This is a genomic window from Actinomadura sediminis (genome assembly GCF_042675525.1).
Classification (GTDB): domain Bacteria; phylum Actinomycetota; class Actinomycetes; order Streptosporangiales; family Streptosporangiaceae; genus Spirillospora; species Spirillospora sediminis.
In genome coordinates this window covers 54,954-111,435 of the sequence record NZ_JBHTJA010000011.1, presented here as the reverse complement: position 1 = coordinate 111,435, position 56,482 = coordinate 54,954, and the positions used below count along the sequence as shown (strand labels likewise).

53 protein-coding genes (2 of these 53 only partly in view) are annotated in these 56,482 nt (G+C 74.1%); 25 read left to right on the top strand and 28 right to left on the bottom strand.

The genetic code is table 11. From position 1 onward, the window contains the following. From ACFQ11_RS09070 to ACFQ11_RS09055, 4 genes are all read left to right on the top strand, one after another. Positions 1-87, top strand: the final stretch of a protein-coding gene (locus tag ACFQ11_RS09070) for a M24 family metallopeptidase (protein ID WP_378297539.1). 756 nt of this gene lie to the left of the window's left edge; the window shows 87 of its 843 coding nt (coding positions 757-843); its start codon lies beyond the left edge, outside the window; its stop codon occupies positions 85-87. Next, positions 88-1,845 carry an SDR family oxidoreductase gene (locus ACFQ11_RS09065; RefSeq protein ID WP_378297538.1) on the top strand — a complete coding sequence of 586 codons (1,758 nt, stop codon included), beginning with the start codon at positions 88-90 and terminating at the stop codon, positions 1,843-1,845. 53 nt (positions 1,846-1,898) lie between these two features. Beyond that, positions 1,899-3,530, top strand: a complete 1,632-nt coding sequence (locus tag ACFQ11_RS09060) for a phytoene desaturase family protein (protein ID WP_378297537.1) — start codon at positions 1,899-1,901, stop codon at positions 3,528-3,530. A gap of 115 nt (positions 3,531-3,645) precedes the next feature. Further along, the gene (locus tag ACFQ11_RS09055) at positions 3,646-4,080 is read left to right on the top strand and encodes a CBS domain-containing protein (RefSeq protein ID WP_378297536.1); all 435 of its coding nucleotides are present in this window, start codon (positions 3,646-3,648) and stop codon (positions 4,078-4,080) included. A 4-nt stretch (positions 4,081-4,084) separates the two neighbouring features. Here ACFQ11_RS09055 and yczR read toward each other — a convergent pair whose 3' ends face one another. Further along, positions 4,085-5,629 carry a MocR-like transcription factor YczR gene (yczR, locus tag ACFQ11_RS09050; protein WP_378297535.1) on the bottom strand — a complete coding sequence of 515 codons (1,545 nt, stop codon included), beginning with the start codon at positions 5,627-5,629 and terminating at the stop codon, positions 4,085-4,087. Positions 5,630-5,734: 105 nt separating this feature from the next. Here yczR and yczE point away from each other — a divergent pair, with 105 nt between their 5' ends. After that, positions 5,735-6,418: a membrane protein YczE gene (gene yczE, locus ACFQ11_RS09045; RefSeq protein WP_378297549.1), complete on the top strand. Its 684-nt coding sequence runs from the start codon at positions 5,735-5,737 to the stop codon at positions 6,416-6,418. Positions 6,419-6,572: 154 nt separating this feature from the next. On the opposite strand, the gene ACFQ11_RS09040 is transcribed toward yczE, so the two are convergent. The 3 genes from ACFQ11_RS09040 to ACFQ11_RS09030 form a co-directional block, all read right to left on the bottom strand. Beyond that, positions 6,573-7,463 (bottom strand): hypothetical protein, encoded by an 891-nt coding sequence (locus ACFQ11_RS09040; RefSeq protein WP_378297534.1) that lies wholly within the window; start codon positions 7,461-7,463, stop codon positions 6,573-6,575. Continuing rightward, complete coding sequence (locus ACFQ11_RS09035; RefSeq protein ID WP_378297533.1) at positions 7,460-8,419, bottom strand: S66 peptidase family protein; 960 nt, start codon at positions 8,417-8,419, stop codon at positions 7,460-7,462. The genes ACFQ11_RS09040 and ACFQ11_RS09035 overlap by 4 nt, the downstream gene beginning before the upstream one ends. A gap of 351 nt (positions 8,420-8,770) precedes the next feature. Continuing rightward, on the bottom strand, positions 8,771-9,538 hold the full coding sequence (locus ACFQ11_RS09030; protein ID WP_378297532.1) for an SIR2 family NAD-dependent protein deacylase: 768 nt from the start codon (positions 9,536-9,538) through the stop codon (positions 8,771-8,773). Positions 9,539-9,653: 115 nt separating this feature from the next. On the opposite strand from ACFQ11_RS09030, the gene ACFQ11_RS09025 reads away from it, so the two are divergent. After that, the gene (locus tag ACFQ11_RS09025) at positions 9,654-10,610 is read left to right on the top strand and encodes a sulfotransferase family protein (RefSeq protein ID WP_378297531.1); all 957 of its coding nucleotides are present in this window, start codon (positions 9,654-9,656) and stop codon (positions 10,608-10,610) included. On the opposite strand, the gene ACFQ11_RS09020 is transcribed toward ACFQ11_RS09025, so the two are convergent. From ACFQ11_RS09020 to ACFQ11_RS09005, 4 genes are all read right to left on the bottom strand, one after another. Continuing rightward, positions 10,586-12,625 carry an ABC transporter ATP-binding protein gene (locus ACFQ11_RS09020; RefSeq protein ID WP_378297530.1) on the bottom strand — a complete coding sequence of 680 codons (2,040 nt, stop codon included), beginning with the start codon at positions 12,623-12,625 and terminating at the stop codon, positions 10,586-10,588. The two genes, ACFQ11_RS09025 and ACFQ11_RS09020, sit on opposite strands and share 25 nt — an antisense overlap. Positions 12,626-12,794: 169 nt before the next feature. Continuing rightward, positions 12,795-13,610: an enoyl-CoA hydratase/isomerase family protein gene (locus ACFQ11_RS09015; protein WP_378297529.1), complete on the bottom strand. Its 816-nt coding sequence runs from the start codon at positions 13,608-13,610 to the stop codon at positions 12,795-12,797. Positions 13,611-13,864: 254 nt separating this feature from the next. Further along, the gene (locus ACFQ11_RS09010; RefSeq protein WP_026406019.1) at positions 13,865-14,077 is read right to left on the bottom strand and encodes a helix-turn-helix domain-containing protein; all 213 of its coding nucleotides are present in this window, start codon (positions 14,075-14,077) and stop codon (positions 13,865-13,867) included. Between the two features lie 116 nt (positions 14,078-14,193). Then, entirely contained in the window at positions 14,194-15,792 is a 1,599-nt protein-coding gene (locus ACFQ11_RS09005; protein ID WP_378297528.1) for an ABC-F family ATP-binding cassette domain-containing protein, read from the bottom strand. A 281-nt stretch (positions 15,793-16,073) separates the two neighbouring features. On the opposite strand from ACFQ11_RS09005, the gene ACFQ11_RS09000 reads away from it, so the two are divergent. Then, positions 16,074-16,859, top strand: a complete 786-nt coding sequence (locus ACFQ11_RS09000) for a VOC family protein (RefSeq protein WP_378297527.1) — start codon at positions 16,074-16,076, stop codon at positions 16,857-16,859. Positions 16,860-16,906: 47 nt separating this feature from the next. Here the strand turns inward: ACFQ11_RS09000 and ACFQ11_RS08995 are convergent, their stop codons facing one another. Genes ACFQ11_RS08995 through ACFQ11_RS08985 form a run of 3 tightly spaced genes read right to left on the bottom strand, consistent with a single transcriptional unit; the run spans position 16,907 to position 18,962 of the window. After that, positions 16,907-17,668 (bottom strand): AIM24 family protein, encoded by a 762-nt coding sequence (locus ACFQ11_RS08995; RefSeq protein ID WP_378297526.1) that lies wholly within the window; start codon positions 17,666-17,668, stop codon positions 16,907-16,909. A 2-nt stretch (positions 17,669-17,670) separates the two neighbouring features. After that, a complete protein-coding gene (locus ACFQ11_RS08990) occupies positions 17,671-18,324 on the bottom strand; it encodes an AIM24 family protein (RefSeq protein WP_378297525.1) in 654 nt (217 codons plus the stop codon). Continuing rightward, positions 18,324-18,962: an AIM24 family protein gene (locus ACFQ11_RS08985; protein ID WP_378297524.1), complete on the bottom strand. Its 639-nt coding sequence runs from the start codon at positions 18,960-18,962 to the stop codon at positions 18,324-18,326. The genes ACFQ11_RS08990 and ACFQ11_RS08985 overlap by 1 nt, the downstream gene beginning before the upstream one ends. A 105-nt stretch (positions 18,963-19,067) precedes the next feature. Between ACFQ11_RS08985 and ACFQ11_RS08980 the strand changes: the two genes are divergently transcribed. Together ACFQ11_RS08980 and ACFQ11_RS08975 are read left to right on the top strand one after the other, a co-directional pair. Further along, a complete protein-coding gene (locus tag ACFQ11_RS08980; RefSeq protein WP_378297523.1) occupies positions 19,068-19,463 on the top strand; it encodes an ABC transporter permease in 396 nt (131 codons plus the stop codon). Between the two features lie 103 nt (positions 19,464-19,566). Next, entirely contained in the window at positions 19,567-20,763 is a 1,197-nt protein-coding gene (locus tag ACFQ11_RS08975) for an EAL domain-containing protein (protein WP_378297522.1), read from the top strand. A gap of 39 nt (positions 20,764-20,802) precedes the next feature. On the opposite strand, the gene ACFQ11_RS08970 is transcribed toward ACFQ11_RS08975, so the two are convergent. From ACFQ11_RS08970 to arcC, 13 genes are all read right to left on the bottom strand, one after another. Beyond that, on the bottom strand, positions 20,803-21,471 hold the full coding sequence (locus ACFQ11_RS08970; RefSeq protein WP_378297521.1) for a response regulator: 669 nt from the start codon (positions 21,469-21,471) through the stop codon (positions 20,803-20,805). After that, positions 21,471-22,685: a sensor histidine kinase gene (locus ACFQ11_RS08965; protein WP_378297520.1), complete on the bottom strand. Its 1,215-nt coding sequence runs from the start codon at positions 22,683-22,685 to the stop codon at positions 21,471-21,473. The genes ACFQ11_RS08970 and ACFQ11_RS08965 overlap by 1 nt, the downstream gene beginning before the upstream one ends. Positions 22,686-22,820: 135 nt before the next feature. Further along, positions 22,821-23,204: a metal-sulfur cluster assembly factor gene (locus ACFQ11_RS08960; protein WP_378297519.1), complete on the bottom strand. Its 384-nt coding sequence runs from the start codon at positions 23,202-23,204 to the stop codon at positions 22,821-22,823. After that, complete coding sequence (gene sufU / locus ACFQ11_RS08955; protein ID WP_378297518.1) at positions 23,201-23,659, bottom strand: Fe-S cluster assembly sulfur transfer protein SufU; 459 nt, start codon at positions 23,657-23,659, stop codon at positions 23,201-23,203. The genes ACFQ11_RS08960 and sufU overlap by 4 nt, the downstream gene beginning before the upstream one ends. A gap of 42 nt (positions 23,660-23,701) precedes the next feature. Continuing rightward, entirely contained in the window at positions 23,702-24,964 is a 1,263-nt protein-coding gene (locus ACFQ11_RS08950; RefSeq protein ID WP_378297517.1) for a cysteine desulfurase, read from the bottom strand. Continuing rightward, entirely contained in the window at positions 24,961-25,728 is a 768-nt protein-coding gene (gene sufC / locus ACFQ11_RS08945) for a Fe-S cluster assembly ATPase SufC (protein ID WP_378297516.1), read from the bottom strand. The genes ACFQ11_RS08950 and sufC overlap by 4 nt, the downstream gene beginning before the upstream one ends. A 15-nt stretch (positions 25,729-25,743) precedes the next feature. Continuing rightward, on the bottom strand, positions 25,744-26,061 hold the full coding sequence (locus ACFQ11_RS08940) for a bifunctional 3-phenylpropionate/cinnamic acid dioxygenase ferredoxin subunit (protein ID WP_378297515.1): 318 nt from the start codon (positions 26,059-26,061) through the stop codon (positions 25,744-25,746). Continuing rightward, positions 26,058-27,197: a Fe-S cluster assembly protein SufD gene (gene sufD, locus ACFQ11_RS08935; RefSeq protein ID WP_378297514.1), complete on the bottom strand. Its 1,140-nt coding sequence runs from the start codon at positions 27,195-27,197 to the stop codon at positions 26,058-26,060. The genes ACFQ11_RS08940 and sufD overlap by 4 nt, the downstream gene beginning before the upstream one ends. After that, positions 27,197-28,609 carry a Fe-S cluster assembly protein SufB gene (gene sufB, locus ACFQ11_RS08930; protein ID WP_378297513.1) on the bottom strand — a complete coding sequence of 471 codons (1,413 nt, stop codon included), beginning with the start codon at positions 28,607-28,609 and terminating at the stop codon, positions 27,197-27,199. Before sufB ends, sufD begins: the two co-directional genes overlap by 1 nt. Then, complete coding sequence (locus tag ACFQ11_RS08925; protein ID WP_378297512.1) at positions 28,606-29,427, bottom strand: helix-turn-helix transcriptional regulator; 822 nt, start codon at positions 29,425-29,427, stop codon at positions 28,606-28,608. The genes sufB and ACFQ11_RS08925 overlap by 4 nt, the downstream gene beginning before the upstream one ends. A gap of 109 nt (positions 29,428-29,536) precedes the next feature. Beyond that, positions 29,537-30,430 (bottom strand): universal stress protein, encoded by an 894-nt coding sequence (locus ACFQ11_RS08920; protein ID WP_378297511.1) that lies wholly within the window; start codon positions 30,428-30,430, stop codon positions 29,537-29,539. After that, positions 30,427-31,884 (bottom strand): amino acid permease, encoded by a 1,458-nt coding sequence (locus tag ACFQ11_RS08915; protein WP_378297510.1) that lies wholly within the window; start codon positions 31,882-31,884, stop codon positions 30,427-30,429. The genes ACFQ11_RS08920 and ACFQ11_RS08915 overlap by 4 nt, the downstream gene beginning before the upstream one ends. Continuing rightward, positions 31,881-32,816 carry a carbamate kinase gene (gene arcC / locus ACFQ11_RS08910; protein WP_378297509.1) on the bottom strand — a complete coding sequence of 312 codons (936 nt, stop codon included), beginning with the start codon at positions 32,814-32,816 and terminating at the stop codon, positions 31,881-31,883. Before arcC ends, ACFQ11_RS08915 begins: the two co-directional genes overlap by 4 nt. 150 nt (positions 32,817-32,966) lie before the next feature. On the opposite strand from arcC, the gene ACFQ11_RS08905 reads away from it, so the two are divergent. The 5 genes from ACFQ11_RS08905 (at position 32,967) to polX (ending at position 38,325) form a co-directional block, all read left to right on the top strand. Continuing rightward, entirely contained in the window at positions 32,967-33,893 is a 927-nt protein-coding gene (locus tag ACFQ11_RS08905) for an ABC transporter ATP-binding protein (protein WP_378297508.1), read from the top strand. Beyond that, positions 33,890-34,687, top strand: a complete 798-nt coding sequence (locus ACFQ11_RS08900) for an ABC transporter permease (protein ID WP_378297507.1) — start codon at positions 33,890-33,892, stop codon at positions 34,685-34,687. Before ACFQ11_RS08905 ends, ACFQ11_RS08900 begins: the two co-directional genes overlap by 4 nt. 15 nt (positions 34,688-34,702) lie before the next feature. Next, positions 34,703-35,638, top strand: a complete 936-nt coding sequence (locus ACFQ11_RS08895; RefSeq protein WP_378297506.1) for an EamA family transporter — start codon at positions 34,703-34,705, stop codon at positions 35,636-35,638. A 116-nt stretch (positions 35,639-35,754) separates the two neighbouring features. Next, positions 35,755-36,567: a proteasome subunit beta gene (gene prcB, locus ACFQ11_RS08890; protein WP_378297548.1), complete on the top strand. Its 813-nt coding sequence runs from the start codon at positions 35,755-35,757 to the stop codon at positions 36,565-36,567. Between the two features lie 39 nt (positions 36,568-36,606). Then, positions 36,607-38,325 (top strand): DNA polymerase/3'-5' exonuclease PolX, encoded by a 1,719-nt coding sequence (gene polX, locus ACFQ11_RS08885; protein ID WP_378297505.1) that lies wholly within the window; start codon positions 36,607-36,609, stop codon positions 38,323-38,325. A gap of 31 nt (positions 38,326-38,356) precedes the next feature. Here the strand turns inward: polX and ACFQ11_RS08880 are convergent, their stop codons facing one another. The 4 genes from ACFQ11_RS08880 to ACFQ11_RS08865 all read right to left on the bottom strand — a co-directional run bounded on the left by ACFQ11_RS08880 (position 38,357) and on the right by ACFQ11_RS08865 (position 41,888). Beyond that, positions 38,357-38,506 (bottom strand): hypothetical protein, encoded by a 150-nt coding sequence (locus tag ACFQ11_RS08880; protein WP_378297504.1) that lies wholly within the window; start codon positions 38,504-38,506, stop codon positions 38,357-38,359. 80 nt (positions 38,507-38,586) lie between these two features. Then, the gene (locus tag ACFQ11_RS08875) at positions 38,587-39,573 is read right to left on the bottom strand and encodes a COX15/CtaA family protein (protein WP_378297503.1); all 987 of its coding nucleotides are present in this window, start codon (positions 39,571-39,573) and stop codon (positions 38,587-38,589) included. A 62-nt stretch (positions 39,574-39,635) separates the two neighbouring features. After that, on the bottom strand, positions 39,636-40,844 hold the full coding sequence (locus tag ACFQ11_RS08870) for a PrsW family intramembrane metalloprotease (RefSeq protein ID WP_378297502.1): 1,209 nt from the start codon (positions 40,842-40,844) through the stop codon (positions 39,636-39,638). Positions 40,845-40,952: 108 nt separating this feature from the next. Next, on the bottom strand, positions 40,953-41,888 hold the full coding sequence (locus ACFQ11_RS08865) for a heme o synthase (RefSeq protein WP_378297547.1): 936 nt from the start codon (positions 41,886-41,888) through the stop codon (positions 40,953-40,955). 837 nt (positions 41,889-42,725) lie between these two features. Between ACFQ11_RS08865 and tkt the strand changes: the two genes are divergently transcribed. From tkt to ACFQ11_RS08810, 11 genes are all read left to right on the top strand, one after another. Beyond that, on the top strand, positions 42,726-44,801 hold the full coding sequence (gene tkt, locus ACFQ11_RS08860; RefSeq protein WP_378297501.1) for a transketolase: 2,076 nt from the start codon (positions 42,726-42,728) through the stop codon (positions 44,799-44,801). A 45-nt stretch (positions 44,802-44,846) separates the two neighbouring features. Continuing rightward, positions 44,847-45,962: a transaldolase gene (tal, locus tag ACFQ11_RS08855; RefSeq protein ID WP_378297500.1), complete on the top strand. Its 1,116-nt coding sequence runs from the start codon at positions 44,847-44,849 to the stop codon at positions 45,960-45,962. Next, positions 45,959-47,635, top strand: coding sequence for a glucose-6-phosphate isomerase (locus ACFQ11_RS08850; RefSeq protein ID WP_378297499.1), 1,677 nt, complete (start codon positions 45,959-45,961; stop codon positions 47,633-47,635). Before tal ends, ACFQ11_RS08850 begins: the two co-directional genes overlap by 4 nt. 152 nt (positions 47,636-47,787) lie before the next feature. Next, complete coding sequence (locus ACFQ11_RS08845; protein WP_378297498.1) at positions 47,788-49,488, top strand: phosphoheptose isomerase; 1,701 nt, start codon at positions 47,788-47,790, stop codon at positions 49,486-49,488. Next, positions 49,485-51,167 (top strand): glucose-6-phosphate isomerase, encoded by a 1,683-nt coding sequence (locus ACFQ11_RS08840; protein ID WP_378297497.1) that lies wholly within the window; start codon positions 49,485-49,487, stop codon positions 51,165-51,167. Before ACFQ11_RS08845 ends, ACFQ11_RS08840 begins: the two co-directional genes overlap by 4 nt. Positions 51,168-51,341: 174 nt before the next feature. Continuing rightward, on the top strand, positions 51,342-52,868 hold the full coding sequence (zwf, locus tag ACFQ11_RS08835; protein ID WP_378297496.1) for a glucose-6-phosphate dehydrogenase: 1,527 nt from the start codon (positions 51,342-51,344) through the stop codon (positions 52,866-52,868). Next, on the top strand, positions 52,868-53,800 hold the full coding sequence (opcA, locus tag ACFQ11_RS08830; protein ID WP_378297495.1) for a glucose-6-phosphate dehydrogenase assembly protein OpcA: 933 nt from the start codon (positions 52,868-52,870) through the stop codon (positions 53,798-53,800). The genes zwf and opcA overlap by 1 nt, the downstream gene beginning before the upstream one ends. Next, complete coding sequence (pgl, locus tag ACFQ11_RS08825; RefSeq protein ID WP_378297494.1) at positions 53,797-54,555, top strand: 6-phosphogluconolactonase; 759 nt, start codon at positions 53,797-53,799, stop codon at positions 54,553-54,555. The genes opcA and pgl overlap by 4 nt, the downstream gene beginning before the upstream one ends. A gap of 72 nt (positions 54,556-54,627) precedes the next feature. After that, positions 54,628-54,960: a cupin domain-containing protein gene (locus tag ACFQ11_RS08820; protein WP_378297493.1), complete on the top strand. Its 333-nt coding sequence runs from the start codon at positions 54,628-54,630 to the stop codon at positions 54,958-54,960. 94 nt (positions 54,961-55,054) lie between these two features. Beyond that, entirely contained in the window at positions 55,055-56,200 is a 1,146-nt protein-coding gene (locus tag ACFQ11_RS08815) for a sensor histidine kinase (protein ID WP_378297492.1), read from the top strand. 50 nt (positions 56,201-56,250) lie between these two features. Beyond that, positions 56,251-56,482, top strand: partial view of a pyridoxamine 5'-phosphate oxidase family protein gene (locus ACFQ11_RS08810; RefSeq protein WP_378297491.1) — the 5' portion only. 197 nt of this gene lie beyond the right edge of the window; 232 of the gene's 429 nt are visible here — the first part of the coding sequence; the start codon lies at positions 56,251-56,253; its stop codon lies off the right edge, out of view.

Here is a 56,482-nt window from a genome sequence, read left to right as displayed (position 1 = left end):
ATCCTCGTCGTCACCGAGGACGACGCCCACTGGCTCGACGACGATCTCCCCCATGTGCGCCGGTGGGCGCGACGAGAGGCGGCATAGATGGAGGCTGTGAAGCGGCGGCGCGTGCGCGGCGACGGGGTCGACCTCGCCGTCCACGAGCAGGGCGACCCGGCGAACCCGACGGTCCTGCTCGTGCACGGCTATCCCGACACGCACGCCGTGTGGGACGAGGTCGCCGGACGGCTCGCCGCGCGGTTCCACGTCGTCCGGTACGACGTGCGCGGCGCGGGGGCGTCCTCGCGGCCCTTCGGCGCGAAGCACTACGCCTTCGAGCACCTCATGGCCGACATGCGGGCGGTGCTGGACGCCGTCGCGCCCGGCCGCGCCGTCCACCTGGTCGGGCACGACTGGGGGTCGATCCAGGGCTGGGAGGCGGCCTGCACGATGCCGGACCGGTTCGCGTCCTTCACATCGATCTCCGGGCCCTGCCTCGACCACGTCGGCCACTGGACGCGCCGGTCGTTCGGCCGCCCGACGCCGCGCGGGCTGCGGCGCGCGGCCGCGCAGGGCATGCGGTCCTGGTACATCTACTTCTTCCAGACCCCGCTGCTGCCCGAGGCGCTGTGGCGGGCCGGGATCGCCCGGGCGTTCACCCGCGCCCTGGAGGTCGGCGAGGGGATTCCCGCCCGCGACGGCCACCCGGCCCGGACGCTGCCGCGCGACGGCGCGGCCGGGGTCGGCCTGTACCGGGCGAACATGGCGCGGCGGCTGCGGCGGCCGCTCGACCGCCGCACCGACGTGCCGACGCAGGTGATCGTCCCGACCCGCGACCTGTTCGTGTCGCCGCATCTGGTGGGCGGGCTGGCCGAGCAGGTCCCGAACCTGTCGCTGCGGACCGTCCGGGCCGGGCACTGGGTGCCGCGCAGCCACCCGGACGTCGTCGCCCGCTGGATCGCCGAGCACGCCGCGGGCACGGCGGGCGGGCCGCTGACCGCCGCGCAGGCGCGGTCGCTGCGGCGGGCGCGGGTCGCCGGTGACCGCCGCCCTTTTGACGGCTCGCTGGTCGTCGTCACGGGGGCGGGCGGCGGGATCGGGCGCGCCACCGCGCTGGCGTTCGCCGAGCGCGGCGCGGAGATCGTCGCCGCCGACCTGGACCTCGCGGCGGCGCAGCGCACCGCCGACCTCGCCGGACGAGCGGGCCCGGCCGGGCACGCGGTCCGCGTGGACGTGGCGGACGCGCGGGCGATGGAGCACTTCGCCAAGTCCGTCCTGCACGACCACGGCGTCCCCGACGTCGTGGTCAACAACGCCGGGATCGGCATGGCCGGGCCGTTCCTCGACCACACCGCCGACGACTGGCGGCAGGTCCTGGACGTGAACCTGTGGGGGGTCGTCCACGGATCCCGGCTGTTCGCCGCGCAGATGATCGAGCGCGGGCAGGGCGGCCACCTCGTCAACGTCGCGTCGGCCGCCGCGTTCACCCCGTCCCGCACCCTGCCCGCGTACGCGACGAGCAAGGCGGCGGTGCTGATGCTGTCGGAATGCCTGCGCGCCGAACTGAAGGGCGCGGGCATCGGGGTCAGCGCGATCTGCCCCGGCATCGTCGATTCCGGGATCACCGGGCGGGCCCGGTTCGTCGGCCGCGACGAGGCCGGCCAGGCCGACGGACGCGACCGCGCGACCCGTGCCTACGCGCTGCGCGGCTTCGCCCCCGAGGGGGTCGCGGAGCGGATCGTCGCCGCCGTCCGCGACGACCGCGCCGTCGTCCCGGTCGCGGCCGAGGCGCACGCGGCGCGGCTGCTGGCCCGCGTGTCGCCCGGCGCGATGCGGCTGTTCGCGCGGCTCGACCTGAGGTGACGCGCGGTCCCGGCGGTGCGCGGCCCTAGGGTGGTCCCCGGGAGGCGATGCACATGCCGGACGCGGTCGTCGTCGGGGCGGGGCAGAACGGGCTCGTCGCGGCGAACGTGCTGGCCGACGCGGGCTGGGACGTGCTGGTGCTCGAGGCGCAGCCCGAACCCGGCGGGGCGGTGCGCAGCGACCGGGGCGTCCACCCCGGCTACGTCAGCGACCTGTGCAGCGCGTTCTACCCGCTCGGCGTGGCGTCCCCGGCGATGCGCGCGCTCGGGCTGGAGCGACACGGGCTGCGCTGGCGGCACGCCCCGGCCGTGCTGGCCCACCCGCTGCCGGACGGCCGCTGCGCCGTCCTCGAACGCGACCCGGACGCCACGGCCGCCGGGCTGGAGGCGCTCGGCGCGGGCGACGGGGAGGCGTGGCTGCGGCTGTACGGGCTGTGGGAGCGCATGGGCGAGGAACTGCTGCGCGCCCTGTTCACCCCGTTCCCACCGGTCCGTCCCGTGCCGGCGCTGGCCGCCGCCGCCCGCCGCGCGGGCGCCCCGGCCGGGGGCGTCCTGGGCGTCCTGCGGACGCTGCTGTCCCCCGTGCGGGCGCTCGGCGAGCGGGAGTTCGCGGGACCGGGCGGGCCGCTGCTGCTGGCCGGGTCGACGCTGCACACCGACCTGACGCCGGAGTCGACGGGCGGGGCGGCGTTCGGCTGGCTGCTGGCGATGGCCGGGCAGCGGTACGGCTGGCCGGTCCCCGAGGGCGGGGCCGGGGAACTGACGGCCGCGCTGGTGCGGCGGCTGGAGGCGGCGGGCGGACGGGTGCGCTGCGGCACGCCGGTGGCGTCGGTGATCGTCCGGGACGGTCGGGCGCTCGGCGTCCGCACCGCCGGCGGGGAGCCGATCCGGGCCGCGAAGGCGGTGCTGGCGGACGTGTCGGCGCCCGCGCTGTACGGGGGCCTCGTCGCCTGGGAGCACCTCCCGGCGCGGCTGCGCGAGCAGATGCGGCGGTTCGACCTGGACCCCGCGACGTTCAAGGTGGACTGGGCGCTGACGGCCCCGATCCCGTGGACGTCCCCGGGCGCCGCGCGCGCGGGCACCGTCCATCTCGCGCCGGACCTCGACGCCCTCACCCGCTACGGCGCCGACCTCGCCACCGGGCGGGTCCCGGCCGAGCCGTTCGCGCTCCTCGGCCAGATGACGACCGCCGACCCCACCCGCTCCCCCGCCGGGACGGAGTCGGTGTGGGCCTACACGCACGTGCCGCACCGCGTCCGCGGCGACGCGGGCCCCGACGGGATCACCGGCGCGTGGGACGCGCGGGAGCGCGCGGCGCTCGCCGACCGGCTCGAAGGGATCGTCGAACGGCTCGCCCCCGGCTTCCGGGACCGCATCGCCGCCCGCCGGATCGTCGCCCCGCCGGATTGGGCCGAGCACAACGCGAGCCTGCCGGGCGGGGCGCTGAACGGCGGGACGTCGCTGCCGCACCAGCAGCTCGTGTTCCGTCCCGTGCCGGGCCTCGGACGCGCGGAGACCCCCGTCGCGGGGCTGTTCCTGGCGTCGGCTTCGGCGCACCCGGGCGGCGGCGTGCACGGCGGCTGCGGGACCAACGCGGCCCGCGCCGCGCTCGCGCACGCGTCCCCCGCCGGGCGGCTCGTCCTCACGCCCGCGCTGGAGGCGCTGCGCCGCGCCCTCACCGGCTGACGGGCCCCGCCCGCCCGCGCCGGGCCGCCCTTCCCGCCGCGGCGGGCTTCCCTTGCGCGCCGGATCGTGCGACCTTTGCGGGACCGGAACCCCCATGTCACCGGAGCGTGAGGCAATGCGGATTCGCGACATCCTGCGTAGGAAGGGCGACGCGGTGGTCACCGTGCCGCCCGGGAGCACCGTCCGGGAACTCCTGGCCGTCCTGGCCGAGCACAACGTCGGGGCGGTCGTCGTGTCCGCCGACGGCGCGACCATCACCGGGATCGCGACCGAACGGGACGTCGTCCGGCGGCTGCACGAGCACGGCGCGGAGCTGCTGGACCGTCCCGTGTCCGACATCATGACCGCCGAGGTCCGCAGCTGCGCCCCCGGCGATCTGGTCCAGGACCTGCGGCGGACCATGACCGAGCACCGCTTCCGCCACATGCCCGTGGTCGAGGACGGGCGGCTCGCCGGGATCGTCAGCATCGGCGACGTGGTGAAGAGCGCCATCGACGCGCTGGAGAGCGAACGCGAGCACCTCGTCGACTACATCCAGAACGTCCAGTGACGCCCTACACGTAGGCGGGCAGCATCCGCGCGGCGGGCGCGCCCTCCACCCGCCGGTACGCGGCGGCGAGCCGGTCGACGGCCGCGCGCAGCGCGTCCGGCGGCAGCACGTAGGGAAGGCGCACGTAGTCCTCCAGCACGCCGTCGGCCGCGAACACCGGTCCCGGCACGACGCGGACGCCGAACCGGGCGGCCGTCTCGGCGAACTGCGACGCGACCGGTGCGCCGAGCCGCGCCCACAGCGACATGCCGCCCTCCGGAAGCCGGAACTCCCAGTCGGGCAGCCGCTCCCGCAGCGCCGCGGCGAGCGCGTCCCGGCTCGCCCGCAGGTGCGCGGCCCGCTCCGCCCGGACCGCCTCCACGCGGGCCAGCAGTTCCCGGACGATCAGCTGGTCCAGCACGGGGCTCGCCATGTCGAGCGGCTCGCGCGCCACGACCATGCGGCGCACGAGGGGCGCGGCCGCGCGGATCCAGCCGATCCGCAGCCCGCCCCACATCAGCTTGGACGCCGACCCGATCGTGATCACCCGGCCGCCGTGGTCGTACATCGCCAGCGGCGCCCGGCGCGGCGCGCCCGGATCGTGCCCGAGGTCGGCGAAGATCTCGTCGGCGACGACGTACGCGTCGGCGGCCCGCGCGGCGGCCGTGAACGCGGCGCGGTCGGCGTCCGGCATCAGCAGGCCCGTCGGGTTGTGGAAGTCGGGGATCGTGTGCACCAGCCGGACGGCCGCCTGCCGCATCGTGGCCGCGGCCAGCTCGGCGTCCCAGCCGCCGTTCATCCCGACCGGGACCAGCCGCGCGCCGGCGGCCCGCAGCGCCGTCAGCGCGTGCGGGTAGGTGGGCCGCTCGACCATCACCGGGTCCCCGGCGCCCACCAGCAGCCGGACGAGGAGCGTGAACGCCTGCTGAGCGCCGCTCGTGACGACGATCTCGTCCGGGCGGGTGGGGACGCCGCGGGCGGTGTAGCGGTCGGCGATCGCCTCGCGCAGGCAGGCGAGCCCGGCCGGCTCGTACCCGGGGCCTGCGCTGTACCGGGGCAGCTCGGCGACGGCCGCCGCCACGGCCTCGACGAAGACGGCCGGGCCGGCGGTCGGCGGCCAGCCGAGGTCGATGAACCCCGCGCCGTCCGGTCCCCCGTCGGCGAACGGCGTCTCGAACCCGGCGACGCCGAGCCCGCCGGACGCCGGGCGGGCCGCCGCGTCGCCGGCGTCCGGGCCGGGCGGCGCCGGGCGACGCCCCGCGCCGCCACCGGGACCGCCGTCGGCCGCCATCCGCACCGGCGGCAGCGCCGTCCAGCTTCCCGCGCCCTGCCGGCTCTCGATGTAGCCCTCCTCGCGTAGCCGGTCGTAGGCGGCCGTCACCGTGGTGCGGCTGACGCCGAGGGCGCCGGCGAGGTCGCGTTCGGCGGGCAGCCGCGTCCGCAGCGCCAGCCGCCCGTCCAGCACGAGGCCGCGGACGCCCCTGGCCAGCGCCGCGTAGACCGGGCGCTCGCGCGGCACGTCGCCCAGCAGCCGGGCCAGCTGGTGCCCGCTCACATATCGGGTGCTCACACAGACCACTTTCGCACATTGGCCCTACGCTGGCCAGACCAATCCACGGAAGAGTGACACCAGAGCACGAGAGACAAGGAACGGAAACGAGCAATGGCCTTGATGATGCGCCGATTGGTGCAACTTTACGTCGGACTGGCCCTGTACGGCCTCGGATTGGCCTTGCAACTGTCCTCGAACCTGGGGAACGACCCGTGGGACGTGCTCCACGAGGGTCTGGCCCTGCGGTTCGGGTTGACGATCGGTACATGGATCCTGATCGCGGGCGCGCTGGTGATGCTCGCGTGGATCCCGCTGAAGCAGCGTCCCGGCATCGGCACGATCAGCAATGTGCTCCTCGTCGGCGCCTTCACGGACGTGTTCCTGTGGCTGCTGCCCGACCCGGAGGCGCTCGCGGCCCGCGCGGCGTATCTCGGCGCGGCCGTGCTGGTGGGCGGCTTCGCCACCGGCTGCTACATCGGCGCCGGGCTCGGGCCCGGCCCCCGCGACGGCCTGATGACCGGGATCGCCGCGCGCGGGCACTCGATCCGCAAAGTCCGCACCGCCCTCGAGCTGTCCGTCCTCGCCGTCGGCTGGCTGCTCGGCGGGACGGTCGGCGTCGGCACCGTCCTGTACGCCCTCGCCATCGGCCCGCTCACGCACGTGTTCCTGCCCCTGCTGACGATCAAGCCCCCGGAGCAGGACGCCGCCGCACCCGTCCCGGACGGACTCGGCGGCCCCTCGGAGCCGACCGTCCCCGACGCGCCCGACGCGGCCTCCGAACCGGTCGCGACCGCCAAGCCGGCCTGACCCCGACGGCTGGCTCGTCCCGGCCGGCCCCGCCGCCCCGGACGAGCCCGCCGAGCGGGCCGGGCCCGGCGAGGCCGCCGGGCCAGGGACGCCTGCCGGACCTGCTCCCGGGCGGTGAGGCGCCGCGCCGGGCGGGACGTCCGTGGGGTCCCGGTCAGTGGTCGGCGGCCAGGGTCGCCAGGACGGCCGCGAACTCCTCCGGGAGGACGAGCGCACCGTTCTCGTAGCGCGTGTGCAGGTACGTCAGCTCGCCCGCGCGCCACCAGTAGAGCTGCGGGCTGAGCGAGCCCGGGCCCTCGTGATAGGCGCGGTACGCCTGCGCCCGCAGTTCCTCGGCGGCGGCCACGGCGGCGCGGTAGCGGGCGCGCGGGGAGCCCTCGGTCATGCGCAGCGGGTGCGCGACGATGAGGCTGCGGTTCGGGGCGATGACGAGCGCGCCGTAGGGGCCGATCGGCAGGTACTCCTCCAGCCACGCCAGGTGCGTGACGGCGTAGAACGTCCAGCCGCGCAGCACCGACACCCGGACCCCGCGAAGGTCCTGCTCGACGACCTGCAGGGGCCCGTCCGCCCGCACGTTGGCGCGTCCGATCATGAACAGCGCGTCCCCCGAGACGGGCCAGCCGCGCATCTCCGCGGTGGTGACCGTCCGCATCGTGGTCGGGGTGTCGACCACGACGGTCTCGATCAGGCCGGGCGCGAAGGGGCGGGCGGCGAGGGTGCCGTTGTCGTTCTCGGCCGGGTAGATGCGGGTCCGCAGCAGGTGCTGGGCGAGGTCGAAGTCGCTGAGGTCGAGGGGCTCCTCGGTCGCGGTGACGACGGTGGTGACGTGGTCGGAGACCAGGGCGGGCCAGTCGTCGCGCGGCACCCGCCGGGCGACCTGCCGGACGTCCCGCATGTTGACGTGCAGCCGCTGGGGGCCCTCCAGCAGCATGATGTCGCCGGGCGCGGGGCGGCACGCGTAGCCGAGGCTCTCGGCCACCAGGACCAGCAGCGACTCGAGGGTGCCGTCGTCCCACGGGTCGCCGCCCGCGTGCCGGCCGCTCATCGCGCGCCTCCCGTCGCCAGGGTGCGCCGGTCCGCGTCCAGGACGGCGGGGGCGCCGAGCTCGAGCGTGCCCTGGCGCGCTCCATGCCCGGCGGGGACGCCCGCCAGGACGGGGACGCCGAGCCCGCCGAGCCGCGCGGCGAACACGGCGTCGAGTTCGTCCGGGTCGCCGCACCGCTCCCAGGAGCCGAGCGCGATCCCGGCGACGCCGTCGAACCAACCCGCCTGGAGCAGTTGCACGAGCATCCTGTCGATTCGGTAGGGGGCCTCGGTGACGTCCTCGAGGAACGCGATGCGGCCCGCCGCGGGCCGCGGCGCGTACGGGGTGCCCAGCAAGGCCGTCAGGAGGGAGAGGGTGCCGCCGGTGAGGGGCCCTTCGGCGCGTCCGGGACGCAGTGCGCGCGCGCCGGGCAGTGTGGCGCCGCCGCCGAACAGTGCGCTCCGCAGGGCTTCGATCGACCAGGCGCGGTCGCCGTCCGTCTCCGGCGCGGCGCCGTCGCCGGTCCCTTCCGTGCCGGGGCCCGCGAGGAGCCCGGCGGCCATCGGGCCGAAGGACGTCGTGACGCGCAGGCGCGCGCCGAACGCGGCGTGCAGGGCGGTGACGTCGCTCGATCCGTGCAGGATCTTCGGCCCGCCCGCGGCGGCGACGTCGGCCTCGGTCGCGGCGGCGAGGGCCGCCCAGTCGAGCAGGTCGAGGACGCGGGTGGCGCCGTAGCCGCCGCGCGCGCAGATCACCGCGCGCACGCCCGGGTCGCACCAGGCGTCCGCCAGGTCGGCGGCCCGTTCGGCGTCGCCGCCGGCGAGGCCGCGCCGGGCGTCGCGGGCGGGCGCCGAACCGTCGAGGTTGACACGGTCGAGGGCGTGCTTCGCGACCGTCACGTCAAGGCCGAGCGCCCGCAACGCCGCGCGCCCGGCGGCGAGCCGGGCCGGTTCCACGGGACCGCTCGGGGCGACCACGACGACCCGGTCACCGGGGAGCAAACGCCTGTAAGCGCGGACATTCCGCGTACCCGCCCGCCGTGCGGACGGTTCCCCGGAGGGCGCGTCGGACGGCTCCCGTGCCGCCTCCGCGCGGGCGCCCCCGCTCATCAACCCGATCCCTCCTCAGCACCCGACGGATAGAGCTTGTCAGGATCCGGACGCCGGCGGAAGGGGCCGCCGGTCACGACCCGCCAACGGATCCGCGGCCGGATCCCGCCGGGGCGCCGCCCGGCGCGCACCCGATCACTGCGACCACCCGGTCACTGTAGCGCTCGCCCGAGAGTCTCACGGCCGGTGCTCGCCGGCGGGGCGCGGCCGGCGCCGCGGTCAGCGGGCGGCGCCGAGCACGATGCCCGCCAGCTCGGGCAGGGCCTCCCCGATCGGCAGCCGCAGGACCGCGTCGGCCAGCCCATCGTACGGCGTCTCCGAGGCGTTGATGATCACCAGCCGGGCGCCGTGCTCCACCGCCTCGAGGCACAGGCCCGCGGCGGGCTGCACGGTCAGCGACGTCCCGACGGCCAGGAACAGGTCGCACTCGCGCGCCGCGGTGATCGCCGCGTCCAGGACGTCCTGTTCGAGCGCCTGCCCGAAGGAGATCGTCGCCGACTTCTGGATGCCGCCGCAGTCCGCGCACGGCGGGTCCTCCTCGCCCGCGTCGACCCGCGCGAGGACCTCGGGCATGGGGGTGCGCAGCCCGCAGGCCAGGCAGACCGCGTCCCGCATGGTCCCGTGGATCTCGATGACCGTCTCGTGACCCGACCCGGCCCGCTGGTGCAGCCCGTCGATGTTCTGCGTGACGAGCGCGCGCAGCCGGCCCGCCCGTTCCAGCTCGACCAGGGCCGCGTGGGCGGCGTTCGGCGCGGCGTCCCAGGCGGGGTGGTCGCGGCGGGACCGCCAGGCGCGGCGCCGCACGTCCGGGTCGGCGAGGTAGGAGCCGATCGTGGACATCGCCTCGGCCGTCGGGTCCTTGGTCCAGACGCCCTGCGGACCGCGGAAGTCGGGTATCCCGCTGTCGGTGGAGATCCCCGCGCCGGTCAGTACCGTGATGGCCCCGACCGCGGGCAGGAGGTCGGCGAGCGTCTCCGGTTCGTCCATTCCTCCAGGCTAGGGCGCATTCCCCTATGTCGGTGTTTAACGGATGCGTATCGGACGCGCCCTACGGAGGGTCACGGACCGTCCACCCCGCAAAAGGTGACAAACTTGGCTCCGTATGAGGTCGACGCCGCACATCTTGGTGATCAACGGCACCAAGGTCCGCCGCCCCGTGTTCGTCCTGGGCGCCCCGCACTCGGGCACGGAGCTGCTGGCGCGTGCGATCAAGAGGTCCCCGGGGTTCCACCTGACGACCGGCCGTCCCGAGGTGCTGCGCGTCACCTACGCCTTCGCCCGCCGCCCCGCGATCGCGGGCGAACGGGAACGCGGCGCCGCCCGGGTGCTGCGGGACGCCTACGCGCAGGCGTGGCAGGTGTCGGCGCGGGCGTGCGGCGAATGCCCGGCCGAGTGCCGCGACCTCGGCGGGCTCCCGCCCGCCCCCGGCGGCTCCGCGCCCGCCGCGGACGCGACGTGCGTCGACCCGCGCGGCATCGCCCGGTTCGCCGACGCCTCCCCCGACCTGCTCTACAGCGCCGACGTGCTGCTGGACGCGTTCCCCGACGCGCAGCTCGTCCAGGTGATCCGGGACGGCCGGGACGCCGTCGCCGACATGCTCGACGACGAGCGGTGCCTCGCCTGGTTCCGGCCCGGCCTCGCCAACCTCGACACCGTCTTCCCGAACGCGTTCTTCGGCGTGGAGGACCACACCGAGCGCAACCGCTGGCCGCGCGCGGCGACCGCCGTCAAGTGCGCGCTGCGCTGGCGCGGCGCGGTGCGGCTGAGCGCCAAGCTGCGCCTGCAGGTCCCCGAGGAGCAGCTCTTCACCGTCCGGTACGAGGACCTGGCCGCACGGCCCCGCAAGCTCGCCGCCGACCTGTCCGGCTACCTGGACGCCGAGGTCTCCCGGACGGCGCTGGGCGGGCTCGTCCGCGCCGCGGCGGGCGGCCGGGCCGGCGACGCGCACGGGGTCGGGTCGTGGCGGGAGCGGCTGACGTCCCGGCAGGCCGCCCAGGTCGAGAAGGTCGCCGGGATCGAGCTGGGCCGGCTCGGTTACCGGCTCGCCTCCGACGCCTGATCCGCCGGGGCGCCGGGCCCCCACCCGCCGGGCGACGGCCCGCCGGCCGCCTCCCGGTCGATGACGCCGTCCCCGGCGGCGTCGCGTCCGTCGTCCTGGCGGGCGAACTGGGTGCGGTACAGCTCGGCGTACAGGCCGCCGCGCAGCAGGAGCTCCTCGTGCCGCCCGCGCTCGACGACGCGGCCGCCGTCGATCACCAGGATCTGGTCGGCCTCCCGGACGGTCGACAGCCGGTGCGCGATCACCAGCGACGTGCGGCCGGCGAGGGCGGTCGCCAGGGCCCGCTGCACCGCCGCCTCCGACTCGGAGTCCAGGTGCGCGGTCGCCTCGTCGAGCACGACCACCGAGGGGGCCTTGAGCAGCAGCCGCGCCAGTGCCAGCCGCTGCTTCTCCCCGCCCGACAGCCGATACCCGCGGTCGCCCACGACGGTGTCCAGCCCCTCGGGCATGCCGTCGACCAGGTCGCCGATGTGCGCCGCCGCGAGCGCCTCCCGGATCTCCTCGTCGGTGGCGTCCGGACGGGCGTAGCGCATGTTCTCGCGGATCGAGTCGTGGAACAGGTGGGCCTCCTGGCTCACCACGCCGATCTCCGCGCGCAGCGACTCCAGCGTCACGTCGCGGACGTCCACGCCGCCGATCCGCACGGCGCCGCCCGACACGTCGTACAGCCGGGACACCAGGTGCGTGATCGTCGACTTGCCCGCGCCGGACGGGCCGACGAGCGCCACGAGCTGGCCGGGGCGCGCGGTGAAGTGGACGTCGTGCAGCACCTCGCGGCCGGGGGCCGAGTCCGCGCGGGCGATCGACTCGAGCGACGCGAGGGACACCTCCTCCGCGGACGGGTAGGCGAACCGCACGTGGTCGAACTCGATCGCGGGCGCGGCGGGCGCGGTCTCCGGGGCGTCCGCGTCGTCCGGGGCGGGCGCCGCCTTCCTGGCCTCGGCGAGCCGCCGCGCGCCTTCGCGGTCGCGGATGAGCGGCTCGAGGTCCAGCACCTCGAAGACCCGGTCGAAGCTCACCAGCGCGGTCATGACGTCCACGTGGACGTTCGACAGCGCGGTCAGCGGCCCGTACATCCGGGTGAGCAGGGTGGCCAGCGCGACCAGCGTGCCGAGCTGCAGGGCGTCGCCCACGACCAGGGAGCCGCCGACCCCGTAGACCATCGCGGTGGCGAGCGCGGCGACGAGCGTGAGCGCGGTGAAGAACACCCGCCCGTACATGGCGGCGACGACGCCGACGTCGCGGACCCGCGCGGCGCGGTTCGAGAAGTTCTCCTCCTCCTCGGACGGGCGCCCGTACAGCTTCGTCAGCATCGCGCCCGCGACGTTGAACCGCTCGGTCATGAGCGAGCTCATCTCGGCGTCCAGCTTCATCTGCTCGCGGCTGACCCGCTGCAGCCGCTTGCCGACCCACTTGGCCGGCAGCACGAACACCGGCAGCAGCAGCAGCGCGATCAGCGTGACCTGCCACGACAGGATGAGCATCGTGACGAGCACCAGCACCAGGCTGATCACGTTCGACACGACCGACGACAGCGTGGTGGTCAGCGCCCGCTGCGCGCCGATGACGTCGTTGTTCAGGCGGCTGACCAGCGAGCCCGTCTGGGCCCGCATGAAGAACGCGACGGGCTGGCGCTGGACGTGCGCGAACACCTGCGAGCGCAGGTCGTAGATGAGCCCTTCGCCGACCCGCGCGGAGTACCAGCGCTGCACCAGCCCGAGGACGGCCTCCACCAGCGCGAGCGCGGCGACGCCGACGGCCAGCCAGATCACCACCGACTGCCGTCCCGGCACGATCCCCCGGTCGATGATCGCCTTCAGCAGCAGCGGGTTGGCGACCACGATCAGCGAGGCGAACGTGTTGAGGGCCAGGAACAGCGACAGTTCGCGGACGTACGGGCGCGCGTAGCCGACGATCCGCTTCACGGTGCCGGGCTTGAGCTTCTGCCGGGTGACCGAGCTGTCCCGGCGGAACGAGGCCATCACCTGCCAGCCGTTGCCCGGCGTTCCCGGCATGCCCACACGCGCCTCCGAGGGGTCGGCGCGCGCCCGCGGGAACGGGCGCGCTCGTCATCGAGTAATCAAGTAAGCATCACAACGCGACGGACCCGGCGGCCCTTCCGGGTTGAGCTGTGGGCGAAACGCCGCGCGGCCGGCCGCGCCCCTGCGCGGCGCCGCGCGCGTCCTATCCCTTCCCGCCGAACATCTCGCGGAGGCGTCCGATCTGCTCGCGCCGCTCGGCGGCGCACTGCTCCTCGAGGGTGTTCTCGGCCGCCTCCCACAGCAGCCGCTTGGTCGCGACCGCCGCGCCCGCGTTCACCGCGAGCAGGGACGCGACGAGGTCGGCGACCGCGGCGTCCAGCCCGTCCGCCGGGACGACGATCTCGGCGAGGCCCAGCCGGGCGGCCTCGTCCGCCGCGACGGTGCGGGCGGTCAGGCACAGTTCCAGCGCGCGGCCGATCCCGACGATCTCCACGAGCGGCTTCGTGCCGGTCAGGTCGGGGACGAGCCCGAGCGCGGGCTCCTTCATGCAGAACCTGGCGTCGTCGGCGACGACGCGCATGTCGCAGGCCAGGGCGAGCTGGAAGCCGCCGCCGATGGCGTGCCCGTGCACGGCGGCGACCGTGACGATGTCGGGTCGCCGCAGCCAGGTGTAGCCCTCCTGCAGTTCGGCGATGAACCGGTCGGTCGCCGCGGCGTCGGAGCCGTCGCTGAAGCCCTCGCCGTCGCCGGAGAACATCGACAGGTCGATGCCGGCGGAGAAGCAGGGGCCCGCGCCGCGCAGGACGACGACGCGGACGTCCGCGGGCAGGGACCGGCCGATCGCGGCGAGGCCGCGCCAGGTCGCGAACGTCATGGCGTTGCGCCGCTCGGGCCGGTTCAGCGTGACGGTGGCGACGGCCCCGTCGATCTCCAGCGCCAGCCCGGCCTCGGCCAGTTCGGCCTCGCCCGGTGCGGCGGGCGCCGTGTCCGTCTCCGGCCGCGCGTGCACGTCCGTCATGTGTCCCCCTCCTGGTGAGCGGCCCGCTGAGGCCGCGCCCGAATGGCTCGCCGTCGGCGGCGGTGCACCGGCGCAACCGGACCCGCCGCGACCGAACCCTACTCGGTCGGCCGCGGCGCCTGGTCGGGCGTCTCCGTCCAGGGGGACGATCCCCGTCGCGGCCGGGCCTGACCCGTTGCCCCCGTCCGGCGCCGATCGCGTCGAGACGGCCGCAACGGGTCAGGTGGGGCGCTGCTCCGGGGGTCGGCGTCCGGTCAGGACTTCTTGCCCCGGGTCGCGCCGCCGCGACCGCGAAGGTTGACGCCGGACTCGGTCAGAATCCGGTGGATGAAGCCGTACGAGCGGCCGGTGGCGGCTGCCAGGGCGCGGATGCTCTCGCCGGATTCGTACCTCTTCTTCAGGTCCGTCGCCAGCTTGTCGCGCTCGGCACCGGTCACGCGGGTGCCCTTCTTCAGGGTCTCGGCCACGAGTACCTCCCGTAGTGATGTGGTGACCGCTGCGTTATCCCCCGCCATGATCAGTCATTCCCGGCCGTTCGGCTACCCACTCGGCGAGAAAAGATCTGCGGAAGATGCCGCGCAGGTCACGCGAGCGTCACCAGATCGGCAAACTCGTCACTCCAGATGTCCTCCACACCATCCGGAAGCAAGATCACTCTTTCCGGAGCGAGCGCGTCCACGGCCCCCTCGTCGTGGGTGACCAGGACGATGGCTCCGGCGAAGGTCCGCAGCGCCGCGAGGATCTCCTCCCGGCTGGCCGGGTCGAGGTTGTTGGTGGGCTCGTCGAGGAGCAGGACGTTGGCGCTGGAGACCACGAGCATCGCCAGCGCCAGCCGGGTCTTCTCGCCGCCGGACAGGACGCCCGCGGGCTTGTCGACGTCGTCGCCGGAGAACAGGAACGAGCCCAGGATCTTGCGGACCTCGACGGGCGCCATGCCGGGCGCGGCCGACTGCATGTTCTCCAGCACCGAGCGGTCGACGTCCAGCGTCTCGTGCTCCTGGGCGTAGTAGCCGAGCCGCAGCCCGTGGCCGGCCTCGACGACGCCGGTGTCGGGCTCGTCCACCCCCGCGAGCAGGCGCAGCAGCGTCGTCTTGCCCGCGCCGTTCAGGCCGAGGACGACCACGCGGCTGCCCTTGTCGATCGCCAGGTCGACGTCGGTGAAAATCTCCAAAGATCCGTACGATTTCGACAAACCCGTCGCGGTGAGGGGGGTTTTGCCGCACGGCGCCGGATCCGGGAACCGGATCTTGGCCACCTTGTCGGCCTGCCGCTCCCCCTCGACGCCCGCCAGCAGCTGCCGGGCACGGCGGTCCATCTGCTGGGCCGCCTTGGCCTTGGTCGCCTTCGCGCGCATCTTGTCTGCCTGCGACAGCAGCGCGGACGCCTGCCGCTGCGCGTTGGCCGTCTCGCGCTTGCGGCGGCGCTCGTCGGTCTCCCGCTGGTCGAGGTACTTCTTCCAGCCGACGTTGTAGATGTCGATGACGCTGCGGTTGGCGTCCAGGTGGAACACCCGGTTCACGACGGCGTCCAGCAGTTCGACGTCGTGGCTGATGACCACGAGGCCGCCCTGGTGGGACTTCAGGAAGTCGCGCAGCCAGACGATCGAGTCGGCGTCCAGGTGGTTGGTGGGCTCGTCCAGCAGGAGCGTGTCGGCGTCGGAGAACAGGATCCGGGCCAGCTCCACCCGCCGCCGCTGCCCGCCCGACAGCGTCCCGAGGGGCTGCCCCAGCACCCGGTCCGGCAGGCCGAGGCTGGAGGCGATCGAGGCCGCCTCGGACTCGGCGGAGTAGCCGCCGAGCACGTGCAGGCGCTCCTCCAGCCGCCCGTAGCGGCGCACCGCCTTGTCCCGCGCGCTCCCGGTGGCGGTCGCCATGGCCTCCTCGGCGGCCCGCAGGTCACGGACGATCTCGTCCAGGCCGCGCGCCGACAGGATGCGGTCGCGGGCCAGCTCGTCGAGATCGACGCCGCGCGGGTCCTGCGGGAGGTAGCCGATGGTGCCCGACGAGGTGACGGCGCCCTGCGCGGGCAGCGCCTCCCCCGCCAGCACCTTGGTGAGGGTCGTCTTCCCGGCGCCGTTGCGCCCGACGAACCCGACCCGGTCGCCGGGATTGACCCGGAACGAGGCGGACTCGATCAGCAGCCGGGACCCGGCGCGCAGCTCGATGTCTTTCGCGATGATCACAGTGACAGGGCTCCCCTGGACGGGACGGTTCGACGGGCAGGCGCACGAAACGGCGCGCCGCACGGTCCGGTGACCGGGGCGCGCCAGAACGGCCTGTCAGTTCGGGAGCGAAACCATCGCTCCAGTGTACGTGACCGCGTCCGGCGCCCGCCCCATGCTTTTTCCGTCCTTTTTTCGAACACGCGCGCGAACGCGGCCGGGGTATGGGGAGGATGCAGGGGTCAGCGCGTGCGACGGGGACGCCGGGCCGGGGACGGCCCATGACCAAGGAGCGAGTCTGCATGACACACGTCACGAGCAACGCGCCCGAGGGGACGCCGAACTGGATCGACCTCGGGGTCCCGGACGTCGAGCGGGCCAAGGCGTTCTACGGCCCGATCTTCGGGTGGGAGTTCCAGGACACCGGCGCGGAGACCGGCCACTACAACCTGTGCCTGCTGCGCGGCGAGTCCGTCGCCGCGATCATGAAGAACCCGGACGAGGACGCCGCCGACTTCTGGTGGGACGTCTACTTCGCGACCGACGACTGCGACGGGACCCTCGAGCGGGTCACCGCCGCGGGCGGGGAGGTGGTGGAGCCCGCGATGGACGTGATGGACCTCGGCCGGATGGCCATCGTCCGCGACCCGCAGGGCGCCCAGTTCGGCCTGTGGCAGGGCCGCGCGCACACCGGCTGCGCCTACGTGAACGAGCCGGGCGCGCTCGTCTGGAACGAGGTCGTCACCCCGGACCCGAAGGCCGCGCTCGACTTCTACGCCGCCGTGTTCGGGCACGAGGGCGAGGCCATGCCGGAGGAGCAGGCCGGCGGCATGGACTACACGGTCCTCAAGCGCCCCGACGGCCGGTACATCGGCGGCGTGATGGGCGAGCCGGGCGCGAGCGGCGCGTCCTGGCAGTCGTGCTTCGCCGTCGCGGACGCCGACGCGGCCGTCCGGCTGGTGCGCGAGGGCGGCGGCACCGTCGACCAGGAACCGGTCGACTCGCCGTACGGGCGGTTCGCGTCCGTCCGCGACCCCTTCGGCGCCCGGTTCCAGGTGATGAAGCCCGCGCCCGAAGCGGAGGGCTGAACCCGCCGCCGGTGCCGGACGCGCGCCCGTCCGGCACCGGCCGGCGGTCAGTCGTGGCGTTCGGCCGCGAGGCGCTGGTTGATCGTGTGCTGCAGGCGCTGCAGCCCGGACGTGCCGACCATGCCGATCTGCCCCTCGAGGTCGCGCAGCAGGACGTCCTCGTTCATCACGACCTCGGACGACTGCATCAGGACGGTGCCCTGGCCGGTGAAGTCGAACTGGTGCTCCTCGCCGGACGCGCCGCCGATGCCGAACGCGGCGCGCGCGGCACCGAGCACCCCCCGCATGTACGAATGGTCGTAGTGGTGGCAGGGGGACGGGCAGTCGGCCCAGCCGAGCAGCGCCTGCGGGTCGACCCGGACGGGCGGCTCGACGAAGTGGACGGGCCCGTTCGACGCGGCCACGAACCGGCCGGTGCCGATCAGCGTGAGGAAGCCCGGGATGATCGACTGCTTCAGCTCCAGGCCCGGTTCGAACGCCAGCAGGTTGCCGGCGCGGACCGTGAGGTTGCCGTCGTCGAGGTCGAAGGAGTTGACGTCGAAGCCCCGGTCGGCGAGCAGCAGCCTGCCCTGGCCCTGCGCGACGATCCAGTCCTGCGCGTACAGCGGGGAGTTGAACGTGTGCGCGACGAGGGCGTCGAGGGGGCCGGCCGACAGCGCCTCGAACCTGATCTGCCCGTAGTAGGCGATCATCTTGCCCTTCTGCGCGAACCACTGCCCGTTGAGGTCCACGCTGAAGGCGTAGGGGTTGACGTTGTCGTTGGCCGGGAGCGTCCCGGCGTTCCAGGTCTGCGTGCCGTAGCTGGTCACGGTCAGATCTTCCTCTCGCTGGCCTGGACGTAGACGACGCCGGTGCCGCTGAGCTCGAGCTGGAACGCCTCGCCGGAGCCGCGGCCCACCAGGTCGCGGAGCCCGACGGCGGTGCTCAGCTTGTTCTGCACCTGGCCGCGGTGCCCGACGTACGCCTGCGGGTCCACGTGGACGGGACGCTGCGGGGTGATCGGCATCTCCATCACGCCGCCGTGCGACAGCAGCGCGCAGGACCCCTGCCCGGTGAGGGTGGTGGTGAACAGGCCCTGCCCGGTCACGGCGCCGCGGATGACGCCGCGGACGCCGCCCTGCTCGCCCATGAACATCGTCCCGACCTGCAGGCTCGCGTCGTGCACGAGGAGGCGGTCGGCCTCGACGTACAGCGTGTCGGAGCCGTCGAGCTCGACCGTGGTGACCTCCATGCCCGCGTACCCGAACATCACCTGGCCCTGCCCGGTGACGTGCATCATCGACGTGCGCTCGCCCGCGACGGCGCGTCCGAGCGTCTGGCCGAGGCCCTGCCCGGCGGTGGCGGACGGCGCGAACGACACCGGGCCGGTGTAGCCGAGCATCGCGCCGCGCCTGCTGTAGACCTCGTGTCCCGGCCCGACCCGCACCTGGAGCATCTTGGAGTTGATCGACTGGTATCCCGGCATCAGATCTCCAGAATTCCGCCGCGCTCGGCAGGCTGCACGTAGACCAGGCCGTGCCCCTGGTACCGGAACTGGACGCTCTCCCCCGACCCCTGGCCGAGCACGGTCCGGAAGTTGACGTCGGTGACGACATCCTGCTCGAGCCGCCCGATGTGCCCCACGTAGGCGTGCGGATCGACGCTCAGCGGCGCCTGCGGCGTCACCTCGAGGGCGATCGCGGGCCCGTCCGACAGGATCGCCGCGGTCCCGTGCCCGTCGACCTTGGTGGTCGCCAGGCCCTGCCCGGATCCCATGCCGCGCAGCCCGACGAAGTGCACGCCGGTCTGCAGGCCGCCGTCCAGGGCGAGGAGGCTCTCGGACTCCACGTAGAGGGTGTCGCCGGCGAGCTGGACGAGCGTGACCTCGGTCGCCTCGCTCGCCAGGTACACCGTGCCCTGGCCGCTGATATCCATGAGGGTCATGCTCTCGCCCGCGATCCTGCGCTTCAGCGCGCCCCGCAGGCCCTCGCCCCCGCTCATGCCCTGCCGTTTGAAGGCCATCTGTCCCTCGTAGGCGACCATGGAGCCGTTCAACGCCCTGATCGACTCGCCCGCGAGATCGACGGCCAGCATCTTGGAGCCGTTCAATCGAAATTGCGCCACGGGCCGATAACATACCGGCCTGCCGCCGCCCAACCACAGGCATCGACCGCGAGCGGACCGGCGCGTTGCGGGCGGGACCGCCCGGTGATCGGCAAGGATGGCCTCATGTGGATCGCTCCCGAACGCCGCAGCATCAGCCGGTGGGCCGTCCCCGGCCTGGTCCTGGCCGCCGCGGTCGTGGTCGGCGCCGTGCTCGCCGCCGACGGCCGCACCGCCACCGGCCTGGTCGCGCTCTGCGCGCTCGCCGGGTACGCGGGGCTGCTGGCGCACCGGCGGCACGACGCGGGCCCGGCGCTCGGCGAGGGCTTCGGCACCGGGCACCGGACGCGCGCGCACCGGCGCGGCGCGGCCGTGACCGGAGACGTGCTGACGGTCGCGATCGTCGCGGCGCTCATCGTGCAGGCGCTGCGCGGCGCCGAGATCGCCCCGTACGCGTGGCTCGCCGCCCTCGCGGGCGTCACCTACCTGCTGGCGACCCTGTTCGCCGGACGCGACCTCTGATCATCATTTATGATCATGGGGGGTGCTCCTGACCTGGCGAATTATGCGTTAACAGTTCCTGACAACTGAGGTTTCGGGCGTTTAGAGGCGGCATCATGCGGATGTGTCAGCCCTTGATGTTCTTCTCCCGGCCCGTGCCGTGTTCTCCCCGGTCGTCGACCTGGGCGCCGGCACCGTCGTGGCCCTGGAGGCGCACGCGGGCCCGACCGCGGATCCGTCCGCCGGGCCCTTCCCGGACCCGGCCGAAGATCCCTACGCGGACCGGTACGCCGCCCGGCCCGCTCTCGCGACGCGGGCCGATCCGGCCGCCGACGACGTGCGCCGCGCGGTCGACGCGGCGGGCGCGGCGGCCGAGCTGGGCACGCGGCTGCCGCTGCTGATCGGTTTGCGCGCCGAGACCCTCGCCGCCGGCGAGTACGTCCTGTCCGAGCTGCACCACGGCCTGGGCGCGACCGGCCGCCGCCCCAACGAGTTCATCCTGTGCGCGACCGGCGGGTTCCCGCCCGGGATCCGGCCCGCGGTGGCGACCGCGCTCGGCGGGCTGCGCCGCGCCGGCTACCTCGTCGGGCTCGCCGGGCTCGGCGCCGCGCACGCGCCGCTGGACCTGCTCGCCGACGTCGCCCCCTACCTGCTGAAGCTCGACGCCGACCTGGCCCGCCGCGCGCCGGGCGAGCCGCGCCGCTCCGCGCTGGCCGCGAGCCTGATGGACCTGGCGCACCGGCTGGAGACCCACGTGCTCGCGCCCGGGCTGGAGACCCAGGACCAGGTGCTGCACCTGCGCGGGCTCGGCGCCCGGCTCGCCCAGGGCCCGGTGCTGGCCCCGCCGGAGTGGCGGCCGGGCATGCCGGTGAGCGTCCCCGTCGCGGCGCGCGAGGAGCCGGCGGCGCAGCTCCCCTACGCCGCGCTCGGGCCCCGCGTGTCGGAGTTCACGCTGCCGGCGATCACGCTGCCGCACACGGCGACCGCCGAGGAGGTGCTGGACGCGCTGACCGCCGAGAGCGGGGTGACCAGCATCGTCCTGGTCGACGAACGGCAGCGCCCGTACGCCGCCGTGGACCGGACGCGTTTCCTGCTGCGGCTGTCGGGCCCCTACGGGCACGCGCTGCACTCCGCGCGGGCCGCCGCGCGGCTCGCCGACCCGCCGCGCCCGGTGCCGCGCACCGTCCCGGCGGTGGCGGCGCTGCGCGCGGCGGGCCAGGAGAACGAGCGGGTCTACGACGACCTGGTCGTGGTGGACGAGGTGGGCCGCTGCCTCGGCATCGTCCGGGTCGCCGACCTGATCCGCGGCCTGGCTCCGTGAGCTCGCGGGGCTGAGCGGCCCGGTGGCGGGCCGGAAAGGTCAGCCTGGATCCCGGTGGCCGCCGGGGTCCGCCAGGTCGCCGGCGGCGGTCTCCTGCGCGAGGATGGCCGCCTGGACCCGGCTGCGCAGCCCGAGTTTCGCCAGGATGCGGCTGACGTGCGTCTTCGTGGTGGTCTCGGCCATGTCGAGGCGCGCCGCGATCTCCCCGTTCGACATGCCCTCGCCCAGGCACCGGAACACGTCCCGCTCGCGGGGCGTGAGCTCCGCCAGCCCCGGCACGGGTTCCGGCGCCGCCGGGCGCGCGGCGAACGCGCCGATCAGCCGCCGGGTCACCTTCGGCGCGATGACGCCCTCCCCCGCCGCCACCGTGCGCACCGCGTCGACGAGCCGGTCGGCGTCGACGTCCTTGAGCAGGAAGCCGGCCGCGCCCGCCCGCAGCGCGCCGAACACGTACTCGTCCACGTCGAACGTCGTGAGCACGAGCACGTCGGTGAACCCGGCGATCTCCCGGGTGGCGCGGATCCCGTCCAGCCGCGGCATGCGCACGTCCATCAGCACCACGTCCGGGCGCAGCTCGCGGGCCAGTTCGACCGCCCGCTCCCCGTCGGCGGCCTCGCCGACGACCCGCACGCCCGGCGCGGCGCCCAGGATCAGGACCAGCCCGGCGCGCACCGCCGCCTGGTCGTCGGCCACCAGCACCTCGATCATCAGGTCGTCTCCTTCTCGGCGACCGGGTCCACGGGCAGCTCGGCGCGCACCCGCCAGCGGGAGCCGTCCGGCCCCGGCCAGGGCCCCGCGTCGAACCGCCCGCCCAGCAGCGTCGCGCGCTCCCTCATCCCGATCAGTCCGCTGCCGGTCCCCGGCAGCCGCGCGCCGTCCGCCCCGAGCGGGCTCAGCACGTCGATCGTCAGGCCGGGCCGCCCGTACTCGACCGTCACGTCGGCGCGGCCGGGACCGGCGTGCTTGAGCGCGTTCGTCAGCGCCTCCTGCACGATCCGGTACGCGGCCAGTTCCACCGCCGCCGGCAGCTCGGGCGGCCGCCCCACGATCTGCAGCCGGGCCGACAGGTCGTCGCGCGACGTGCGCGCCACCAGCCGCCCCAACTCCGACAGCCGCGGCTGCGCGGGCGGATCGGCCCCGCCGGCGTCGCCGTCGCCGTCGCCGTCGCGCAGCAGCCCGATCATCCGGCGCATCTCGGCGAGCCCCTGGACGCTGTTCTCGCGGATCACCTCCAGGGACCGCTCCAGCGTCTCCCGGTCCAGGTCGCGGACCTTCAGGACGGCCGACGAGTGCAGCGCCACGGCGCTCAGGTGGTTCGCGACGACGTCGTGCAGTTCCCGCGCCATCCGGGCCCGCTCGGCGCCGACCGCGGCGCGCCGGTCCAGCTCGGCGAGCCGCGCGACCTGCTCGGCGCGCTGCCGCTCCGCCTCCGCCCGGAAGCGGTGCTCGCGGACCGCCATCGCGGTGAGCACCGGCGCGACCCAGGTGATCCCCGCGACCGCGCCCAGCAGCACCGCGACGGAGACGCCGCCCAGCAGGAGGCCCACCGCCACCGTGACGGCCAGGGTCGCCGCGATCGTCACCCCGAGGAGCCACTCGGCCGTCCGCCGCCGCCCGTACAGGCTCGCCGCGTACAACGCGTCCCCGTAGATCATCAGTGTGGCGATGCTCGGCCCCATCGCGACGTCGACGAAGTTGAAGGGCGTCGCCACCGCCAGTCCCGTGAGCGGCGCCGTCCGCCGCAGCAGCATCGCGGCGCACAGGCCCGCCAGCGGCACGCACCGCAGGGCCAGGGAGGGCAGCCACGCGTCCGCCCACTTCACATAGCCGTCCGCGAGGATCATCAGTCCGCCGCCGACCAGCGCGGCCGCGGCGATGAGCGCGTCCTGCGGTGTGGTGAGGCGACGGGCGGACGACTTCATGCCCCCTATCTCAGCACCTCCCGGACCGCGCCGCGTCCGCCCCTGTGAGGGCCGCGCGTACATCCTTCGGAGGACCCGCGAACGCGCGAAGGCCGCGGCCCCGGAGCGGGGCGCGGCCTTCGGGCGCGGCTCTCGTCAGACGTTGAAGCCGAGGGCGCGGAGCTGGTCGCGGCCCTCTTCGGTGATCTTGTCGGGGCCCCACGGCGGCAGCCACACCCAGTTGATCTTGACGTCCTGCACCAGGCCCTCCAGGGCGCTGTGCGCCTGGTCCTCGATCACGTCGGTGAGCGGGCAGGCGGCGCTGGTCAGCGTCATGTCCAGGGTGGCGACGCCGCCGTCGAGGTTCACGCCGTACACCAGGCCCAGGTCGACGACGTTGATGCCGAGTTCGGGGTCGACGACGTCCTTGAGGGCCTCGAGCACCTCCTCCTCGGCGGCGGTGCCGGCCACGGCGGCGGTGCCGGCCTCGGCGGCCTCGGTGTTCTCGGTCGTCTCGGCGGTCTCGGTCGTCTCGCTCATGATGCCTCTCCCAGTGCGCGGGCGGTCGCGTCCTTCCACGCCATCCAGGCGAGGAGGGCGCACTTGATCCGGGCGGGGTACTTCGACACCCCGGCGAAGGCGACGGCGTCCTCGAGGACGTCCTCGTCCGGTTCGACGTCCTGGCCTCGCGACTGCATCAGCGCCAGGAACTCGTCGCCGACCTCCATGGCCTGCTTGACCGATTTGCCGATCAGCAGGTCGGACATCACCGAGGCGCTGGCCTGGCTGATCGAGCAGCCCATGGCGTCGTAGGAGACGTCCGCCACCGTGGCGTCCCGGCCGTCGCCGTCCAGGTGGACGCGCAGCGTCACCTCGTCGCCGCACGTGGGGTTGACGTGGTGGGCCTCACCCTCGTACGGCTCCCGCAAACCTTTGTGCAGGGGATTGCGGTAGTGGTCCAGGATGACCTCCTGGTACATCGCCTCCAGCTGCATGTCGTCCTTTCCAAGCCTTTCTGGCTACAACCGGGGCGGCCCTCAGGCTGTTCCGAAGAACTTCTGCGCGCGCCGCACCCCGTCGGCGAGCGCGTCCACGTCGGCGAGGGTGTTGTACAGGTAGAACGTCGCCCGGGTGGTCGCGGGGATGCCGAACCTGCGGCAGATCGGCCACGCGCAGTGGTGCCCGACGCGGACCTCGACGCCGAGGTCGTCCAGGACCTGCCCGACGTCGTGCGGGTGGATGTCCTCGACGGTGAACGACACGGCCCCGCCGCGCGCCTCGGTGGTCCCGGGCCCGATGATCCGGACGCCGGGGATCTCCGAGAGCTGCTCCAGCGCATAGCCGACGAGGGCCTCCTCGTGCGCGTGGACCCGGTCCATCCCGATGTCGGCGAGGTAGTCGCAGGCCGCGCCGAGCCCGATGGCCTGCGCGGTCATCGGGACGCCGGCCTCGAACCGCTGCGGCGGCGGCATGAACGTGGACGACTCCATGTGCACGACCTCGATCATGGAACCGCCGGTGATGAACGGCGGCATGGCCTCGAGGAGCTCGCGGCGGCCCCACAGCACGCCGATGCCGGTGGGGCCGAGCATCTTGTGCCCGGAGAAGGCGAGGAAGTCGGCGCCGAGCGTGCGGACGTCCACCGGCTGGTGCGGAACCGACTGCGCGGCGTCCAGCAGGACGAGCGCGCCGACGGCGTGGGCACGCTCCACGATCCGGTCGACCGGCGTGACGCTGCCGAGGACGTTCGACTGGTGCGTCAGCGCGACGATCTTCGTGCGCTCGTTGACCAGCCCGTCCAGGTCCGTCAGGTCGAGGCGGCCGTCGTCGGTGATCCCGAACCAGCGGAGCGTCGCGCCGGTGCGGCGGCACAGCTCCTGCCACGGGACGAGGTTCGCGTGGTGCTCCATCTCGGACACCACGACCTCGTCTCCGGGGCCCACCGCGAAACGCTCGGCGTCCGGCCCGGCGGTCGCGGCGTTGCTCATCGCGTACGCCACGAGGTTGATGCCCTCGGTGGCGTTCTTGGTGAACACGATCTCGCCGGGCGTCGCGCCGACGAACCGGGCGATGGACGCGCGGGCCTTCTCGTACGCCTCGGTGGCCTCCTCGGCGAGCAGGTGCGCGCCGCGGTGCGGCGCCGCGTTGTGCCGCTCGTAGAACTCCCGCTCGGCGTTCAGCACCGCGAACGGCTTCTGCGAGGTGGCCCCCGAGTCCAGGTAGATCAGGGGCCGCCCGCCGCGGACGGTGCGCTGCAGGAGCGGGAAGTCCTTCTTCAGCTCCTCGGGCAGCAGTGTCATGCCGATGCGCCCGCCTTCACGTACTTCTCGTAGCCCTCGTTCTCCAGCTGGTCGGCGAGTTCGGGGCCGCCCTCGGCGACGACGCGGCCCTGCGCGAACACGTGCACGAAGTCCGGCTTCACGTACCGCAGGATGCGCGTGTAGTGCGTGATCAGCAGGACGCCGGTGCCCGGGGTGGCCGAGAACCGGTTCACGCCCTCGGAGACGACCTTGAGGGCGTCGACGTCGAGGCCGGAGTCGGTCTCGTCGAGCACGGCGATCTTCGGCTTGAGCATCTCCAGCTGGAGGATCTCGTGCCGCTTCTTCTCACCGCCGGAGAAGCCCTCGTTGAGCGAGCGCTGCGCGAACGCGGGGTCGATGGACAGCCCGTCCATCGCCGCCTTCATCTCCTTGGAGAACTCGCGCAGCTTCGGCGCCTCGCCGCGGACGGCGGTGACGGCCGAGCGCAGGAAGTTCGAGACCGACACGCCCGGCACCTCGACCGGGTACTGCATCGCCAGGAACAGGCCCGCGCGGGCGCGCTCGTCGACGCTCATGGACAGGACGTCCTCGCCGTCGAGCGTCACGGTGCCGCCGGTCACCTCGTACTTGGGGTGCCCGGCGACCGCGTAGGCGAGGGTGGACTTGCCGGAGCCGTTCGGCCCCATCAGCGCGTGGGTCTCGCCGTCCTTCACGATCAGGTCGACCCCGCGCAGGATCTCCTTGGTCCCGTCGGTGCCTTCGGCGACGGAGACGTGGAGGTCGCGGATCTCAAGCGTGGCCATGGTGTGTGTCGTTCCTTAGTCTTCGGAGCCGAGCGAGACGTAGACGTCGCCGTCCTCGACCTTGACCTTGTAGGTGGCGACCGGCTGCGTCGCCGGCGGGTTGGTGGGCTTGCCCGTGCGCAGGTCGAAGCAGGACCCGTGCAGCCAGCACTCGATGGTGCCGTTGTAGATCTCGCCCTCGGAGAGGGAGACCTCGGCGTGCGAGCAGATGTCGTTGACGGCGAACACCTCGTCGCCGCTGCGCGCGATCGCGACGGGCGTGTCGTCGACCTCCACGCCGAGCGCCCCGTCCTCGGGGACCTCGGCGAGCTTGCACACCTTCACGTACGTCATCGGTCTCCGTCCCTGACGTCGAGCTCCGCCTCGATGGCCCGCCGGACCTTGTCGCGCACCTCGTCGACCTCGATGCGCTCGACGAGCTGGCCGAGGAAGCCGCGCACGACCATGCGCCGGGCCTCGTCGAAGGTGATGCCGCGCGCCTGCAGGTAGAACAGGTGCTCGTCGTCGAGGCGCCCGGACGCGGAGGCGTGCCCCGCGCCGGCGACCTCGCCGGTGAGGATCTCCAGGTTCGGCACCGAGTCCACGCGCGTCCCGTCGGTGAGGACGAGGTTGCGGTTCAGCTCGTAGGTGTCGGTGCCCTCGGCCTCGGCGCGGATGATGACGTCGCCGATCCAGACGGCGTGCGCGTCGGCGTCCTGGAGCGCGCCGCGGTAGTCGACGCGGCTGCGGCAGTGCGGGACGGTGTGGTCGACCAGGAGACGGTGCTCCAGGTGCTGGCCGCCGTCGACGAAGTACACGCCGTACAGTTCGGCGTCGCCGCCGGGCGCCTCGTACGCGACGGACGGGGAGATGCGCACCAGGTCGCCGCCCAGCGAGATGTTGTGGGAGACGAACCGGGCGTCGCGGCCGAGCCGGGCGTGCTGGTGCGAGACGTGCACGCTGTCGTCGGTCCAGTCCTGCAGGCTGATCACCGAGAGGCGGGCGCCGTCGCCGACGACGAACTCGACGTTGTCGGCGTAGGTCGCCGAGCCGCGGTGCGCGAGCACGACGGTGGCCTCGGCGAACGGCTCCAGGATCACGGTGGTGTGCCCGTAGGCGGCGGCCGAGGCGTCCTCGCCGCGCACCCGCAGGACGGTCGGCGCGGAGGCCACCGCCTCCTTCGGCACGGTGACGACCGTGGCGTGCGCGAACGAGTTCCACGCCTGGGCGGAGACCCGGTCGGCCGGGACGTACGCCTTGCCGATGCGGGCGTCGTCGCGGCCGACCGTCTCGACGGTCACCTCCGGCGCGGCCTCGACGTCGACGATGACCTTGCCGCCGTCCTGGGCGGTCCCGTTGTGCAGGCCGTGGAGGCGGCGCAGCGGGGTGAACCGCCACTCCTCCTCGCGGCCGGTGGGCACCTCGAAATCGCCCAGGTCGTACGACGCCTTCTCGTGCAGCGTCGAGAGAGGCTTCACGTCCAGCCCCATCAGCCGACGGCTCCTTCCATCTGCAGCTCGATGAGCCGGTTCAGCTCGAGGGCGTACTCCATCGGCAGCTCGCGCGCGATGGGCTCGACGAACCCGCGCACGATCATCGCCATGGCCTCGTCCTCGGTGAGACCGCGGCTCATCAGGTAGAACAACTGGTCTTCCGACACCTTGGAGACGGTGGCCTCGTGGCCCATCTCCACGTCGTCCTCGCGGACGTCCACGTAGGGGTAGGTGTCGGACCGGCTGATCTGGTCGACCAGCAGCGCGTCGCACTTGACGGTGGACTTGCTGTGCTCGGCGCCCTCCTGGATCTGCACCAGGCCCCGGTAGGACGTGCGGCCGCCGCCGCGCGCCACCGACTTGGACACGATGCTGCTGGAGGTGTTGGGCGCGGCGTGCACCATCTTGGCGCCGGCGTCCTGGTGCTGGTCCTCGCCCGCGAACGCGATCGACAGGGTCTCGCCCTTGGCGTGCTCGCCGAGCAGGTAGACCGCCGGGTACTTCATGGTGACCTTGGAGCCGATGTTGCCGTCGACCCACTCCATGGTGGCGCCCTCGTAGGCGACGGCGCGCTTGGTCACCAGGTTGTAGACGTTGTTCGACCAGTTCTGGATGGTCGTGTAGCGGACGCGCGCGTCCTTCTTCACGACGATCTCGACGACGGCCGAGTGCAGGGAGTCCGACTTGTAGATCGGCGCGGTGCAGCCCTCGACGTAGTGGACGTAGGAGCCCTCGTCGGCGATGATCAGCGTCCGCTCGAACTGGCCCATGTTCTCGGTGTTGATCCGGAAGTAGGCCTGGAGCGGAATCTCGACGTGGACGCCCGGCGGGACGTAGATGAACGAGCCGCCCGACCACACGGCGGTGTTGAGCGCGGCGAACTTGTTGTCGCCGACCGGGATCACGGAGCCGAAGTACTCCTGGAAGATCTCCGGGTGCTCGCGCAGGCCGGTGTCGGTGTCGACGAAGATGACGCCCTTCTCCTCAAGGTCCTCGCGGATCTTGTGGTAGACGACCTCCGACTCGTACTGGGCGGCGACACCGGCGATGAGGCGCTGCTTCTCCGCCTCGGGGATGCCGAGCTTGTCGTAGGTGTTCTTGATGTCCTCCGGGAGCTCCTCCCAGGAGGCGGCCTGCTGCTCGGTCGACCGGACGAAGTACTTGATGTTGTCGAAGTCGATGTCCGACAGGTCCGAGCCCCAGGTCGGCATGGGCTTCTTGTCGAAGAGCCGCAGCCCCTTGAGGCGCAGGTCGAGCATCCAGTCCGGCTCGCCCTTCTTGCCCGAGATGTCGCGGACGACGTCCTCGTTCAGGCCGCGGCGGGCCGAGGCTCCGGCCTCGTCGGAGTCGGCCCAGCCGAACTTGTACCTGTCGAGCCCTTCCAGCTCAGGGTGGGCTGCCGTAGTCATAGGGGCGTCCTCCCGGACTCCTCGTCACTGGTCAGTGTGCTTGCGGGGGTCTCACCCGCGTCCCCCGGCCCGTCCGCCGGTCCCCCGGCGGCGTCCGCCCCGTCCCCGCACAGGGAGCGGGAGCTGACGTGGGTGGTGCAGATGCCGTCGCCGTGGGCGATCGTGGCGAGCCGCTGGACGGGGGTGCCCAGCAGCCGGCTGAACGCCTCCGTCTCGGCCTCGCACAGCTGCGGGAACTCCGCCGCCACGTGCGCGACCGGGCAGTGGTGCTGGCACAGCTGCTCGCCGCCGCCCGGCTGCGGGGCCTTCGCGGCGGCCGCCGCGTAGCCGTCGCCGGAGAGCGCCTCGGCGAGCGTGCGGACCCGCTGGTGGGGCGGGGCGTCCTGCACGACGGGCCGGTAGCGCCGTTCGAGATCGGCGATCTGCCGCCGGGCGAACTCGGCGACCGCGTGGGCCCCGGCCGTCTCGGCGATGAAGCGCAGCGCGCTCGTCGCCAGGTCGTCGTAGGCGTGCACGAACGCGCTGCGTCCCGCGTCGGTGATGGCGAACCACTTGGCGGGACGCCCGCGGCCGCGCCGCGTCTGCGGCCGGGCCCGGCGTACCTCGATCATGCCCTCGGCCAGCAGCGCGTCCAGGTGCCGGCGGACGGCGGCCGGCGTGAGGCCGACCCGCTCGCCGAGCGCGGACGCGGTGACGGGGCCGTGCTCGAGGATCAGCCGGGCGACCCGGGCGCGGGTGTCGCGCTCGGTCCCGGCCGGAGACGGCACGCCGGACGGCCGTGTCACCACGGCTTCCGCGTTCGCCCGATCCTCGCTCACGTTTTTCACAACATCAGTGTGCCGTAATTCCTTCCCGCGAAACACCGCTTTGCCGATGTCGTGGCTCACGCAGGCAAGGCTTACCTAAGCTGGGCGTTCGCCTCCCGGCTCAGCCCCGGGAGGCGCCGCGCGGGAGCATCAGCACCGGGCGGGGCGCGGAGCGAACGATCTTGCCGGAGCTCTCCCCCAGGAAGACCTTCCGCAGGGGGCCGTGGTGCCCGGACTGGCAGGCCAGGACCTCGCCCGGCAGCATATCCACGGCGGCGAGCGCCTTGCCCACGCCCACCCCGGTCACCGTCTCCGTGGCGATCGGCGCGCCGCCGACGAGCCCGGCGGCGCGGGCGAGGTCCTCCTCGGCCCGTTCCCGCTGCCGCTCCAGGACCTCGCCCGAGTCGCGGAACCGCGCGGCGACCCCGGGCGGCCGCAGCACCAGCGTGAGCAGCCGCATCGGGACGTCCAGGGCCGCGGCCCACCCGGCGGCCGCCGCGAGCGGCCCGTCGGCGTCCCCGCGCCGCCAGTACGCCGCGGTCAGCCGCTCCAGCCGCACGGGCGCCTCCGCCCCGTACCCGCGCGGCGCCAGCAGGACCGGCACCGGCGAGCCGTGCAGGAGCTGGTCGGCGGTGCTGCCGACGGCGATCCGGCCGCGCCGCCCGCGCGGCGCCGAGCCGATCACGACGAGCCCCGCGCCGGTCTCCTCGGCGACCTCGATGAGCCCCCGGCCGCTCCCCCGGTGCGCGTGCACGTGCGGCGCGACGTCCCGCTTCGGGACGCCCAGCTCCGCGAGCCGCGCCGCGGCCGCCCGGACGGCCTCGTCCGCGCGGCCGCGCAGGAAGGCGAGCCACTCGGCGTCCACGGAACCGGGGCCGCGGGCGGGCCACGGCGGCGGATGGACGTTCGCGGCGGTCACCGCCGCGCCCGTGGCGCGCGCGACCAGCGCGGCGAGGACGAGCGCGTCGTCGCCGCGGTCGTCCGGAGAGCAGCCGACCAGCACCTGCGACGTCATGCCCCCTGCCCTTCCCGGAGCCGCGAGTGGCGGCGCCCGTAGGCGAAGTACGCGAGGAGCCCGGCCAGCCCCCACAGCAGGAACACCACCCACGTCACCCCGCCGAGCCCCACCATCAGGTAGACGCAGAACGCCACGCCGAGCAGCGGCGTGATCGGGTACAGCGGCGTCCGGAAGCTGCGCGGCAGGTCGGGACGGGTCCGCCGCAGGACGATCACGCCGACGTTGACGAGCGCGAACGCGAACAGCGTCCCGATGCTGGTGGCGTCCACGAGCCGCCCCAGCGGGACGAACCCGGCGAGCAGCCCGATGAACGCCGCGACGATGACCGTGTTGGCGACCGGCACCGACCGCTTGGGGCTCACCCGCTGGAACACGGGCGGGACGAGCCCGTCGCGCGACATCGCGAACAGGATCCGGGTCTGCCCGTACATGACCGTCAGGACGACGCTGGCGATCGCGATCACGGCGCCGATCGACAGGACGGCCGACGGCCACGCGGCGCCGGTGGCCGCGTCGAGCACGTTCGCCAGGGACGCCTCCGAGTCGCCCTCCCCGAACCGCGTCCAGTGCATCGCGCCGACCGCGGCGAGCCCGACCAGCACGTACACGGCGGTGACGATCGCGAGGGACAGGACGATCGCCAGCGGGAGGTCGCGGCGCGGGTTCCTCGCCTCCTCGCCGGCGGTGGAGGCGGCGTCGAAGCCGATGTAGGAGAAGAACACCTTGGACCCCGCCGCGCTGATCCCGGCCCAGCCCATCGGCGCGAACCCGTCGAGGTTTCCCGACCGGAACGCGGTGAACGCCACCGCGCAGAAGAACAGCAGCACGCCGATCTTGAGGAACACCATGACCGTGTTGGCGGCGGCGGTCTCGGACGCGCCGCGCAGCAGCAGGAACATCGCCAGCGCCACGACGACGACCGCGGGGACGTTCACGACCCCGCCGCCGCCCGGCGGGTCGGCCAGCTCCGCCGGGATCGCGAACCCGAGCGTGGTGTCGAAGAAGGCGCTCAAGTAGGCGCCCCAGCCGACCGCGACCGCCGACACCGACACCCCGTACTCCAGCAGCAGGCACCAGCCGCACACCCACGCGACCAGCTCGCCCATCGTCGCGTAGGCGTACGAGTAGGACGAGCCCGAGACCGGGATCGTCCCCGCCAGCTCCGCGTACGACAGCGCCGAGAACAGCGCGGTGACCGCCGCGAGGACGAACGACGCGACGACCGCGGGACCCGCGAGCGGCACCGCCGACCCGAGCACGACGAAGATCCCGGTGCCGAGGGTGGCGCCGACGCTGAACAGGGTGAGCTGCAGCAGGCCCATCGACCGCCGCAGCTCCCCGCCCGCGCCGCGCCCGCCCTCGGCGACGATCCGGCCGACCGGCTTCGTGCGCAGCAGGCTCCGCGCGAACCCGCCGGCGCCGGAGGCGGAGGGGGCGGAGGGGCCGGTCAAAGCGTGCTCTCCAGCGGCCACGTGGCGTTCGGCGTGACGATCGTCCCGGCGGCGCCGTCCAGGATCTCCGCGCACTCGTCGAGCAGCCCGATCGCCGCCATGTCGCCCGTCCGCTCCACGAACCGGCAGGCGGCCTCCACCTTCGGGCCCATCGACCCGGCGGGGAACTCCTCGGCGCGCAGCTCGTGCGGGGTGGTGTGCGCGATCTCCTCCTGCTCCGGCGTGCCGTGGCGCCGCATCACCCGCGGGACGTCCGTGAGGATCAGCAGGGCGTCCGCGTCCAGGCTCTCGGCCAGCACCGACGCGGTCAGGTCCTTGTCGATGACGGCCTCGAGGCCCTCCAGCCGCCCCACGTCGTTGCGGAAGACCGGGATGCCGCCGCCGCCCGCGCACACCACGACGGTCCCGAGCCGTACCAGCTCGCGGATCAGCCGCGTCTCGATGACGCGCTGCGGGTGCGGCGAGGGGACGACCCGCCGCCAGTGCCCGCCGTCCGGCCGGATCGTCCAGCCGTAGTCGGCGGCGAGCTTCTCGGCCTCCTCCCGCTCGTACACCTGCCCGACGAACTTGGTCGGGTTCTCGAACGCCGGGTCGACGGCCGACACGAGCGTCTGCGTGATCATCGCCATCACCTGGCGGCCCGGCAGCGCGTTCTGCAGCGCCTGCAGGATCCAGTAGCCGATCATCCCCTGCGTCTCGGCGCCGACGGTGTCGAGCGGATAGGGACGGGTCAGGTTCGGGTCGTTGACGCTCTCCAGCGCCAGCACGCCCACCTGCGGGCCGTTCCCGTGCGTGACGATCAGCTCGTGCCGCCGCGCCAGCGGGGCCAGCGCCCGCACCGCGCGGTCCACGTTGGCGCGCTGCGGCCCGTCGTCGGGCGACTCGCCGCGGCCGACGAGCGCGTTGCCGCCCAGCGCGACCACCACACGCATGATCACCACCCCCGGTCGCGCGATTCCCCGGGCACCGGCGGCGAAACCCCGCCGGGCGCGCCCCTCCCGCCCCGACCTGCCCGCCCGCGCCGCGGCCCCGATCCGCCTCCGGGCGCGGAGCGGTCCGCGTCCCGTCCTAAACTCGTGGGCATGACACCCCCGGGAGACGGCGCCGTCGAGCTGGAGTCGCTCGTGAAGCGCTACGCGACGGCGACGGCCGTGGACGGGCTGTCGCTGCGCGCCGCCCGGGGCGAGGTCACCGCGCTGCTCGGCCCCAACGGCGCCGGGAAGACCACCACGATCGAGATCTGCGAGGGGTTCCGGCGGGCCGACGCGGGAACGGTCCGCGTCCTCGGCCTGGACCCGGCCGCCGACGCCCGCGCGCTGAAGCCGCGGGTCGGGGTCATGCCGCAGTCCGGCGGCGTGCCGGGCACGGCGCGCGCCGCCGAGTTCCTGCGGCTCGTCGCGTCCTTCCACGCCGCGCCGCTCGACCCGGCCGCGCTGCTGGAGCGGCTCGGGCTCACCGGGCACGCCCGCACACAGTTCCGCCGGATGTCGGGCGGGCAGCAACAGCGGCTGTCGCTGGCCGTCGCGGTGGTCGGCCGTCCCGAGCTGGTCTTCCTGGACGAGCCCACCACCGGCCTCGACCCGCAGGCGCGGCGCGCTACCTGGGACCTGATCGGGGAACTGCGCGCCGCCGGGGTGTCGATCGTGCTCACCACGCACAACATGGACGAGGCCGAGACCCTCGCCGACCACGTCGTGATCGTCGACCACGGCCGGGTCGTCGCCGAGGGCGCCCCCGCGACGCTCACCGGCGCCGAGCGGCAGCTGCGGTTCCGCGCCCGCCCCGGCCTCGGCCTGGAGGAGCTGCTGTCGGCGCTGCCCGCCGGGTGCGCGGCCAAGGAGTCCCCGGCCGGGCACTACCTGATCGAGGCGGACGTGCGGCCCGAGCTGCTGGCGACCGTCACCGCGTGGTGCGCGTCGCACGGCGTGCTGACCGAGGACCTGCGGATCGAGCGCCGCACGCTGGAGGACGTCTTCCTGGAGCTGACCGGACGGGAGCTGCGCGCATGACGGTCGAGGAGGCGCGGGCGGAACCGTCCGCCGCACTGGACTTCACGCCCGCGCCGGGCGCGGTGCCGCTGCCGCGGATGATCCTGGCGCAGACGGCGTACGAGCTGCGCGCGATGCTGCGCAACGGCGAGCAACTGCTCCTCACCATGATCATCCCGGTGGTGCTGCTCGTGCTGTTCAGCGCCACCTCGCTGCTCGACCTCGGCCCGGGGAGCCGCGTCGACTTCCTCGCCCCGGGCGTCCTGGCGCTCGCGGTGATGTCGACGGCGTTCACCGGCCAGGCGATCGGCACCGGCTTCGAACGCCGCTACGGGGTGCTGAAGCGGCTCGGCGCGACGCCGCTGCCGCGCGCCGGGCTGATCGCCGCCAAGACCCTCTCCGTCCTCGCCGTCGAGGTGATCCAGGCCGCGCTGATCTGCGCCGTCGCGCTCGCCCTCGGCTGGGAGCCGCACGGCGACCCGTTCTCGGTGCTCGCGCTGCTGCTGCTCGGGACCGCCGCGTTCAGCGGATTCGGCCTGCTCATGGCCGGGACGCTGCGCGCCGAGGCGACCCTCGCCGCGGCGAACCTCGTCTACGTCCTGCTGCTTGCCGTCGGCGGCGTGGTGTTCCCGCTGGGCGAGTTCCCCGACGCGGTCCGGAGCGCGCTGGAACTGCTGCCGATCTCCGCGCTGGCCGAGGGGCTGCGGGACGTCCTGCGGGACGGCGCCGCGCTCCCCGGCGGCCCGCTGCTCGTCCTCGCGGTCTGGGCCGTCGCCGGGCTCGCCCTCGCCGCCCGGTTCTTCAAGTGGGAGTGATCTCGGAAGTGACGCATGGCACCGGCTGACGCGCCCGGCTCTCTCGGCGGCGCGTCCCGGGCGCCCGGCCGGACGAGGCCGCTGTCGCTCGGATCCGTCCCCCCGCCCGCGCTGATCCTGCTCGGCATCATCTCCGTCCAGGTCGGGGCGGGCCTGGCCAAGAACCTGTTCGACCGGCTGCCGCCGAGCGCGGTCGTGACGCTGCGGCTGCTGACCTCCGCGATCGTCCTGGCGTTCCTGGCCCGCAAGGCGCTGCGGACCGTCCTGCGGGACCACACCCGGCAGGACCTCGCGGTCGCCGCGGGGTTCGGGCTCGCGCTCGCCGGGATGAACTTCTCGATCTACCAGTCGTTCGCCCGCATCCCGCTCGGCGTCGCGGTGACGATCGAGTTCCTCGGGCCGCTGAGCGTGGCGCTGCTGGCGTCCCGGCGGCCCCGGGACGTGCTGTGGGCGCTGCTGGCGGGCGCGGGCGTGGTCATGCTGGCCCGCGGCGGCGGCGACCTCGACCCCGTCGGCATCGCGTTCGCGCTCGTCGCCGCAGGATGCTGGGCCGCCTACATCCTGCTGACGGCCGCGACCGGCAGGCGGTTCGCCGGATCGTCCGGACTCGCCGTCGCGAGCATCGTCGGCACCGCGGCCGTCCTGCCGCTGGGCGTCGCCGAGGGCGGCGCCCAGATGCTCGACCCGCGGCTGCTGCTGATCGGCCTCGGCGTCGGGCTGCTGTCGTCGGTGATCCCGTACTCGCTCGAGCTGGAGGCGCTGCGGCGGATGCCCGCCCGGGTCTTCGGCGTCCTGATGAGCCTGGAGCCGGCCGCCGCCGCGCTCGTCGGCGTCGCGCTGCTCGGCGAGATCCTCACCGGACGCCAGTGGCTCGCGGTCGTCTGCGTGGTCGTGGCGAGCGTGGGCGCCACGCGGAGCCTGCGGGACCCGCCCGAGGCGCCCGAGGCGTAGCCGCCGCGCGGCGGTGCGGTGGCGACCGCGCGCCCCGGCGTGGAAGGATCGGTACGGGACCACCTGCAATCGACCGGATTGGAGTCCGCGTGATCGGCCGGAACGAGGACCAGGGGATGCCGCCGGAGTACTTCGAGGCGGGATCGGCGTCGTTCGTGGACTTCCTGCGCCTCCACTCCCCCGAGCTGCTGCCCGTCAACCGGGTGCCGGGCGCCGGCACCGTCCCCGACCTGCCGCACGGCACGACCGTCCTGGCGCTGACCTTCCCGGGCGGCGTCATGATGGCCGGGGACCGCCGCGCCACCCAGGGCAACCGCATCGCCTACCGCGAGCTCGACAAGGTCCAGCGGGCCGACGAGTACTCGGTCGTCGCGTTCGCGGGCACCGTCGGGCTGGCGCTGGAGATGGTCCGGCTGTTCCAGGTGGAGCTGGAGCACTACGAGAAGATGGAGAGCGCGCCGCTGTCGCTGCCGGGCAAGGCCCGGCGCCTCGGCGCCGTCATCCAGGCGAACCTCGCGCAGGCCCTCCAGGGCCTCGCCGTCGTCCCGCTGTTCGCCGGGTACGAGGAGCGCACCGGCACCGGGCGCATCTACACCTACGACATCACCGGCGCGCCGCAGGAGGCCCGCGACTACCACGCCGACGGCTCCGGGTCCCCGTACGCGCTGGGGGCGCTGAAGAAGCTGTACCGCCCGGACCTGTCCGAGCGGGACGCCGCGACCGTCTGCGTGCAGGCGCTCTACGACGCCGCCGACGACGACGCCGCGACCGGCGGCCCGGACCGGACCCGCCGCATCTACCCGACGATCGCGGTCGTCACCGACGACGGCTACCGGGCGCTCGGCGAGGACGAGGTGGCCGAGATCGTCGACGAGGTCGTGACGGGCCGCATGGAGCACCCGGACGGTCCCGTGGCGCCGCTGCGCTGACCGCCGGAAACGTCGTACCCGCCTCGTAACATCGACCGTATGGCACGGGCGAACGACGAGGCTGCGGCCCTCATCCAGGAACTGGCGGACCTGCTGTCCATCACGGGCGGCGACGCGTTCAAGATCAGGGCGTACGAGAAGGCGGCGCGGGCGATCGCCGGTCACCCCGACGACATCTCCGGCCTCGACCTGGCCGGGCTGCGCACGATCCCCACGGTCGGCGAGGCGATCGCCAAGAAGGTCCTCGACTACACCACCACCGGGACGATCCGGCAGGTGGAGGAGCTGCGGACGCAGATCCCCGCGGGGGTCCGGGCGCTCACCGCGATCCCCACCCTCGGCCCGAAGAAGGCCCTCGCCCTCTACGAGGAACTCGGCGTGTCGTCGGTGGAGGAGCTCGAGGCCGCCATCGGCGCGGGCCGGCTGCGCGGGCTCAAGGGGTTCGGCGCCAAGACCGAGGAGAACATCCTGCGCGGCATCGAGCTGATGCGCGGCTCCGGGGAGCGCGTCCTCGTCGACGCCGCCGCGGGCGTCGCCGACGAGGTCGTCGCGGCCCTCTCCGCGCTGCCGCAGGTGGAGCGCTGCGAGCACGCCGGTTCGCTGCGCCGGATGCGCGAGACGATCGGCGACGTGGACGTCCTCGTGGCGTCCACCGACCCGCACCCGATCATGGCGGCGTTCGCCGCGCTGCCGCTCGTCCACGAGGTGATCGCGAGCGGCGACAAGAAGACCTCGATCCGCACGGCGAAGGGCCTGCAGGTCGATCTGCGGGTCGTCCCGCCCGAGTCGTGGGGCGCGGCGCTGCAGTACTTCACCGGCTCGCAGGCCCACAACATCCGCACCCGCGAGATCGCCGTGAAGGCGGGGCTGAAGCTGTCGGAGTACGGCCTGTTCGACGCGGAGACCGGCGAGCTGATCGTCTCCGAGACCGAGGACGAGGTGTACGAACGCCTCGGCCTGCCCTGGGTGCATCCGGCGCTGCGGGAGGACACCGGCGAGATCGAGGCGGCCCTCGCGGGCGAACTCCCCCGGCTCGTCACCGTCGGCGACCTGCGCGGCGACCTGCACAGCCACACCGACCTCACCGACGGCATCGCGCCGCTGGAGGACATGGTCCGTGCCGCGGCGGCCCGCGGCCTGGAGTACTACGCGATCACCGACCACGCGCCGAACCTGTTCATGCAGCGGATGACCGACGAGAAGATGCTCGCCCAGCGCGAGCAGGTCCGCGGGCTCCAGGCGTCCTTCCCCGACCTGACGCTGCTGCACGGCACGGAGCTGAACATCGACCCGGACGGGAACGTCGACTGGGACGCCGATTTCCTGGCGGGCTTCGACGTCTGCGTGGCGTCGGTCCACTCGCACTTCACGCAGGACCGGGACGCGATGACGCGCCGGCTCGTCCGGGCGTGCGAGAACCCGCACGTCCACGTCATCGGGCACCCGACCGCGCGCAGCATCGGCCGCCGCCCGCCCGTGGACGCCGACTGGGACGAGGTGTTCCGCGCGGCCGCCCGCACCGGCACCGCACTGGAGATCGACTCGTTCCCCGACCGCCTCGACCTCCCCGCCGACCTGGTCCGCCGCGCCAAGCGCCTCGGGGTGAAGTTCGCCGTCGACACCGACGCCCACTCCGTCGGGCACCACCGCAACATCCGCTACGGCGTCGGCACCGCCCAGCGCGGCTGGCTCACCCCCGACGACGTCGTCAACACCTGGCCCCTCGCCCGCCTGCGCGAGTTCCTCCGCAAGGGCTGACCGGCCGGGGCCGGGAGCCCTCGGACCCGGATCAGTTCGACCGGAACAGGATCCAGGCCCAGCCGACGATCAAGATCACCAGGAGGGCGGCGCCGCCCCCGACGACGAGTTCCAGGACCTTCCGCCGCGTGGAGGGGCGCCGCCGGCGCGGGTCTTCGTACGGTGGCGGCCGTCCCGCCATGCTTCCTCCCGAACGTCAAGGGCGGCTCCCGGGGCCGTCGGCGCCCGTTCAACGCTCCGGCGCGCAGACCGGCCCGGGGATCAGACGGGGCTCAGCTCGGCCTCGGGCCGGCTCGGCGCGGAGGCGTGCAGCGGGCCGCGGTCGCGGAGGGCGAAGAACAGCCGGAAGGCCGCCACCCACATCAGGACCGCCCCGAGCATGTGCAGGACGACCAGGACGGCGGGGACGCCGAGGAAGTACTGCACGTACCCGAGGGCGCCCTGGGCCACGACGAGGGCGAGGAGTTCGCGCACGCGGCGGCGGGCCGCGGCGGGAGCGTCCGTCCGGTGCAGCGCGACGGCCATGACGACGACCAGCCCGCACACGATCCACGCCGTGATGCTGTGGACGCGGGTGACGTCGGTGATCTCGAAGCCGTAGCGGCGGGACGAGGCGTCGCCGGCGTGCGGCCCGGTGCCGGTGACCACCGTGCCGGCGACGAGGACGACGGCGCAGGCGGCGAGCAGGGCCCCGGCGAGGGCGCGGATCCAGGGGGCGGCGAGGGGGCGGGGCGGGGCGTCGCCCTCGCCCGCGCGGATCCACAGCGCCACGCAGAACACGAGCAGCGCCGGGGAGACGAGGAAGTGCAGGCCGACGGCGGCCGGGTGCAGCTCGGTCAGCACGACGATGCCGCCGATGACGGCCTGCGCGACGACGCTCATCGGCTGGGCGAGCGCCCACCAGATCAGGTCCTTGCGGCGCGGGACGAGGCGGAGCGCGGCGACGAAGACGAGCATCCCGACCGCCAGCACCACGAACGTGATCATCCGGTTGCCGAACTCGATCGCCATGTTGACGGTCTCGTGCTCGGGATGCGGGGTGGGGACGAGGCTGTCGCCGGTGCACCGGGGCCATTCGGGGCAGCCGAGCCCGGACTCGGTGACGCGGACGGCGCCGCCGCTGACGACGATGAGCACGTTGCCGATGACGCCGAGCAGCGCGAGCAGCCGGAACGAACCCGCCGTCGGGCGCCACACGGCGTCCCGCGCACGGATCAGCGGGTTGGACGTCGACTCTCGCTTTGTCACGCCGCCCATGCTATGGCCGGCCCCGCGCACCCGTGACACAACCCCCCGCCAGGGCCCGCGGGTCACCGTTTCCGCAGGTCGGGCGGGAGGAAGCCGGACGGGCCGCGCGGGGCCCACGGCGGCCCGCCGGGGGCCCGCGGCACCTGCGGGGCACGCAGGAACGCGTGCCGGGCCAGCGCCATCAGGTTGAGCAGGGCGTCGCGGCGGGTGGTGAACCAGTGCGGGTCGGCGACGCCGCGGTCGGCGCGCTTGTGCAGCAGGGCGAGCTCGGTGGCGGCGAGCTGGTAGTCGACCATGGCGCGGCCCGCGGGCGGGCCGCCGACGGTGCGGGCCCAGCGGCGGGCGGCGCGGCGGGCCGGGATCGAGCGCAGCATCCGGACGTCGGCGGCGGTGACGAGCCCGGTCGCGGCGTACAGCGGCAGGTACGTCTCGATGCGGCGCACCGTGCTGCGGCGCTCGACGGCCACGAGGACGATCAGGCCGACGAGGATGCAGAAGTCCAGCAGGTAGACGGCGCCGAGCCCGGCGAGGCCCGTCGACGCGGCGCCGTTCCACAGGCCGTGCAGGATCATGGCGCCCAGCAGCCCGGCCAGGGGCGCGAGGAGCTGGCCGCGGCGGTGGGTGGCGGCGTAGGCGACGCCGAGGCCGGTCATCGAGGTGAACAGCGGGTGGCTCAGCGGCGCGACGAGCCCGCGGAGGATGAAGACGGCCTGGAGCTGCTGGGCGCCGCCGTCCTCGAACGCCCGCATGTAGTAGGTGATGTTCTCCATCATCGCGAACCCGAGGCCGACCATCGCGGCGTAGATCAGCCCGTCCGCGAACCCGTCGATCTCGTTGCGGCGCAGCCACAGCATGCCGAACAGGACGGCGCCCTTGAGGGTCTCCTCGATCACGGGGGCGCCGAAGGTGGCGCTGACGAAGTGCCCGTCGACCTCGCCGAAGATGGGGACGGTGATGTACAGCAGCCCGGCCGTGTTGAGGACCAGGGCGCCCAGGACGGCGACGCCCGCCCCCCACATGAACGCGAAGACGAGCGCGCGCGGCGGCTCGGGCTCCAGCCGGTCCAGGGCGAGCGCGAGCGCGATCAGCGGCGGGATGGGCAGCACGGCCAGCAGGAGCCCCACCCAGAAGCCGCCCTCGCCGGACAGGACGTCGACGCCGAGGGCGACGACGGCGCACAGCCCCGAGACCGTCAGCCCGGCGATCAGGCCGACCGGAGGACGCCCCGGGATGCGCCCTTCGAGCACCGCCTTCGGGTCCACACGCGCCATCCCGTGAGCGTAACCGGCGCCCGGTCACGACGTGAAGGCGGGACGGTCACGTTCCGTGATCGTCCGCAAAACACGTCGTGCGGGCGCGGGTCGTCAGTGCAGGGGTCGTCAGTGCAGGAGCGGGTCGATGGACACGGCGGTGAACAGCAGTGCCAGGTAGACGTTCGACAGGTGGAAGAACCGCATGGGCCGCAGGTGGACGCCCGTCACCCCGGCGCGGACGGCCTTCAGCAGGCGGTGCCCCTCGGCGAGGAACGCCAGGCCGAGCACCGCCGCGACCGCGCCGTACACGGGGGTCATCCCGCCGACGGGCCACAGCAGCAGCGAGCAGGCCACGGTGGCGTAGGTGTAGACGAGGCTCTCCACGATGACGCGCCGCTCGCCCTTGACGACCGGCAGCATCGGGACGTTGGCGACCGCGTAGTCCTCGCGGTAGCGCATCGCGAGCGTCCAGGTGTGCGGCGGCGTCCACAGGAACACGACGCCGAACAGGATGAACGGCGTCCAGGAGATCTCGTCGGTGACGGCCGTCCAGCCGATGAGGACGGGCATGCAGCCGGCGATGCCGCCCCACACGACGTTCTGCGAGGTGCGCCGCTTGAGCAGCAGCGAGTAGACGAAGACGTAGAACAGGATCGCGAACAGCGAGCCCCCGGCGGCCCGCAGGTTGACCGCGAGCGCGAACCCGGCCGTGGACAGCACCGCGAGGGTGATCCCGAACACCAGGGCGCGGGCGGGGGTGACCTGGGCGCGGGCCAGCGGACGGCGCCGGGTGCGGCGCATCTTGGCGTCGATGTCCCGGTCGATGTAGCAGTTGATCGCGTTGGCGGCACCGGCGGACATGGTGCCGAACGCCAGCGTGAGCAGCACCGTGCCGAGCGGCGGCACGCCGCCCGCCGCCAGGAACATCACCGGGATCGTGGTGATCAAGAGCAGCTCGATCACGCGCGGCTTCGTGAGCGCGATGTAGGCGCGCACGCTTTCGCCTATCGACCGGCGCGCGGCCGGCTCGGCCATCGTCGGCTCGGGGGGAGCGACCGGCATGTGCTCGTCGAGCTCCACCCCGCGCTTGTTACTGAGCACCGTCACAATCGGGTCCACGTTCAACTAGGCATGTGAAATCGCGTACCAACTCGGCGGTGCCCCCGTGTTCGGGCCGACCTCGGCTGGGTGCGACTTTCGGCTTGGCGAATACGGCGGCCGCTCGTTGTCAACCGCGCATTCACTGTAGTCCGACCCCTCCGGAGGTCGTGCACCGGGTCGCCTGACGCACCGTGACCGGCGTGTCGGCGCCCGCCGGCGCCCTCCGCCGCCGCCCGGGGCCGTGCCCCTCCCCTGCCCCGATTCCCCCGCCGGATCACCCCGCCGGGGGGGGGTTAGCGGAAGGGCGATCGGGCAAGGGTGCAGGGAGCGGCCGGGCCCCCGCCGGAGCGTGCGCGCGAACGTCCGGCGGACGTCCCCTGCGGCGGGCACGGCCGATGACGACGGGCACGGCGAACAACGGGCACGGCGAACGACGGGCACGGCGAGTACGGACGAGGACGTGCATGACGATGCGCCTGACGGGGCACCCGACGGGGCGCCAGACGGGGCGCGTGAGGAGGGACGCGCACGACGACCCGCGTGCGGGGAATCGGACGTGCGCGCGGTCACGCGTGGGCCGGACGCCCGCGCGATAGGCTCGAATCGGGCACGGCGTGATCTTCGGCCGGGCGTCCTGCCCACAGCGCACCGCTCCATCCGAGGGGGGCGCGGCGATTCGCCGCACGTCGATTCGCCGCACGGCGCGATCATGTACACAGAGCGGTTTCGAGAGGAGCCTGGCGTTCCGTGACTAGGGACAACAGCACGTTTGAATGGTCTGACCTGGACCGGCGGGCGGTGGACGTGGTCCGCGCCCTGGCCATGGACGCGGTCGAGGAGGCGGGGTCGGGCCATCCCGGCACCGCCATGAGCCTGGCCCCGGCCGCCTACCTGCTCTTCCAGCGGTTCCTGAAGCACGACCCGACCGACCCCGACTGGGTGGGCCGGGACCGGTTCGTGCTGTCCTGCGGGCACTCCAGCCTGACCCTTTACATCCAGCTCTACCTTTCGGGCTACCCGCTGACGCTGGACGAGCTGAAGGCGTTGCGCAAGTGGGGCAGCCTGACGCCGGGGCACCCGGAGCACGGGCACACCTCGGGCGTCGAGACGACCACCGGGCCGCTGGGCCAGGGCATCGCGAACGCGGTCGGCATGGCGATGGCGGCGCGCCGCGAGCGCGGGCTGTTCGACCCGGACGCGCCGCAGGGCGAGTCCCCCTTCGACCACACCATCTGGGCGTTCTGCTCGGACGGCGACATCGAGGAGGGCATCAGCCACGAGGCGTCCGCGCTGGCGGCCCACCAGCGGCTCGGGAACCTGGTGCTGCTGTGGGACGACAACCACATCTCGATCGAGGACGACACCGCGATCGCGCTGTCGGAGGACGTGCGGGCCCGCTACGAGGCGTACGGCTGGGACGTCCACACCGTCGACTGGACGGAGAACGGCGACTACGAGGAGAACGTCGGGCAGCTCGCCGCGGCGTTCGCCGCCGCGCAGGCCGAGACGTCCCGCCCGTCCTTCATCGCGCTGCGCACGATCATCGGCTGGCCGGCGCCGAACAAGAAGAACACCGGCAAGGCGCACGGTTCGGCGCTGGGCGCCGAGGAGGTCGCGGCGACCAAGAAGCTCCTCGGGCTGGACCCCGCGGAGAGCTTCCAGGTGCCCGAGGACGTCCTCGGGCACGCCCGCGCGGTGTCCGACCGGGGCCGCAAGGCGCACGCGGAGTGGAACGAGCGGTTCCAGGCGTGGCGGAAGGCGAACGCCGAGCGGGCCGCGGAGTTCGACCGGATCTCCGAGCGGGCGCTGCCGTCCGGCTGGGAGAAGGCGCTGCCGACGTTCCCGGCGGGCAAGGAGATCGCGACCCGCGCCGCGTCCGGCGAGGTGCTGGCCGCGCTGGCGCCGGTGCTGCCGGAGCTGTGGGGCGGATCGGCCGACCTGGCCGAGAGCAACAACACGACGATGAAGGGCGAGCCGTCCTTCATCCCCGAGGAGTTCCAGACCAAGGAGTTCCCCGGCGGCCCGTACGGGCGGACGCTGCACTTCGGCGTGCGCGAGCACGCGATGGGCGCGATCTGCAACGGCATCGCGCTGCACGGCGGCACCCGCCCCTACGGCGGCACGTTCCTGGTGTTCAGCGACTACATGCGCCCGGCGGTGCGGCTCGCCGCGCTGATGAAGCTGCCGGTGACGTTCGTGTGGACGCACGACTCGATCGGCCTCGGCGAGGACGGCCCGACGCACCAGCCCGTCGAGCACCTGTGGGCGCTGCGGGCGATCCCGGGCCTGGACGTCGTCCGCCCGGCGGACGCGGCCGAGACGGCCGTCGCGTGGCGCACGATCCTGGAGCACCACGACCGCCCGGCGGGGCTGGCGCTGACCCGGCAGAAGCTTCCGACGCTGGACCGGAGCGGCGAGCTGGCGACGGCCGACTGCGCCGCCAGGGGCGGGTACGTGCTGGCGGACGCGACCGACGGCCGCCCCGACGTGATCATCATCGCGACCGGCAGCGAGGTGCCGCTGGCGCTGGAGGCGCGCGAGGCGCTGCAGGCCAAGGGCACCCCGACCCGGGTCGTGTCGATGCCGTGCGTGGAGTGGTTCGAGGCGCAGACCGACGCCTACAAGCAGCAGGTGCTGCCGCCCGGCGTGCGGGCGCGCGTGTCGGTGGAGGCCGGGATCGCGATGGGCTGGCGGACCTACATCGGGGACGCCGGCGAGTCGGTGAGCCTGGAGCACTTCGGCGCGTCCGCGGACTACAAGACGCTGTTCCGGCAGTTCGGGATCACCGCCGACCGGGTCGTCGCGGCGGCGGAGGCGAGCCTGATCAAGGCGAACGTCAAGCACGCCGGGCGCGGCGAGACCACCGGCAACTGACCTCCCGGCCTCGCGGAACTCGATGACGAGGGAGAAAGCGAAGCGATGAGTGAGATTCTGAAGCGGCTCTCCGACGAGGGCGTGTCGATCTGGCTGGACGACATCAGCCGCGAGCGGCTGCGCACCGGCGACCTCGAGGACCTGGTGAAGGAGAGCCACGTCGTCGGCGTCACCTCCAACCCGACGATCTTCGCCAAGGCGCTGAGCAAGGGCACCGCCTACGACGCGCAGGTCCGTGACCTGGCCGTGCGCGGTGTCGGCGTCGACGAGGCGGCCCACGCCATCACCACCTACGACATCCGGTGGGGCTGCGACGTGCTGCGCCCCGTGTACGACCGGACGGACGGGCTGGACGGCCGTGTGTCGCTCGAGGTCGACCCGCGGCTGGCGCGCGACACCGAGCGGACGATCGCCGAGGCGCGGGCGCTGTGGTGGATGGTGGACCGGCCGAACCTGTTCATCAAGATCCCGGCGACCGAGGCGGGGCTGCCGGCGATCACCGCGGCGCTCGCCGAGGGCATCAGCGTGAACGTGACGCTGATCTTCTCGCTGGAGCGCTACGGGAAGGTGATCGACGCGTTCTTCGCGGGCCTGGAGCAGGCGCGGGAGAACGGCCGCGACCTGACGAAGATCGCGTCGGTGGCGTCGTTCTTCGTCAGCCGGGTCGACACCGAGATCGACAAGCGGCTCGACAAGATCGGCTCGGACGAGGCGAAGGCGCTGCGCTCGAAGGCGGGCCTGGCCAACGCGCGGCTCGCGTACGCGCTGTACGAGGAGAAGTTCGCCACCGAGCGCTGGACGTCGCTGAAGAACGCGGGGGCCCGTCCCCAGCGTCCGCTGTGGGCGTCGACCGGCGTGAAGGACCCGAACCTCAACGACACGCTGTACGTGGACGAGCTGGTGGCGCCCGGCACCGTGAACACGATGCCGGAGGCCACCCTGGTGGCCGAGGCCGACCACGGCCAGGTGCGCGGCGACACCGTCCGCGGCACCTACGACGACGCCCGCGCGCACATGGCGGCGCTGAAGGACGTCGGCGTCGACTACGACGACGTCGTGCGGGTGCTGGAGGAGGAGGGCGTCGAGAAGTTCGAGGCCTCCTGGAAGGAGCTGCTCGGCTCCATCAGCGGCGAGCTGGAGAGCAAGAGGGCCGGCGCGTGACGTCGGTGGTGACCGCCGGGGGGATCTCGGTCACCATCCGCGGCGCCGTCGTCGACGAGGGCGAGACGGTCCTGGACCGTCTCGTCTCCGACGGGGTGCCCGGGGCCCTCGCGTCCCGCAACCCGCATCTGTGGGGCCCGGACGCGGCCCCGGGGGCGGCCCGCCGGCTCGGCTGGCTCGGGCTGCCGGAGGCCGCCCGTTCCCTGCCGGCCCGGTTGTCCGGGCCGGCGGGGTCCGCCCGCGACGCCGGTCTCGACCGGGTCGTGCTGATCGCGTCGGGCGGTGCCGCCGTGGCCGCCGAGGCGATCGGCGCGGCCGCGGGGGCTGACCTGACCGTCGTCGACACCACCGATCCGCACGAGGTGACGGGCGCGCTCGCGGGCGACCCGCACCGCACGCTGGTGGTCGTGGCGGCCGACGGCGAGGACGGCGACGGGTACGGGCTCGAGGTGGACGCGCTGCGGCGCGTCTTCGCGGGCGCGTTCCGCGACGCGGGCCTGGCCGGCGCCGATCTCGCGCGCCGCTTCGTCGTCGTGGCGCCGGCCGGGTCGGCCGCCGAACGCGCCGCCCGGGAGGCCGGGCACCACCTGGTCGAGGCCGAGCCGGACGTGGACGGACGGTACGGCGCGCTCGACGCGCGCGCGCTGACCGCGCCCGCGCTGGCGGGCGTCGACGTGGCGGCGCTGCTGGACCAGGCCGCCGCGCTGGCGGGCACGCTGCGGCAGCCCTACGACAATCCGGCGCTGGCGCTCGGCGCCGCGCTGGGCTCGTCCGCGCTCGCCGGGCGCGACAAGCTGGTGCTCGCCGACCACGGCTCGGGGCTGGCCGGCTTCGGGGCGTGGGCGGAGCAGCTGGTGGCGGGGGCGCTCGGCAAGGACGGCCGGGGCCTGCTGCCGGTCGTGGTCGAGGACGTCGAGGCGCCCGGCTTCGATCTGACGCCCGACATGCGGCGCGTCATCCTGGGCCGCCGCCCGGACGAGCCCGGTCCCGGCCGCGAGGCGGGGGTGAGCGTGGCGGGGCCGCTCGGCGCGCAGTTCCTGCTGTGGGAGTGCGCGGTGGCGGTCGCGGCGCGGGTGCTGGGCGTCGACCCGTTCGGCGAGCCGGACGTGCACGAGTCGGCCGAGAGCATCGCGGCGCTGCTGCGGTCGGAGGAGGGCACGGCGCCCACGGTGGTGCGCCGCCCGCCCGTCCTGGTCGAGGGCGCGGTGGAAGTGCACGCCCGGGAGGACGCGCTGAAGGGGGCGGCGACGCTCGCGGGGGTGCTCGAGGCCGTCGTGGAGGCCGCGCCGGACGGCGGCTACCTCGGTGTCCTGGCGTACCTGGACGCCCGCGCCGACGCGGAGGCGGCCGGGCTGCGGCCGCTGCTGGCCGCGCGGGCGGCGAAGGTGCGCAGGCGTCCGGTCCCGGTGACGTTCGGGTGGGGGCCGAGGCATCTGCACACGACCGGCCAGTACCACAAGGGCGGCCCGCGGAACGGGGCTTTCCTGCAGGTCACGGGCGCGGTCAGGACGGACCTGCCGGTGCCCGGTCGGCCGTACAGCCTCGGCGAGCTGCAGCTCGCGCAGGCGTTCGGCGACCTGCGGGTGCTGCGGTCGCTGGGCCGTCCCGCGGTCCGGCTGCACCTGCGGGACCGGGCCGAGGGCCTGGCGCAGCTCGCCGACGCCCTCTCCTGAACGGCGGGGATCCGCGGGACGGATACGGATCGCCCAGGGTCGCGCTACTCTGTCCCGCGCCGCCCTGATCGTCACGGCACAACGGAAGATCAACGGAGATGGTCGCCAATGACCGTTCTCTCCTGAAACGATGGGGACAGGCAGGAGGGAACGTGTCCGGATTCGACGTACTGACGCGCGGCGACGTGCTCGACTCGGCGCTGCAGGCGCGGGACTATCTGGTGAGCTGCGGGGTCCCCGGCGCACTGGCCGCCAAGGACCCCGACCTGTGGGGGCGGCGCGCGGTCGACCACAGCCGGCTCGGCTGGCTCGACCTTCCGTTCGCGTCCCGCGGGCTGCTCAACCAGGTCGAGGGCCTGGTCGCCGAGGCGCGCTACTCCGGTCTCGACCACATCGTGCTGATCGGCGTCGGGGCCGAGAGCCTCGCCGCGCAGGCGATCATGGAGGCGCACACGTCCGCCCGGGCCCCGGCCGGGGGGGCGGGCTCGGCGGACCGCCCGGCCGGTGAGCTGACCGTCCTGGACGGCAGCGACACAGCCGCGCTCGCGTTCGCGCTGGAACGGCTCGACCGGACGCTCGTGGTGCTGGCCAGCAAGGCGGGCGTGTCCCTGGAGGGGGACGCCTACCGCCGCATCTTCGCGGGCGCGTTCCGCGACCTCGGGATGTCGGAGCGGGAGATCGCGGGCCGGTTCCTGGTGATCACCGACCACGGCAGCCCGCTGCACGACTTCGCCCGGCAGAACGGGTACCGGATCGGGCTGACCGACCCGTACCTGCCGGGGCACTTCGGCGCGCTGTCGGCGTACGGGCTGGTCCCGGCGGTGCTGGCGGGCGCCGACGCGAACGCGCTGCTGGACGACGCGGCGTCGCTGGTGCCGTCGCTCTCCAAGGAGGAGGACAACCCGGGGCTGCTGCTCGGGGCGGTGCTGGGCGGTTGCGCGCAGCAGGCCCCCGGCGGGATCGCGCGCGACAAGGTGGTGCTGCGCGAGCCGGGCGGCCCGGGCGCGCTGAGCGCGTGGGTGTCGCAGCTCCTGGCGGTCGGCACCGGGCGGCGGGGCCGCGGGGTGGTGGCGTTCGAGCCGTCCGGCTGCCGGGGCTCGTTCCCGGACGTGCACGGTGTCGCGCTGAACCCGCCGTCGGCGGCGCACGACGACTCCGACACCGCCGTGCTGGCGCCGGTCGGCGCGCAGTTCCTGCTGTGGGAGTACGCGACGGCGGTCGCCGGGTGGCTGCTCGGGGTGAACCCGTTCGAGACCGGCGCCCCCGCGGTGCAGGAGGCCGAGGACGACGCGGCGACGCTGCTGCGCGCGGCGGCGGGCGGCCCGCTGACGGCGGAGCGGCCCGCGTACACCGAGGACGACATCGAGGTGTACGTCGACTTCCCGTGGCCCGCGCACGCCGACCTGCGGACCGTCCTCGGCGGCCTGGTCGGGTCGGTGCCCGCCGACGGCTACCTGGCCGTGATGACGTACCTGTCGGGCGACTTCTCGGGCCGGTACCTGGCGCCGTCGCTGGCCCGCGCGTCCGGACGCCCGGTGGCGTACGGCCCGGGCCCCGCGTACCCGCACGCGACCGCACCGGTCCACAAGGAGGGCCCGGGGAACGGCGCTTTCCTGATCATCACCGGGGACCCGGTGCCGGGCGACGCGCTGGCCGCGCATCCCGTCCCCGGCCGCCCCTACAGCCTGGCGCAACTGCGGCTGGCGCGCGCGCTGGGCGAGCTGCGGACGCTGCGCGCGCGCAGCCTGCCGGTGATCCGGCTGCACCTGCGCAACCCGGTGGAGGGCGCCGGCCGGCTGACCGAGGCGGTGCGGGAGGTCGCCTCGATGGTCTCGGCGGGGCGGGGGCAGTGAGCCCGGGAAACAGGAACCCCGGAGTCGCGAACTACAGCTCGGTGGCCGCGGGCGACACCGTCGTCACCGCGCGCCGGCCGCTCAAGGACGCCGCCGAGCGGGTGCTCGGCCGGCTGTGGATCGACCAGGTCCCGGTCCGGCTCGCGTCGGAGGACGCGATGCTGTGGCCGTCGGCGGCCACGGCGGAGGTCGAGGGGCGGCGGCTGTGCTGGCCGGGCCAGCCGGGACCGGGACGCGCGGTGCTGGAGCAGGTCGCGGGGCTGCGGCGGCGGATGTTCGAGGACGCCGCCGAGCCGGGGCCGCCGACGCGGGTCGTGCTGGCCGGGCGGGGCGCGGCGGTGCGCGCCGCCGAGACGATCGTGCGGGCCGCGGGACCGGGCGCCCCGGGCGTCCTGCCGCTGACCGTGCTGGACGACCCCGAGCCGGGACCGCTCACCCGCCTGGCCGCCGACCCGGCCGGCCTGGCCGGGACCGCGGTCGTGGTCGCCGGGGACGATCCGGTCACCGACACGCTCCGCCGCGTCCTGCTCGAGACGCTGCGCGGCGCGAGCGTTCCGCCGGACGTCCTCGCGCGCCGGTTCGTCACGGTGGCGCCCCCGGACTCGGCCGCGGCCAAGGCGGCCGTGGAGGCGGGACGGCCGCTCGTCCACGCCCCGGCGCAGACGGCTTTCGGGGCGCTGTCGCCGTACGCGCTCGTCCCGGCGGCGCTCGCGGGCGCGGACGCGGCGGCGCTGCTGGACGGCGCCGCGGCGGTGCTGCCCGCGCTGACCCGCCCGGAGGACAACCCGGGGCTGGTGCTCGGCGCGATCCTCGGCGGGGCGGTGCGCGCGGGCCGCGGCACGCTCGTCCTCGGCGGCTACCCCGCCGCGCTGCCGGGCCTGGCCGGGTGGGCGGCGCGGCTGCTGGACGACGCGACCGGGGGCCGGCTGACGACGGTCGTGCAGGGCGGCGGCCTGCCCGTGGTCCCCGACCCGGACCTGTTCCTGGTGACGCTGGACGGCCGTCCCCACCAAGACGACGCCACGGTGACGGGCCCGCTCCCCGCGCAGCTCGTCATATGGGAGTACGCGGCCGCCGTGGCCGCCTACCTGCTGGGCGGCGACCCGCTCGCCCCGCCGCCGCGGCGGGCGCCGCTGACGGTGGACGACGGGACGGGCGAGCCGGTCTTCGCCGACGGGGACCCGGGGCGTGCGGTCGAGGTGCACACGACCGTCCCGTCGCTCGCCGAGGCGCCCGACCTGGCCCGGCTCCTGGACGGACTCGCGTCCATGGTCGGCCCGCGCGAGCATCTGGCCGTGGTCGCCTACCTGGATCCGGACGAGACGCGGGGCCAGGGCACGCAGGTGCGGCGGCTGGCGGCGCTGCTGGCCTCGCGCTGCGACCGTCCGGTGACCGTCGCGTGGGGCGGCCGCGGCCCGGTACCGGAAGAGCCTCCCGGCGAGCCCGGAACCGGGAATGATCAGCGGGACCGGGGCGTCTACCTGTTGGTGACGGGCAACGTCGTCCGCGACGTGCCCGTCCCGGACCGCCATCACGGGCTCGGCATGCTGCAGCTCGCGCGGGCCCTCGGGGACGCGCGGGCGGTGCGCGCGGACGGCCGTCCGGTGGTCCGGCTGCACCTGGAGAACCGCTGGGCGGGACTCGCCCGGTTGCTCGACGCCGCAAAAGGAGAGGGGTGATCCCGCCCCGGCGCCACTAATTCGGCGCCGTCGGGGGACACACGGGATCAGAACATGTATGCGTGTCTTGAGCATGATGCCCAGTGACAGATGCCGAACGACGAGAGTGGCCGTGAGGAAACCCGCGGTGGACAGAGCAGGAGAAGACAGGGTGCGAGCAGAGGGGGCCGCCACGTGACCGAGCCAGCGAATCCGCTCCGGGATCCGCGGGACAAGCGCCTGCCGCGGGTGGCCGGGCCGTGCGTGCTCGTGCTGTTCGGCGTCACCGGCGACCTGTCCCGCAAGAAGCTGCTCCCGGCCATCTACGACCTGGCGAACCGGGGCCTGCTCCCGCCGGGCTTCTCACTGGTCGGGTTCGCCCGCCGGGACTGGGAGAACGAGGACTTCCGGCAGATCGCCTACGAGTCGGTGAAGGCGCACGCGCGGACCCCGTTCCGCGAGGACGTCTGGCGGCACCTGTCGGAGGGCATGCACTTCGTCCCCGGCGAGTTCGGCGACCCGGGCGCGTTCGAGGCCCTGGCGATGGCCGTCAAGGAGCTGGACGAGAGCCGCGGGACGGGCGGCAACTACGCGTTCTACCTGTCGATCCCACCGAAGTTCTTCCCGCAGGCGGTGGAGCAGTTGCAGCGCAGCGGCCTCGCAGACCGGACGGAGGGGTCGTGGCGGCGGGTCGTGATCGAGAAGCCGTTCGGCCGCGACCTGGCGACCGCCAAGGAGCTGAACGACACCGTCCACCGCGTGTTCCCCGAGGAGTCGATCTTCCGGATCGACCACTACCTCGGCAAGGAGACGGTGCAGAACATCCTGGCGCTGCGGTTCGCCAACTCGATGTTCGAGCCGATCTGGAACCGCGGCTACGTCGACCACGTGCAGATCACGATGGCCGAGGACATCGGCATCGGCGGGCGCGCCGGCTACTACGACGGCATCGGCGCGGCCCGCGACGTGATCCAGAACCACCTGCTGCAACTGCTGGCGCTGACGGCGATGGAGGAGCCCACGTCGTTCAGCGCGGAGGCCGTCCGCGCCGAGAAGGCCAAGATCCTCTCGTCGGTGCGGGTGCCGGGGAACCTGGCGGAGTCCACCGCGCGCGGCCAGTACGCGGCGGGCTGGCAGGGCGGCGTGAACGTCAAGGGCTACCTGCAGGAGGACGGCATTCCCGCCGACTCCCGCACCGAGACCTACGCCGCCGTCAAGCTGGAGATCGACAACCGCCGCTGGGCGGGCGTCCCGTTCTACCTGCGCACCGGCAAGCGGCTCAGCCGCCGCGTCACGGAGGTCGCGCTGGTGTTCCAGCAGGCTCCGCACCTGCCGTTCTCGCACACCGACACCGAGGAGCTCGGGCAGAACGCCATGGTGATGCGGGTGCAGCCGGACGAGGGCATCACGGTGCGGTTCGGCTCGAAGGTGCCCGGCACCTCGATGGAGATCCGCGACGTCAACATGGACTTCGCGTACGGCGAGTCGTTCACCGAGGCGTCCCCCGAGGCGTACGAGCGGCTGCTGCTGGACGTGCTGATCGGCGACCCTCCGCTGTTCCCCCGGCAGGAGGAGGTCGAGCTGTCCTGGAAGATCCTCGACCCGATCGAGGAGTTCTGGGCCGAGCGCGGCGGCGTCGACCAGTACAAGTCCGGCGGTTACGGGCCCGACAGCGCCGACGAGCTGATGGCCCGGGACGGCCGCACGTGGAGGAGGCTCTGATGAACATCGACCTCGCCGGGACCTCGACCCGCAAGATCCAGGACGCCCTCACCCAGGCCCGGCACCTGATGGGCGGCCCGGCCGTCGGCATGGTCCTGACGCTGATCATCGTGACGGACGAGTCGGCGCAGTACGACGCGGTCCGCGCGGCGACGGAGGCGTCCCGCGAGCACCCGTGCCGGGTGCTGACCGTCATCTCGCGCGACCCGCGCGGCAACTCGTCCCGGCTGGACGCCGAGATCCGCATCGGCGAGACCGGGCCGGGCGAGACGGTGCTGCTGCGGATGTACGGGCCGCTCGCCGAGCACGCCGACTCGGTCGTCGTCCCGCTGCTGATGCCCGACACCCCCGTGGTGACGTGGTGGCCCGGCGGGAAGGTGCCGAAGGCGCCCGCCAAGGACCCCCTCGGCCGGCTGGCGCAGCGCCGGGTGACCGACGCGTACGCCGCCCGGGACCGGCTCGGCACGCTCGCGCAGCTCGCCGCCGGTTACCGGCCGGGCGACACCGACTTCACCTGGACGCGGATCACGAACTGGCGGTCGCTGCTGGCGGCGGCGCTCGACCAGGACCACGACGAGATCCTCTCCGGCGAGGTGATGGCCGAGCCGGACAGCCCGAGCGCGGAACTGCTGGGGGCGTGGCTGTCGACCCGTCTCGGGGTGACCGTGGACCGCTCGGTGTCCGAGGGCCCCGGCATCACCGGCGTCCGGCTGCGGACGGCGTCCGGCGACATCGTGGTGGACCGCCCGGACGGGCGCGTCGCGACGCTGTGCCGCCCCGGCCAGCCGGACCGGCAGGTGGCGCTGATGCGGCGGCCGATGTCGGAACTGCTGGCCGAGGAGCTGCGGCGGCTCGACCCCGACGAGGTCTACCAGGACGCGGCGGCCCGGTTCGCCAAGGACCTCGCGGGCGCGTCGGGGGACGCGTCATGAGCGCGCCGCTGGCGGTCCCGCACCGGGACGCGGACGTGCTCGCCCAGGCCGCCGCGGCCCGGCTCGTCACGGCGATCGCCGACGCCCAGACGGAGCGGGGCGAGGCGTCGATCGTGCTGACCGGCGGCGGCGTCGGCACCGCCGTCCTGGCGGCGCTCGGCTCCTCCCCCGCGCGGCACGCCGTCGACTGGCGGCGCGTGGACGTGTGGTGGGGCGACGAGCGGTTCCTGCCGTCCGGCGACCCGGAGCGCAACGAGACGGGCGCGCGGGAGGCGCTGCTCGACCGCGTCGACGCCGACCCGGCCCGGGTGCACCCGATGCCCGCCTCCGACGGGCCCGACGGCGGCGACGTGGACGCGGCGGCCGCCCGGTACGCCGCCGAGCTGGCGGCGGCGGGCGGCGGGAACGGTCCCGTGCCCGCGTTCGACGTGCTGATGCTGGGCGTCGGACCGGACGCGCACGTGGCGTCGCTGTTCCCCGGGATGCCGCAGCTGACCGACACGGACCCCGTCGTCCCGGTGCGGGACGCGCCGAAGCCTCCCCCGACCCGGATCTCGCTGACCTACCCGTCGCTGCGGTCCGCGCGGGAGGTGTGGCTGCTGGCGGCGGGCGAGGGCAAGGCCGACGCCGTCCGGCTCGCGTTCGCGCCGGGCACGGCCCCGGAGAAGGCGCCGGTGGTGGGCGCCCGGGGCCGCGAGCGGACCCTCTTCCTGCTGGACCGCGCCGCCGCCGGGGACGGGCCGCGGGCCCGATAGCCGGGGCCGAAGCGGTTCCCGCGCCCCCGGACGGCCCGTGTGACGGGCGGGGGCGCGGGAATGACCGTGGTCATGCAGAAACTCTCGCTGGACGCGCAGGCCCGCAGGCTCCTCGAGCGGGCGTCCGCCGCCTCGTCCGGGCGGGCGGCCGAGACCGTCCACGGCGGGCACGAGCACGTGCTGCGGCAGACGCTGATCGCGTTCGCGGCCGGCACGGGCATGTCCGAGCACGAGAATCCCGGCGAGGCCACGGTGCTGGTGCGGTCCGGGCGCGTCCGGCTGACCAGCGGCGGCGACGCCTGGGACGGGATCGCCGGCGATCTGCTGATCGCTCCGCAGGCCCGGCACTCCCTCGAGGCGCTGGAGGACTCGGTCGTCCTGCTGACGGTCGCGAAGCTCGGCTGATCCTGCGCCGAGCCCGCCGGGGGCTACCAAAGTCGATCGTCCAGGCGACCTGCGGCCACTGCCGCCGGGGCGCCCGGCGGCTAGCTTGGTGCACGTGAATCTCCGCAGGTCCGTCCGCGAGTGGGTGCGCGACGTCGCCGTCACGACGTGCGCTCTGATGATCGGTCTCGTCGTCCTGGCGGGCTCCCGGGAGACGTACCCGGCGCCGCCGGGGCCCGTCGAGGACATCATGGAGGCGGTGCTCGGCGGCATCGGCCTGCTGGTGCTGATGCTGTTCCGCCGCCGGTGGCCGATCGGGGTGACGCTGTTCCTGACGGCCTGGGGCTTCACCAACTCCGTCTCGTGGGGCGCCACCGCGATGGCGGTGTTCACGGTCGCGATCCACCGGCCCTGGCGGTCCACCGCCGTCCTGTCCGTGATGAACTGCGCGTTCCTCGTGGTGGTATTCACCGTCGCGCCGCACGAGCTGAGCACGCGGGAACGCCTGGAATCGATCGTCGTGTTCGTCCTCGGCTACATGGTGCTGGTCGCCACGGGACTGCTGCTCCGGTCGCGGCGGCAGCTCGTCGAGTCGCTCCGGGAGCGGGCCCGGCAGGCCGAGGAGGGGCAGCGGCTCCGCGTCGAGGAGGCCCGCCACCTGGAGCGCGAGCGGATCGCCCGGGAGATGCACGACGTCCTCGCGCACCGCATCTCGCTGCTGGCCGTGCACGCGGGCGCGCTGGAGTTCCGCCCGGACACGCCGGAGGAGCAGCGCGAGGCCGTCGGGATCATCCGGCGCAGCGCGTACGAGGCGATGGAGGACCTGCGGGAGGTGATCGGGGTGCTGCGCGCCCCCGGCGCGGGCGAGGACCCGCAGCGCCCGCAGCCGACGCTCGCCGACGTCCCGGAGCTGGTGCGGGAGGCGCGGGCCGCCGGGGCCCGGATCGAACTGGACGACCGCGTGCCCGACCCCGCCGCCGTCCCCGACCGGGTCGGGCGGCACGCCTACCGGATCGTCCAGGAGGGGCTGACGAACGCCCGCAAGCACGCGCCGGACGCGGCCGTCCGCGTCGTCCTGGAGGCCGGGCCGGAACTGACGGTCCAGGTCGACAACGCGACGACGCCCGGCCGGGAACCGGCGCTGCCCGGCGCCGGGGCGGGCCTGGTGGGGCTGGCGGAACGGGTCGCGCTGCTCGGCGGGACGCTCGAGCACGGCGCCGCGGGCGGGCGGTTCCGGCTCCGCGCCCGCCTTCCGCTGTGAGGATGGAGGCGGCGTGCATGGCCGCCGGGTGACGGGGGCAAGGGAGGGGCATGCCATCAGACTCCTCCGCGCGGTCCGTCCTCAACGAGATAGAACGGACGGAGTGCCTGCGCCTCATCGCTCCCGGCGGGATCGGCCGGGTCGCGTTCGACGATGGGGAGGGTCCCACCGTCATCCCGGTCAACTACACCGTCGACGGGGAATCGATCGTCTTCCGGACGTCGGAGTCGGCGCGGATGAACCGAAGCCTGCTGTCGTCCGTGCCGGGCGGGGAGGTCCGCG

Coding starts and splice junctions, on each gene's coding strand:
- ACFQ11_RS09030 (WP_378297532.1), bottom strand. CDS start 9,538: ATGGACGAACCGGAGACGCTCGCCGACCTCCTGCCCGCGGTCGGGGCC.
- ACFQ11_RS08880 (WP_378297504.1), bottom strand. CDS start 38,506: ATGGCGGGACGGCCGCCACCGTACGAAGACCCGCGCCGGCGGCGCCCC.
- arcC (WP_378297509.1), bottom strand. CDS start 32,816: ATGCGTGTGGTGGTCGCGCTGGGCGGCAACGCGCTCGTCGGCCGCGGC.
- ACFQ11_RS09065 (WP_378297538.1), top strand. CDS start 88: ATGGAGGCTGTGAAGCGGCGGCGCGTGCGCGGCGACGGGGTCGACCTC.
- ACFQ11_RS08820 (WP_378297493.1), top strand. CDS start 54,628: ATGCAGAAACTCTCGCTGGACGCGCAGGCCCGCAGGCTCCTCGAGCGG.
- ACFQ11_RS08970 (WP_378297521.1), bottom strand. CDS start 21,471: ATGATCGAGGTGCTGGTGGCCGACGACCAGGCGGCGGTGCGCGCCGGG.
- ACFQ11_RS08865 (WP_378297547.1), bottom strand. CDS start 41,888: ATGCCGGTCGCTCCCCCCGAGCCGACGATGGCCGAGCCGGCCGCGCGC.
- ACFQ11_RS09015 (WP_378297529.1), bottom strand. CDS start 13,610: ATGACGGACGTGCACGCGCGGCCGGAGACGGACACGGCGCCCGCCGCA.
- ACFQ11_RS08965 (WP_378297520.1), bottom strand. CDS start 22,685: ATGAAGTCGTCCGCCCGTCGCCTCACCACACCGCAGGACGCGCTCATC.
- sufD (WP_378297514.1), bottom strand. CDS start 27,197: ATGGGGCTGGACGTGAAGCCTCTCTCGACGCTGCACGAGAAGGCGTCG.
- ACFQ11_RS09060 (WP_378297537.1), top strand. CDS start 1,899: ATGCCGGACGCGGTCGTCGTCGGGGCGGGGCAGAACGGGCTCGTCGCG.
- ACFQ11_RS09025 (WP_378297531.1), top strand. CDS start 9,654: ATGAGGTCGACGCCGCACATCTTGGTGATCAACGGCACCAAGGTCCGC.
- ACFQ11_RS09020 (WP_378297530.1), bottom strand. CDS start 12,625: ATGCCGGGAACGCCGGGCAACGGCTGGCAGGTGATGGCCTCGTTCCGC.
- ACFQ11_RS09000 (WP_378297527.1), top strand. CDS start 16,074: ATGACACACGTCACGAGCAACGCGCCCGAGGGGACGCCGAACTGGATC.
- ACFQ11_RS08905 (WP_378297508.1), top strand. CDS start 32,967: ATGACACCCCCGGGAGACGGCGCCGTCGAGCTGGAGTCGCTCGTGAAG.
- ACFQ11_RS08960 (WP_378297519.1), bottom strand. CDS start 23,204: ATGAGCGAGACGACCGAGACCGCCGAGACGACCGAGAACACCGAGGCC.
- ACFQ11_RS08990 (WP_378297525.1), bottom strand. CDS start 18,324: ATGCCGGGATACCAGTCGATCAACTCCAAGATGCTCCAGGTGCGGGTC.
- yczE (WP_378297549.1), top strand. CDS start 5,735: ATGCGCCGATTGGTGCAACTTTACGTCGGACTGGCCCTGTACGGCCTC.
- ACFQ11_RS08870 (WP_378297502.1), bottom strand. CDS start 40,844: ATGGCGCGTGTGGACCCGAAGGCGGTGCTCGAAGGGCGCATCCCGGGG.
- ACFQ11_RS09040 (WP_378297534.1), bottom strand. CDS start 7,463: ATGAGCGGCCGGCACGCGGGCGGCGACCCGTGGGACGACGGCACCCTC.
- sufB (WP_378297513.1), bottom strand. CDS start 28,609: ATGACTACGGCAGCCCACCCTGAGCTGGAAGGGCTCGACAGGTACAAG.
- polX (WP_378297505.1), top strand. CDS start 36,607: ATGGCACGGGCGAACGACGAGGCTGCGGCCCTCATCCAGGAACTGGCG.
- ACFQ11_RS08980 (WP_378297523.1), top strand. CDS start 19,068: ATGTGGATCGCTCCCGAACGCCGCAGCATCAGCCGGTGGGCCGTCCCC.
- ACFQ11_RS08895 (WP_378297506.1), top strand. CDS start 34,703: ATGGCACCGGCTGACGCGCCCGGCTCTCTCGGCGGCGCGTCCCGGGCG.
- pgl (WP_378297494.1), top strand. CDS start 53,797: ATGAGCGCGCCGCTGGCGGTCCCGCACCGGGACGCGGACGTGCTCGCC.
- prcB (WP_378297548.1), top strand. CDS start 35,755: ATGCCGCCGGAGTACTTCGAGGCGGGATCGGCGTCGTTCGTGGACTTC.
- ACFQ11_RS08900 (WP_378297507.1), top strand. CDS start 33,890: ATGACGGTCGAGGAGGCGCGGGCGGAACCGTCCGCCGCACTGGACTTC.
- sufC (WP_378297516.1), bottom strand. CDS start 25,728: ATGGCCACGCTTGAGATCCGCGACCTCCACGTCTCCGTCGCCGAAGGC.
- ACFQ11_RS09055 (WP_378297536.1), top strand. CDS start 3,646: ATGCGGATTCGCGACATCCTGCGTAGGAAGGGCGACGCGGTGGTCACC.
- tal (WP_378297500.1), top strand. CDS start 44,847: ATGAGTGAGATTCTGAAGCGGCTCTCCGACGAGGGCGTGTCGATCTGG.
- sufU (WP_378297518.1), bottom strand. CDS start 23,659: ATGCAGCTGGAGGCGATGTACCAGGAGGTCATCCTGGACCACTACCGC.
- opcA (WP_378297495.1), top strand. CDS start 52,868: ATGAACATCGACCTCGCCGGGACCTCGACCCGCAAGATCCAGGACGCC.
- ACFQ11_RS08950 (WP_378297517.1), bottom strand. CDS start 24,964: ATGACACTGCTGCCCGAGGAGCTGAAGAAGGACTTCCCGCTCCTGCAG.
- ACFQ11_RS08940 (WP_378297515.1), bottom strand. CDS start 26,061: ATGACGTACGTGAAGGTGTGCAAGCTCGCCGAGGTCCCCGAGGACGGG.
- ACFQ11_RS08920 (WP_378297511.1), bottom strand. CDS start 30,430: ATGACGTCGCAGGTGCTGGTCGGCTGCTCTCCGGACGACCGCGGCGAC.